The 57428-nt window shown below is 67.8% G+C and carries 45 protein-coding genes, 2 tRNA genes and 2 pseudogenes (1 of these 49 running past the window's edge); 26 read left to right on the forward strand and 23 right to left on the reverse strand.

Annotated elements, in window-relative coordinates; genetic code table 11:
• Positions 1–439 precede the first annotated feature (439 nt).
• Entirely contained in the window at positions 440–1903 is a 1464-nt protein-coding gene (gene obgE / locus WA640_RS23445; protein WP_106366345.1) for a GTPase ObgE, read from the reverse strand.
• A gap of 114 nt (positions 1904–2017) precedes the next feature.
• On the opposite strand from obgE, the gene WA640_RS23450 reads away from it, so the two are divergent.
• A tRNA-Lys gene (locus WA640_RS23450) sits at positions 2018–2093 on the forward strand.
• Positions 2094–2185: 92 nt separating this feature from the next.
• Here WA640_RS23450 and WA640_RS23455 read toward each other — a convergent pair.
• Positions 2186–2905, reverse strand: a complete 720-nt coding sequence (locus WA640_RS23455; protein ID WP_335990970.1) for a hypothetical protein — start codon at positions 2903–2905, stop codon at positions 2186–2188.
• Positions 2906–3086: 181 nt separating this feature from the next.
• Here WA640_RS23455 and phoU point away from each other — a divergent pair, with 181 nt between their 5' ends.
• From phoU to pstA, 4 genes are all read left to right on the forward strand, one after another.
• Complete coding sequence (gene phoU, locus WA640_RS23460) at positions 3087–3734, forward strand: phosphate signaling complex protein PhoU (protein ID WP_106366347.1); 648 nt, start codon at positions 3087–3089, stop codon at positions 3732–3734.
• Positions 3735–3951: 217 nt separating this feature from the next.
• Complete coding sequence (gene pstS / locus WA640_RS23465; protein WP_335991188.1) at positions 3952–5004, forward strand: phosphate ABC transporter substrate-binding protein PstS; 1053 nt, start codon at positions 3952–3954, stop codon at positions 5002–5004.
• Positions 5005–5086: 82 nt separating this feature from the next.
• Entirely contained in the window at positions 5087–6070 is a 984-nt protein-coding gene (pstC, locus tag WA640_RS23470) for a phosphate ABC transporter permease subunit PstC (RefSeq protein WP_335990971.1), read from the forward strand.
• A complete protein-coding gene (pstA, locus tag WA640_RS23475) occupies positions 6067–6963 on the forward strand; it encodes a phosphate ABC transporter permease PstA (RefSeq protein ID WP_106366349.1) in 897 nt (298 codons plus the stop codon). The genes pstC and pstA overlap by 4 nt, the downstream gene beginning before the upstream one ends.
• Before the next feature lie 87 nt (positions 6964–7050).
• On the opposite strand, the gene pstB is transcribed toward pstA, so the two are convergent.
• Positions 7051–7938 carry a phosphate ABC transporter ATP-binding protein PstB gene (gene pstB / locus WA640_RS23480; RefSeq protein WP_106366350.1) on the reverse strand — a complete coding sequence of 296 codons (888 nt, stop codon included), beginning with the start codon at positions 7936–7938 and terminating at the stop codon, positions 7051–7053.
• A 196-nt stretch (positions 7939–8134) separates the two neighbouring features.
• Between pstB and WA640_RS23485 the strand changes: the two genes are divergently transcribed.
• Positions 8135–8521, forward strand: coding sequence for a phage holin family protein (locus tag WA640_RS23485; RefSeq protein WP_335990972.1), 387 nt, complete (start codon positions 8135–8137; stop codon positions 8519–8521).
• A 57-nt stretch (positions 8522–8578) separates the two neighbouring features.
• On the opposite strand, the gene WA640_RS23490 is transcribed toward WA640_RS23485, so the two are convergent.
• Positions 8579–9046, reverse strand: a complete 468-nt coding sequence (locus WA640_RS23490; RefSeq protein ID WP_106366351.1) for a hypothetical protein — start codon at positions 9044–9046, stop codon at positions 8579–8581.
• A 437-nt stretch (positions 9047–9483) separates the two neighbouring features.
• Between WA640_RS23490 and WA640_RS23495 the strand changes: the two genes are divergently transcribed.
• Positions 9484–9657 (forward strand): DUF397 domain-containing protein, encoded by a 174-nt coding sequence (locus tag WA640_RS23495; RefSeq protein ID WP_091054398.1) that lies wholly within the window; start codon positions 9484–9486, stop codon positions 9655–9657.
• A 54-nt stretch (positions 9658–9711) separates the two neighbouring features.
• On the opposite strand, the gene WA640_RS23500 is transcribed toward WA640_RS23495, so the two are convergent.
• Entirely contained in the window at positions 9712–10650 is a 939-nt protein-coding gene (locus WA640_RS23500) for a helix-turn-helix domain-containing protein (RefSeq protein ID WP_106366352.1), read from the reverse strand.
• Between the two features lie 296 nt (positions 10651–10946).
• Here WA640_RS23500 and WA640_RS23505 point away from each other — a divergent pair, with 296 nt between their 5' ends.
• The gene (locus WA640_RS23505; protein ID WP_335990974.1) at positions 10947–11288 is read left to right on the forward strand and encodes a hypothetical protein; all 342 of its coding nucleotides are present in this window, start codon (positions 10947–10949) and stop codon (positions 11286–11288) included.
• A gap of 182 nt (positions 11289–11470) precedes the next feature.
• Positions 11471–13243: a serine/threonine protein kinase gene (locus WA640_RS23510; RefSeq protein ID WP_335990975.1), complete on the forward strand. Its 1773-nt coding sequence runs from the start codon at positions 11471–11473 to the stop codon at positions 13241–13243.
• A gap of 57 nt (positions 13244–13300) precedes the next feature.
• Here WA640_RS23510 and WA640_RS23515 read toward each other — a convergent pair whose 3' ends face one another.
• Both WA640_RS23515 and WA640_RS23520 read right to left on the reverse strand, forming a co-directional pair.
• Entirely contained in the window at positions 13301–16360 is a 3060-nt protein-coding gene (locus WA640_RS23515; RefSeq protein WP_335990977.1) for a UPF0182 family membrane protein, read from the reverse strand.
• Between the two features lie 34 nt (positions 16361–16394).
• A complete protein-coding gene (locus tag WA640_RS23520) occupies positions 16395–17366 on the reverse strand; it encodes a YlbL family protein (RefSeq protein WP_335990978.1) in 972 nt (323 codons plus the stop codon).
• 113 nt (positions 17367–17479) lie between these two features.
• Between WA640_RS23520 and WA640_RS23525 the strand changes: the two genes are divergently transcribed.
• Positions 17480–18748 carry a zinc-dependent metalloprotease gene (locus tag WA640_RS23525; RefSeq protein ID WP_335990979.1) on the forward strand — a complete coding sequence of 423 codons (1269 nt, stop codon included), beginning with the start codon at positions 17480–17482 and terminating at the stop codon, positions 18746–18748.
• 59 nt (positions 18749–18807) lie between these two features.
• Here the strand turns inward: WA640_RS23525 and WA640_RS23530 are convergent, their stop codons facing one another.
• Both WA640_RS23530 and WA640_RS23535 read right to left on the reverse strand, forming a co-directional pair.
• On the reverse strand, positions 18808–19338 hold the full coding sequence (locus WA640_RS23530) for a M48 metallopeptidase family protein (RefSeq protein WP_442904807.1): 531 nt from the start codon (positions 19336–19338) through the stop codon (positions 18808–18810).
• Positions 19339–19480: 142 nt separating this feature from the next.
• Positions 19481–19645 (reverse strand): DUF5679 domain-containing protein, encoded by a 165-nt coding sequence (locus WA640_RS23535; RefSeq protein ID WP_181245930.1) that lies wholly within the window; start codon positions 19643–19645, stop codon positions 19481–19483.
• A gap of 272 nt (positions 19646–19917) precedes the next feature.
• On the opposite strand from WA640_RS23535, the gene WA640_RS23540 reads away from it, so the two are divergent.
• A complete protein-coding gene (locus WA640_RS23540; RefSeq protein ID WP_335990981.1) occupies positions 19918–21219 on the forward strand; it encodes an ABC1 kinase family protein in 1302 nt (433 codons plus the stop codon).
• Positions 21220–21284: 65 nt separating this feature from the next.
• On the opposite strand, the gene WA640_RS23545 is transcribed toward WA640_RS23540, so the two are convergent.
• The 4 genes from WA640_RS23545 to WA640_RS23560 all read right to left on the reverse strand — a co-directional run bounded on the left by WA640_RS23545 (position 21285) and on the right by WA640_RS23560 (position 24675).
• Positions 21285–21494: a hypothetical protein gene (locus tag WA640_RS23545; RefSeq protein ID WP_335990982.1), complete on the reverse strand. Its 210-nt coding sequence runs from the start codon at positions 21492–21494 to the stop codon at positions 21285–21287.
• On the reverse strand, positions 21491–21850 hold the full coding sequence (locus tag WA640_RS23550; protein ID WP_106366464.1) for a WhiB family transcriptional regulator: 360 nt from the start codon (positions 21848–21850) through the stop codon (positions 21491–21493). The genes WA640_RS23545 and WA640_RS23550 overlap by 4 nt, the downstream gene beginning before the upstream one ends.
• Positions 21851–21939: 89 nt before the next feature.
• Entirely contained in the window at positions 21940–22356 is a 417-nt protein-coding gene (locus WA640_RS23555; RefSeq protein ID WP_335990983.1) for a hypothetical protein, read from the reverse strand.
• Positions 22357–22533: 177 nt separating this feature from the next.
• Positions 22534–24675 carry an ATP-dependent DNA helicase UvrD2 gene (locus WA640_RS23560; RefSeq protein WP_335990985.1) on the reverse strand — a complete coding sequence of 714 codons (2142 nt, stop codon included), beginning with the start codon at positions 24673–24675 and terminating at the stop codon, positions 22534–22536.
• Between the two features lie 135 nt (positions 24676–24810).
• Here WA640_RS23560 and WA640_RS23565 point away from each other — a divergent pair, with 135 nt between their 5' ends.
• Both WA640_RS23565 and WA640_RS23570 read left to right on the forward strand, forming a co-directional pair.
• A complete protein-coding gene (locus WA640_RS23565) occupies positions 24811–25044 on the forward strand; it encodes a mycoredoxin (protein WP_106366363.1) in 234 nt (77 codons plus the stop codon).
• A 181-nt stretch (positions 25045–25225) separates the two neighbouring features.
• A complete protein-coding gene (locus WA640_RS23570) occupies positions 25226–26185 on the forward strand; it encodes an EamA family transporter (protein ID WP_335990988.1) in 960 nt (319 codons plus the stop codon).
• Here the strand turns inward: WA640_RS23570 and nudC are convergent.
• Genes nudC through WA640_RS23585 form a run of 3 tightly spaced genes read right to left on the reverse strand, consistent with a single transcriptional unit; the run spans position 26182 to position 29707 of the window.
• Positions 26182–27099 carry an NAD(+) diphosphatase gene (gene nudC / locus WA640_RS23575; RefSeq protein WP_335990989.1) on the reverse strand — a complete coding sequence of 306 codons (918 nt, stop codon included), beginning with the start codon at positions 27097–27099 and terminating at the stop codon, positions 26182–26184. The genes WA640_RS23570 and nudC overlap by 4 nt on opposite strands.
• Positions 27096–28409, reverse strand: a complete 1314-nt coding sequence (locus WA640_RS23580; RefSeq protein ID WP_335990991.1) for a M16 family metallopeptidase — start codon at positions 28407–28409, stop codon at positions 27096–27098. Before WA640_RS23580 ends, nudC begins: the two co-directional genes overlap by 4 nt.
• A complete protein-coding gene (locus WA640_RS23585) occupies positions 28406–29707 on the reverse strand; it encodes a M16 family metallopeptidase (RefSeq protein WP_335990993.1) in 1302 nt (433 codons plus the stop codon). Before WA640_RS23585 ends, WA640_RS23580 begins: the two co-directional genes overlap by 4 nt.
• A gap of 238 nt (positions 29708–29945) precedes the next feature.
• On the opposite strand from WA640_RS23585, the pseudogene WA640_RS23590 reads away from it, so the two are divergent.
• The 5 genes and pseudogenes from WA640_RS23590 to WA640_RS23610 all read left to right on the forward strand — a co-directional run.
• Positions 29946–30665 (forward strand): annotated as a pseudogene (locus WA640_RS23590) (methionine ABC transporter ATP-binding protein); the annotation flags it as partial.
• Between the two features lie 44 nt (positions 30666–30709).
• On the forward strand, positions 30710–31369 hold the full coding sequence (locus tag WA640_RS23595; protein WP_335990994.1) for a methionine ABC transporter permease: 660 nt from the start codon (positions 30710–30712) through the stop codon (positions 31367–31369).
• 36 nt (positions 31370–31405) lie between these two features.
• Positions 31406–32242: a MetQ/NlpA family ABC transporter substrate-binding protein gene (locus WA640_RS23600; RefSeq protein ID WP_335990996.1), complete on the forward strand. Its 837-nt coding sequence runs from the start codon at positions 31406–31408 to the stop codon at positions 32240–32242.
• Positions 32243–32333: 91 nt separating this feature from the next.
• Positions 32334–32406: transfer RNA gene (locus WA640_RS23605), tRNA-Trp, on the forward strand.
• Positions 32407–32473: 67 nt separating this feature from the next.
• Positions 32474–32869 (forward strand): hypothetical protein, encoded by a 396-nt coding sequence (locus WA640_RS23610; protein WP_335990997.1) that lies wholly within the window; start codon positions 32474–32476, stop codon positions 32867–32869.
• A 102-nt stretch (positions 32870–32971) separates the two neighbouring features.
• Here WA640_RS23610 and WA640_RS28925 read toward each other — a convergent pair.
• Positions 32972–34024: pseudogene (locus WA640_RS28925) on the reverse strand (recombinase family protein); the annotation flags it as partial.
• A gap of 1784 nt (positions 34025–35808) precedes the next feature.
• Here WA640_RS28925 and WA640_RS23620 point away from each other — a divergent pair.
• From WA640_RS23620 to WA640_RS23630, 3 genes are all read left to right on the forward strand, one after another.
• Positions 35809–38034 (forward strand): McrB family protein, encoded by a 2226-nt coding sequence (locus WA640_RS23620; protein WP_335991001.1) that lies wholly within the window; start codon positions 35809–35811, stop codon positions 38032–38034.
• Positions 38031–39203, forward strand: a complete 1173-nt coding sequence (locus WA640_RS23625) for an McrC family protein (protein ID WP_335991003.1) — start codon at positions 38031–38033, stop codon at positions 39201–39203. The genes WA640_RS23620 and WA640_RS23625 overlap by 4 nt, the downstream gene beginning before the upstream one ends.
• 133 nt (positions 39204–39336) lie before the next feature.
• On the forward strand, positions 39337–41418 hold the full coding sequence (locus tag WA640_RS23630; RefSeq protein WP_335991004.1) for an AIPR family protein: 2082 nt from the start codon (positions 39337–39339) through the stop codon (positions 41416–41418).
• Positions 41419–41427: 9 nt separating this feature from the next.
• Here WA640_RS23630 and WA640_RS23635 read toward each other — a convergent pair whose 3' ends face one another.
• Genes WA640_RS23635 through WA640_RS23645 form a run of 3 tightly spaced genes read right to left on the reverse strand, consistent with a single transcriptional unit; the run spans position 41428 to position 48085 of the window.
• Complete coding sequence (locus WA640_RS23635) at positions 41428–42978, reverse strand: class I SAM-dependent DNA methyltransferase (protein ID WP_335991005.1); 1551 nt, start codon at positions 42976–42978, stop codon at positions 41428–41430.
• On the reverse strand, positions 42975–44510 hold the full coding sequence (locus WA640_RS23640) for a restriction endonuclease subunit S (protein WP_335991006.1): 1536 nt from the start codon (positions 44508–44510) through the stop codon (positions 42975–42977). Before WA640_RS23640 ends, WA640_RS23635 begins: the two co-directional genes overlap by 4 nt.
• The gene (locus WA640_RS23645) at positions 44507–48085 is read right to left on the reverse strand and encodes a type I restriction endonuclease subunit R (protein WP_335991007.1); all 3579 of its coding nucleotides are present in this window, start codon (positions 48083–48085) and stop codon (positions 44507–44509) included. The genes WA640_RS23640 and WA640_RS23645 overlap by 4 nt, the downstream gene beginning before the upstream one ends.
• 245 nt (positions 48086–48330) lie before the next feature.
• Between WA640_RS23645 and WA640_RS23650 the strand changes: the two genes are divergently transcribed.
• The 5 genes from WA640_RS23650 to WA640_RS23670 all read left to right on the forward strand — a co-directional run bounded on the left by WA640_RS23650 (position 48331) and on the right by WA640_RS23670 (position 51140).
• Positions 48331–49179: a Scr1 family TA system antitoxin-like transcriptional regulator gene (locus WA640_RS23650; protein ID WP_335991010.1), complete on the forward strand. Its 849-nt coding sequence runs from the start codon at positions 48331–48333 to the stop codon at positions 49177–49179.
• Positions 49176–49373, forward strand: a complete 198-nt coding sequence (locus WA640_RS23655; RefSeq protein ID WP_335991012.1) for a DUF397 domain-containing protein — start codon at positions 49176–49178, stop codon at positions 49371–49373. Before WA640_RS23650 ends, WA640_RS23655 begins: the two co-directional genes overlap by 4 nt.
• Before the next feature lie 131 nt (positions 49374–49504).
• The gene (locus tag WA640_RS23660; RefSeq protein WP_335991013.1) at positions 49505–49786 is read left to right on the forward strand and encodes a DUF397 domain-containing protein; all 282 of its coding nucleotides are present in this window, start codon (positions 49505–49507) and stop codon (positions 49784–49786) included.
• A gap of 228 nt (positions 49787–50014) precedes the next feature.
• Positions 50015–50344 carry a hypothetical protein gene (locus WA640_RS23665; RefSeq protein ID WP_335991015.1) on the forward strand — a complete coding sequence of 110 codons (330 nt, stop codon included), beginning with the start codon at positions 50015–50017 and terminating at the stop codon, positions 50342–50344.
• Positions 50345–50927: 583 nt separating this feature from the next.
• Positions 50928–51140, forward strand: coding sequence for a hypothetical protein (locus WA640_RS23670; RefSeq protein WP_335991017.1), 213 nt, complete (start codon positions 50928–50930; stop codon positions 51138–51140).
• A 6-nt stretch (positions 51141–51146) separates the two neighbouring features.
• Here the strand turns inward: WA640_RS23670 and WA640_RS23675 are convergent, their stop codons facing one another.
• The 3 genes from WA640_RS23675 to WA640_RS23685 all read right to left on the reverse strand — a co-directional run.
• Positions 51147–53240, reverse strand: coding sequence for an AIPR family protein (locus WA640_RS23675; protein WP_335991018.1), 2094 nt, complete (start codon positions 53238–53240; stop codon positions 51147–51149).
• Positions 53241–53326: 86 nt separating this feature from the next.
• A complete protein-coding gene (locus tag WA640_RS23680) occupies positions 53327–54517 on the reverse strand; it encodes a TIGR02679 family protein (protein WP_335991020.1) in 1191 nt (396 codons plus the stop codon).
• On the reverse strand, positions 54510–57428 hold the 3' portion of the coding sequence (locus tag WA640_RS23685; RefSeq protein WP_335991022.1) for a TIGR02680 family protein. It continues 1107 nt past the right edge of the window; the window shows 2919 of its 4026 coding nt (coding positions 1108–4026); the start codon falls outside the window, past its right edge — the gene reads right to left on this strand; the stop codon is at positions 54510–54512. Before WA640_RS23685 ends, WA640_RS23680 begins: the two co-directional genes overlap by 8 nt.

Below are 57428 nucleotides of genomic sequence, written 5' to 3' on the forward strand. Positions count from 1 at the left end.
AGTCCTGACCGATTTTCACGAGACACCCATAACCGAGCGTCCCAAGGAAAAGACAGTCAAAAACAGTACCAACCAAGCACACCCCGGAACCTAGTCCGAAGCGACTCAGCCAGCCCACACGCTGACCATCCAAACACCCTGTTGAGTTCTCAAACAACACGCACTAATCAGATCTGAAACTTCTTGGAAGTTCCTCTCCGACCGGAGCGGCTCCAGTAACTTATCAGACCGGTTTTCGGGCCGTTTTGGCCCCCCGATCGATTCATTCGGAGATTTGCCCTTTAGGTCTTCGTCCAGGTCCTTTCGGTTTTCCTGTCCGTTTCCCCCGCGGGCAAAGACAAATTTACGCGACGGATAACCGGGGTTCGCAAGGGGGGTGCGTGCTCGGCGCCACACTCTTGCGAACCCCGCGTTTCCGCTGGTCAGTCCGCGAATGGGGTTAGCCGCGGCGGCTCTTGCCCCTGGCTTCCTTCTCTTTGGCGACCCGTTCGAGCGTCTCGGCGCGGCGCTCCTTGCGCTCGGCGAGGCGTTCGTCGGCGCCCTTGCGGTCGCTGATCTCGAAGCGGGCGTCGGTGCCGCGGGGGCCGACGGTCGCGACGATGTTGGGGTCGGTCGGCTGCCACTCGAATTCGTGGTCGGCGATCCGGACGATCGAGCCGGGGACGGCCCCCTGCTTCACGAGTCCGTCTTCCACGCCGAGGTTGGCGAGGCGGTCCGCGAGGTAGCCGACCGCTTCTTCGTTCTCGAAGTTGGTCTGGCCGATCCAGCGCTCGGGCTTGGCGCCAGAGACGACGAACTCGACGTCGCCTTCGTAGGCCGGCACGACCTTCTTGATGGAGAAGCCGGAGTCGTCGACGGCCGCCGGGCGGATGACGGTGCGGGTGGCCTCGACCGGGGGCTGCGCGGCGCGGTACTCCTGGACGAGCTTCGCGAAGGCGAAGTTCAACTCCTTCAGGCCCTCGCGGCTGACGGCGCTGACGAGGTAGACCGGCCACCCGTACTTCTCAAGGTCGCCGCGGACGTACTCGGCGAGCTCGCGGCCGTCGGGGATGTCGGTCTTGTTGAGGACGATGATGCGCGGCCGGTCGGCGAGGCCGCCGTATTCGGCGAGCTCGTGCTCCAGGGCGTCGATGTCGGAGACCGGGTCGCGGTCGCTTTCGAGACTGGCGGTGTCGACCACGTGGGCGAGGACCGCGCAGCGCTCGATGTGCCGCAGGAACTGGAGGCCGAGGCCCTTGCCGGCGGCGGCGCCCGGGATGAGGCCCGGGACGTCGGCAATCGTGTAGGTCGTCTCCCCCGCGGACACGACGCCGAGGTTCGGGGCGAGCGTGGTGAAGGGGTAGTCGGCGATCTTGGGCCGGGCGGCCGACATCGCGGCGATGAGGGAGGACTTCCCCGCGGAGGGGAAGCCGACGAGGCCGACGTCGGCGACGCTCTTGAGTTCGAGCACCACGTCGAGCTCGTCGCCGGGCTCGCCGAGTTCGGCGAAGCCGGGGACCTTCCGCTTGGAGCTGACGAGAGCGCGGTTGCCGCGGCCGCCGCGGCCGCCCTGGGCCACGGTGATCTCGGTGCCGTCGCCGGTCAGGTCGGCGAGGACCTCGCCATTGGAGTAGATGACGGTGCCGTTGGGGACGGCCACCCGGATGGACTCGCCCGTGGCGCCGTCGCGGTTGGACCCCTGGCCGTGCTTGCCGTTGCCGCCCTGGAGGCGGGTCTGGAAGTGGAAGTCGAGCAGCGTGTGCACGTTCGGGTCGACGACGAAGACCACATCACCCCCGTGCCCGCCGTTGCCGCCGTCGGGGCCGCCGAGCGGCTTGAACTTCTCACGGTGGACCGACACGCAGCCGTTGCCACCTTTACCGGCAATGACCTGGAGATTCACGCGGTCTACGAAACTTGTCACCGCTCAAGGGTAGCCACCCCGGGGACCCCTGGAGACGGAGGCCGAAGCACATGCTAAAGTTTCTCCTCGTGCGAGGGACACCGGCGGAAAGCGCCGCGTCCACTCAATCACCAAGCGCCGCTAGCTCAACTGGCAGAGCAGCTGACTCTTAATCAGCGGGTTCGGGGTTCGAGTCCCTGGCGGCGCACCACACAAGAGGTCCTGGTCACAGGGCCTCTTTTGGTTTGTGCGGAACGAAGTGTGCGAGGGCCCGGCCGCTGGTGCGGCCGGGCCCTCGTGCGTCTAGGTGTAGTCCGCGAACAGCGAGTCGGACTGCTGGACGAAGTCGGCCCAGGTCTCCTCGGCGGATTCGGCGCTCACGTTCTCGTCGTCGTACAGGGTGGAGGAGATCGTGACGTCGAGGCTGCCGAGTGCGACGTGCAGCGTGTACGAGGTGCTGTCGCCGTAGTCGTAGCTGTAGAGGCTGCCGGCGTCGCCGTAGCCGTCCCAGTCGGCGTAGGTGTAGCCGCTGGCCTCGTTGTAGTACTCCGAGTCGGACGCGACGCTGTCGGTGACCTCGCTCGCGGACTCCCTGTCGCTGAGGTAGATGGACACCGAGGTGAAGTCCTCGTTGTAGAACGTGCACGTCAGCGATGGCAGACCGCCGGTCGTGGACGCGGAGCTGTAGGTGGAGTCCGGGTCCAGGGCGCCGTAGTTCGACTCGAACGAGTCGAGGCCGAACGCGGAGCAGGCCTCCTCGTTCATCTCGACGGCCGCCTGGTCGCCGCCGTTGTCGCCGCCGTCGTCCCCTCCATTGTCGCCGCCGTTGTTGCCGCCGCCGTCGTCGCCCCCGTTGGTCGTCGAGTTGTCCTGGGCGCCTTGGACCACGATGAGGATCACCGTGAAGATGATCGCGAGCACGAGCACGACCGTGCCGCCGATGAGCCACAGCGTGTTCTGCTGGCGCCCGGGGGGCTGCTGGCCGTAGGGGCTCGGGTAGCCCGGCTGCGAGGGGTAGGTCATCTGGTCCACTCCCTGGGGGATCGTTCGTGCTTCGCACTCACTGTATCGCCGGGCGTCCAAGGAGGTTCGCCCGGCGCGTGCCGGGGACGCGCTCGGTGCGCGAGCCGGGGCGGGCCTCTAGACTCGGAGGCGACCGCGACGCGGCTCGCGTCAGCCCGTTCCGAACCGCGATTGGCCGATCATGCAGAACCCGTTCCACCAGCACCTGGACGAGCTCAACGAACTCCTCGTCGACATGGCCCGCCGCGTGGCCGACGCCATCGAGCGGGCCAGCGCGGCCCTCCTGGAGGGCGACACCGCGGCCGCCGAGGCGGTGGTCGCGGAGGACCAGCACGTCAACGCGCTCCAGTTCCGCGTGGACGACCGGATCATCGAGCTCATGACGCAGTACGACGCGGTGGCGTCGGACCTGCGGTTCGTGCTGGGCGCGGTGCGGATCTCGGTGGACCTGGAGCGGATGGGCGACCTGGCGAAGCACGTGGCGAAGTCGGTGCTGCTGCGCGCGCCCGCGGCGGTGATCCCGGATTCGCTGCGGCCGGACTTCGCGGCGATGGGGGCCGCGGCGGGGCGGGTCGCGGAGAAGCTGGTGGTGGTGCTGGAGGACCAGGACCAGCTGCTGGCGACGCAGATGGGTCTGGACGACGACGAGCTGGACGCGATCCAGGAGCGGATCCACGCGCAGCTCCCGGGTCTGGGGTACGGGCCGCAGACGGCGGGGGACGTGGCGCTGCTGGCGCGGTTCTTCGAGCGGTTCGGGGACCACGCGGTGCGCATCTCGCACCAGGTGGTCTATGCCGTCACAGGGGACGTGCACCTCGACCGTTCATAACGGTCTGGTCACGGGCGGGCCGAGGCCGGGTTAAAGTGCCAGGTCAGAGGCTCGCGTATTTGGTCTCTCCGTCGCCGTTGCGAATCGCGCTCAGTCGTTCACCTTGAGTTCAGCTTCACGTCAGCGGGTGAACACCGGCTCTGGGTTTGATGGCTGCGGACAGTGAAGAAGCGACCCGGGCCCCTTCCGGGAGACGGAGTAGAGACCAGCTGTGAACATGAAACTGAACCGCCGGACCATTTTCGGCACCATCACCGCGGGTGCGCTCGCCATGAGCATGGCGGCCTGCGGCGGCGGCAGCGACGACGAGGCCGGCGACGGCGACCTGGCTTCCGGCGAGATCACCGGTTCGGGCGCCTCCTTCCCGGACGCGTTCTACGCCGCGGCGATCGAGGCGTACGCCGAGGTCAACCCCGAGCTTGTCGTCACCTACAACGCCGTCGGCTCCGGCACGGGCAAGTCCGAGTTCGGCGAGGGCCTGAACGACTTCGCGGGCTCCGACTCCCTGGTTAAGGACGGCGACGGACCCGCGGAGGGCTCGTTCCAGTACATCCCGACCGTGGCGGCCCCGATCACGGTGTCGTACAACCTGCCGGGCGTGGACGGCCTCCAGCTCGACCAGGAGACGCTGGCCAACATCTTCCAGGGCGCGATCACCACTTGGAACGACCCGGCGATCGCCGCCACCAACGAGGGCGTCGAGCTCCCGGACACCGCGATCACGATCGCGCACCGCTCGGACGGCTCGGGCACCACCTCGAACTTCACCAAGTTCCTCGACGAGGCCACCGACGCGTGGACGCTCGGCGCGGGTGACGAGATCACCTGGCCCGAGGGCTCCATCGGCGGCGAGAAGAACACCGGCGTCGCGACCGTGATCACCCAGACCGAGGGTGCGATCGGCTACGTCGACCTCGCCGACGCGTCCGAGACCGGCCTGGTCACCGCGTCGATCGAGAACGCCGACGGCGCGTTCATCCAGCCGACGCTGGACGCCACCACCGCGGCCCTTGAGGGCGCGGAGGTCGCCGAGGACCTGTCGTACAACCCGCTGAACGCGGCCGGCGCCGAGACCTACCCGATCGTCGCGCCGACGTACATCCTGCTCCACACCGAGTACGAGGACGAGAACGTCGCCGCCGGCGTCAAGGAGTTCGTGAACTACCTGCTCACCGACGGCCAGGACATCGCCGCGGACAACAACTTCGCTCCGCTGCCCGACGCGCTGCGCCAGCAGGCCGTCGACGCCCTGAACGAGACGATTGCCTAGGACCACGGAAACCGACGACCCCAACGGCCGCAGCGCCGCTGGGGTTTTCGGCCGCTCCGCTCACGAAAACGGAGAGACTCTCTTGACCACTACGGCATCCCCCGAATCGCCCCCGCAGGTGGACCTCGGCGGGGAGGCTCGCTCCCGCCGGACCGACAAGGGCTTCACCGGGCTGGTGACCCTCGCCGGCCTGACCGTGCTCATCGTGCTGGGCCTGATCCTGGTGACCACGTCGGTGCAGGCGTGGCCCGCGATCGCGCACGACCCGGTCGAGTTCCTCACCGGGACCGACTGGGTTCCCGGCGACGAGATCTTCGGGACCCTCCCGTTCCTGTACGGCACCCTGGTGACCTCGGTGATCGCGATGGTCGTCGCGGTGCCGGTGTCGATCGGGATCGCGCTGTTCATCACGGAGGTCGCGCACCGGCGCTCCCGCAAGTACATCGTCACGATCGTCGACCTGCTCGCCACCGTCCCGTCGGTGGTGTTCGGCCTGGTCGGCAGCATCGTCCTGATCCCGTGGGTCACTCCGATCTACCAGTGGTGGGCGGGGGTCGTGGCCCCGGTCCCGGGCCTGAACGCGATCTTCGACGAGACGAACACCGGCCGCAACTACTTCACGGCCGGGCTGATCCTCGCGGTCATGTGCATCCCGATCATCACGTCGATCTCGCGGGAGGTCTTCGCGACCGTGCCCGAGATCGACAAGCAGGGCGCTTATGCGCTCGGCGCGACCCGCTGGGAGATGATCAAGGGCGCGATCCTCCCCCACTCGTTCGGCGGCCTGGTCGGCGCCTCGATGCTCGGCCTGGGCCGGGCGATGGGCGAGACGATCGCGGTGGCCCTGGTCATCGGCGGTTCGCTCACCGTCGGCACGAACCTGTTCGAGCCCGGCAACACGATGGCCGCGGTCATCGCCCAGCAGTGGGGCGAGTCGAGCGGCATGCACACCGAGGCCCTGATCGGGATCGGCGTCGTGCTGTTCGCGATCACGGTCCTGATCAACTTCCTCGCCCGCACCGTGGTCAGGCGCGCGGAGATCAAGATGAAGGGTGCCCACTCATGACGGCGCTGCAAGGACAGACCCCGCCCGACCTGTCGGGCCGCAACCTGTCGTTCCGGCGGGCCTTCGCGAACCGGGCCGCCACCTCGCTCATCGCGCTGTGCGTGCTCGTCGCGGCGCTGCCGCTGGCGCTCGTGGCGTGGGAGGTCGTGTCGAAGGGCGCGTCGGCGTGGAGCCTGGCGTGGTTCATCGACGAGATCCCGCGGAACTACCGCACCGAGGGCCCGGGCATGGGCCCGGCGATCCTGGGCACGCTCACGATCACCGGCATGGCCGCGCTGATGTCGATCCCGATCGGCGTGCTGGGCGCGGTGTACCTGAACGAGTACGGCAAGAACAAGCCGCTGGCGCGGTTCATCCGCACCATGGCCGACGTCATGACCGGCGTCCCGTCGATCATGATGGGCCTGTTCATCTACGTCGGCTACGTGATCGTCATCGGCGACAAGACCGGCTTCGGCGGGGCGCTGGCCCTGGCGTGCCTGATGCTGCCGATCGTGATCCGCTCGACCGAGGAGATGCTGCGGCTGGTCCCCGACGAGCTGCGGCAGGCCTCGTCGGGCCTGGGCGCGCGCAAGTGGCGCACGGTGCTCGGCGTGGTGCTCCCGGCGGCGTCGTCGGGCATCACCTCGGGTTCGCTGCTGGCCGTGGCCCGCGCCGCGGGCGAGACCGCGCCGATCATCGTCACGGTGGGCCTGACCTACATCTACAAGCCGGACCTGTTCGACGGCCAGAACACGACGCTCGCGGCGCAGATCTTCCGCAACGCGAGCCAGCCGTTCGCCGCCTCGCAGGAGCGCGCGTGGGGCGCGGCCCTGACCCTGATCGCCATCGTCTTCGTGTTCACCATCCTGTCCCGGATCATCGCGGCGCGCTTCGCCATCGACAAGCGCTAGCGCACCGCGAACCTGGTCTCGCGAACGAGGAAGGGCCCCGCCTCCCGGCGGGGCCCTTCGTCGTCTGTACTCGTCGTCGTACCGGGTCTAGCCGAAGCGGCCGGTGACGTAGTTCTCGGTGCGCTCGTCGGAGGGGGTGGTGAAGATCCGCTGCGTGTCGTCGAACTCGACGAGGACGCCGGTGCGGGTGTCGCTGAGCTCGTTGACCTCGGTCGAGAAGAACGCGGTCTTGTCGGAGACGCGGGCGGCCTGCTGCATGTTGTGCGTGACGATGACGATCGTGAACTGCTTGGCCAGGTCGACCATGAGCTCCTCGATGCGGGCCGTCGCGATCGGGTCGAGCGCCGAGCAGGGCTCGTCCATGAGGACGACCTCGGGCGCGAGCGCGATCGTGCGGGCGATGCACAGGCGCTGCTGCTGGCCGCCGGAGAGGGCCAGCGCGGACTGCTTGAGCTTGTCCTTGACCTCGTCCCAGAGGGCGGCCTTCTTGAGGGAGTCCTCGACGATCCCGGCGAGCTCGGAGCGCTTGACGCCGTGGATGCGGGGGCCGTACGCGACGTTGTCGAAGATGGACTTCGGGAACGGGTTGGCCTTCTGGAAGACCATGCCGATGCGGCGGCGGACCTCGACGGGGTCGACGCCCTGGTCGTAGATGTTCTTGCCGCGGTAGGCGACCGTGCCGGCGACGCGGGCGCCGGGCACGAGGTCGTTCATCCGGTTGAGGGAGCGCAGCAGGGTGGACTTGCCGCAGCCGGACGGGCCGATGAGCGCGGTGATCTCGTTCTTGGCGACGGTGAAGTTGACGTTCTTGACGGCGTGGAAGGAGCCGTAGAAGACGTCGACGTCCTTGATGTCGAAGACGGTGGCGGTGTCGGCGCCGCCGCCGGGGGCCCGCTGGTGCGCCGGCTGGGGGGCCGCCGTGAGGCGCCGCGGGTCGACGGTGGGGCGGGCCGCGGGCAGTGCCGGGTCGCTCATGATCGCTCCTTCTGCATGGGACGCAGGTCGGGATGTCAAGCAGGGTTGGGCCGAGGATAGGCCGGGCGAGTAGCGGCGGATTCACTCTCGGGTGAACCGGGGGTGAACGCGAGGGCCCGGCTCGGTCTCGCGCCGGGTCCCGTTGGAATCGGCGGAAACTGGACGGCGGACAGTGGCGGCGGCGATACTTGGCGCCATGTTCAGATTCTTGATACGGCTGGTGCTGACGGCGCTGGCCCTGTGGCTCGCGACGGCGATCGTCGGCGGTATCACCCTGTACGGGGACTCCACGGGCGCGAAGTTCGTGTCGCTGTTGTTGGTGGCGTTGATCTTCACGCTGGTGAACACCTTGGTGAAGCCGATCGTGATGATGGTCGGCTGCGCGCTGTACGTGCTGACGCTGGGCCTGTTCGGCCTGGTGGTCAACGCGCTCATGTTCTGGCTCACCGGATGGGTGTCGGAGCAGCTGTCGCTCGGGTTCGCGGTGGACGGGTTCTGGCCGGCGTTCTGGGGCGCGATCATCGTGTGGATCGCGATGTGGGTCATGGACCTGCTGTCGCCGCGGCGCCAGGAAGTGAACTAAAAGGAGTACGCGGAAGGGGGCGGCCGACCGGCCGCCCCCTTCCGCGTTGCTGGGTCCCTAGAAGGGCAGTCCGGTGGACGGCCCGGTCGCGACGTCGCGGATGTTGTCGTCGCGCTTCTTCGTGCCGGCGCCCGAGTTGAACGGGATCGGTCCCTGGGGTCCGGGTGCCTTGCCGAGTCGGCGCCGCATGATGTTCAGGTTGTGCAGTCCGGCGAGCGCGTAGGTCCTGATGCGCTCGAACTGCTTGGTCTTCTTGGCGGTCTTGAGCTTCTGCACGGCGCCGTAGTGGAGCTTGCGGGCGCGGTCCAGGGCCGCCGCGGCCTCGGTGTCGCCGACGGAGGCCGGGGCGATCTGGAGCTGCTTCCCGAGGAGCTCGGTCCACGCTTCGGCGTCGGTCTTGGCCCGGGCTTTTCGGCGGCGCCGTCCCTCGATGAAGGACCGCAGTCCGAGGACCGCTGCGAAGATGAGGACGATCGCGACGATTGCGGCGAACGCGGTGGTAGAGGTTTCAATGGCGTCTTTCATCGTCACCCCCCGTGACCAGTGCTGTTGATGTCGGTCTGAATATTATTCCATTCGAGCCCTGCAATTGTGAAAGTCCCCCTGGTTCGGCGATTCCGTGAATTCTCGGGAAAATGCCGCGGAACCGTGGTGTCCTGGAGGGCTTCCCAGGAGGCGGCCCGGCCAACCCGCGGGCCAGCGCCGAGGGCCGGGGGCGCGCGGGCGCGGGCGGCGGTGGCGCGCCGAAGGCGCGACCCGATGGAGTGAATGTCGCTCGCGGATTCCGCGAGTGTGATTCGTGAAGAATCCGAGGCCGCATGCGCCGCAGCGTTTTAGGGAACTGGGACACGGCTCTGTCCAAAACCTGATAGTGACGGATAGTCGACGTTTCGCTTGCCATGCGGCGGCTATGGTAAGAGCCGTCCTGGGGACTCGAAAGGCTCCTTGGAAGGAGGAGATCCATGTTGACCCACACATGGAGGAAGAGCAGCAGGTCGGGCCCGAACGGCGCCTGCGTTGAGGCCAGGCTCGCCGATGAGGGCGTGGAGATCAGGGACACCAAGCTGACGGTGAGCCCGATCCTTCGCGCCGGTCGGGCCGACTGGGCCTCGCTGCTGCGGACATCCGGCAGGTAGGGACGGAGCGAGGGGGCGACCGCCTACCGCGGTGGCCGCCCCCTCGCATCGGCGCTAGAGCGACTTCAGGTGGTGGGCCTGTCGCTCGATGAATTCGAGGCTGCGCCCCGGGTCGAGCGCGGCCGACCGGAGGAACCCGAAGATCTCGTGGAACGGCTCCACGTCCTCGCCCTCCTCGTAGACGTCGCCGTTGTGGCCCTCGATGTAGACCACGTCGGGGTGGCGGTAGCCCGGGTCGACCTCCCCGTCGAGCTCCCCGAAGCCGAGGATCGTGAACGAGGACAGCATCCCCGGGTAGGCCCCTCCTTCGAACGGCAGCACCTGGAGGTGCACGTTCGGCAGCGAGCCGAGTTCGAGGAGGTTCTGGAGCTGGTCGATCATGACCTTCGGCCCGCCCAGGACGCGGCGGATCGCCGCCTCGTCGATGACGTTCCAGATCTTCAGGTCCCCGCGCAGCCGCTGCTGGCGCTCCATGCGCAGGTCGATCCGCTGGTCCATGTACCGCAGAGAGCGTTCAGGGACCATGCTGAACGTGTGCCGGGCGTACTCGCGGGTCTGGAGGAGGCCGTTGATGATGAGGCCGTCGTAGACGTTCAGGCTGGAGGCGTCCTGCTCCAGGCCCACATAGGTCGCGTACGGCGGGGAGATGGTGTCCGAGTAGCGGGCCCACCAGCCGCGCTTGCGGCCGTCGCGGGCCAGGCGCACCAGCTCGTCGACGAGCTCGGCGTCCTCGACGCCGTAGACCTCGACGAGGGCCTGCACGTCGCGGGGCTTGATGCCGACGCGCCCGAGCTCCATCCGGTAGATGGTGGAGCTGGTGACCTCCAGCGCGGCCGCGGCGTCGTCGGCGCCCTTGCCGGACTTCTCGCGCAGGTCCCGCAGGATCTTCCCGGCGCGGCGGCGACGGACGGTGGGGCTGCCGCTCGAAGGCATCGCCTTGCCTCCCAACTTCTTCGGCAGATCGCTGTCAGCGTTGTCGTTCGATGTTCCCATTTGACACCCTGATCTCTCCGGATTCGGTGAGTGACGCACCGGTTGGGGAGGACTTCTGGCCGCTCGTCCGGTCGCGCCTGTCGGGAGGAGGAATCGCCACCCGATCCGGTTATACCTCTTGCATCCAAAATCTGCATGTGCAATTCTACTGTACGGAGGGGCTACCCGCCTCCCCCGACTGTACCGATTCGACACCGCACCTCGGCGACGACCAGGGCACACTGCGGTTCCTCGGCCCGATCACGCAGGGCCACAAGGGATCCAGTCCGTTACGAAGACCTGAAAGGCAGCCTGCGTTGCGCAGTCCGTACACACTCGACAATCCGCCGCCGGACGAGCCGCCCAGCGAAGTGCTGGTGCCGAGCCTCTGGCGCGTCCAGGCGCGCTGGTGGAAGCGCCACACCCCCGCACTCGACCAGCAGGGCGCGAAGCACCCCGTGTGCGGGCACTGCGGCCAGTCCTGGCCCTGCCACTCGTGGGCGTGCTGGGACGGCCAGCTCGGCCAGGCCGTGCACCAGTCCGACGCCCCGGCCACTGGCAAAGGTGCAGCCCAGGTCGAAGCTCCGGCCGCCGACGACGGGGCCGGCGTGAGCGCCCCGTCCCGGTCCCTGGCGCTCACCGGAACCCCCGAGCACTGACCCGCGGCGCCGCACCGACGGCGGCGCCGCGACGGCCTCCCCCCCGAAACGCGACGGATCCGAAGATCGCCCGATCCAGCGCGTAGCCTCAGCGGCCCCCGGTCGTTAGACCCGGGAGAGATATCCGACTCAAGGTGAAGCGGCAATTGGCAGGGCTTCGCCGAGAAGGGGAAAGCCGCCCGATGCTGAGCACGCGCAACCTCAAGGCCGGCGATGTCCTGGACGGGCGCTACCGGCTCGAACGCCGCGTCGGCGGCGGCGGCATGGGCGACGTCTGGGAAGGCACCGACACGATCCTGTGGCGCACCGTCGCGGTGAAGGTGCTCCTCGCCGACCTCGTCGACGACCGCGGCTTCCGCGAGCGGTTCCGCCGCGAGGCCCGCGCCATCGCCGTCATGCAGGGCCCCGGCGTCGTCGAGGTCTACGACTACGGCGAGATCGAGGACGAGGACGCCCAGCTCGCGTACCTCATCATGGAGTTCGTCGACGGCAAGCCGCTCTCGCGGCTCCTCGGCCTCTGGGGCAAGCTCGGCACCGCCGAGACCCTCCAGGTCGTCGGCGGCGTCGCCGAGGCGCTCCAGGTCGCGCACGCCGCCGGGATCGTCCACCGCGACATCAAGCCCGGCAACATCCTCGTCCGCGGCGACGGCTCGGTCGTCCTGGTGGACTTCGGGATCGCCCGCGCCAACCACAACCTGACGCTCACCACCACCGGGGTGGTGCTCGGCACCGTCACGTACATGTCCCCCGAGCAGGCCGCAGGCGAGAACCTCACCCCTGCTTCGGACCTGTACTCGCTGGGCGTCGTCGCCCACCAGTGCCTCGCCGGGGCGCCGCCGTTCCGCGCCGACACCCCGCTCGGGGTGCTCTCGGCGCACCTGCGCAACGCCCCGCCGCCGCTGCCCGCGGAGATCCCGTACGAGGTCGCCGAGATCGTGCGCCGCTCGCTCCAGAAGGACCCGTCCTCGCGCTGGCCCGACGCGGCCTCGCTCGCCGGGGCCTGCCGGGAGGTGCGCACCGCGCTCCTGACGCGACCGCGGAACGCGCCCGCCCGGACCCGGATGATGGACCGGCGGGACGTGAACGAGCCGTCCGCCGCGCACCCGGTCGCACCGCCGCCCGCGCCTGCGCCGCAGCACGCTCCGGTCTCGCAGCCGCCGCAGACCGGTCGGCAGCCGGGGCCGCAGACCGGCGCGCACCGGCGTCCCGCGGGCGCCGGGCCGACCCCCTCGGGGCAGCATCCCGTGTACCGCACCGACGGCCACTCGCTGCCGCCGGTCACCGGCGCGCACCGCGTCCCCACGCCGCCCACCGGCATCGTGCCGCCGCCGCAGGAGGCGCCCCGGGAGCGGCCGCGGCGCCGCGGCCTGTGGATCACGCTCGCCGCGACCCTCGCGGGGATCGCCGCGGTCAGCGCCATCGCCACCACCCTCCCGTGGGGCGACGGCGACGGGGGCGACGGCCCGCTGGCGAACCGGTCCGGGACCGCCGACACCGACGTGCAGGGCCAGAACGGCGACGACGGCCACTGGGTCGACGACGAGGGCGACGAGGAGGGCGCGACCACGCCCGACCCGAGCGACTCCGCTTCCGCCACAGGCGAGACCGACCCGTCCGCGCCCCCCACCTCCGGGCCCTCGCTCAACCCGACCGGGTCGGCGAGCGCCACCGAGAGCAGCTCCCCCACGCCGCCCGCGAAGGCGAGCGTCCCCGGCGTGGTCGGCCAGACCGAGGCCGACGCGCGCTCGCGGATCGAGGAGGCGGGCCTGACCCCGGCGGTCGAGTACGAGGGCGAGGGCGACGCGAAGTGCAGCGTCGTGCGCCAGTCCCCCAGCGGCGGCGCCGAGGCCGACCAGGGGTCGACGGTGCAGATCACGGTCCGCCGGGCGGCCGACGCCGAGGCGTGCAAGCCCGAGTCGGAGGAGACCCCCGGCCCCGGGGGCGACGAGCAGTAGACGGAGCACGAGGAAGCGCCCGGGGCCGATGGCCCCGGGCGCTTCCCGTTGTGCTGCTTACTGTCCCGCCGCCGCGCGGGCCGCTTCGAGCTGGTCGAGCGCGGCGAGGAGGTCGTCGAGCGCGCGGCCCTGCTCCTCGTTCGTGCCCGAGGCCTGGGCCTCCTCGTACGCCGCCTGCGCGGCGAGGACGTTGTCGATCGCGGCCTCGACTTCAGGCGGCTCGGCGGTGTCGGGCGCCTCCGTCGTCGGGGCCTCGGTGGTCGGCGTCTCCGAAGGCGTCTCGGACGGGGACTCCCCGCCGTCCTCGCCCTCGGTCTGCTCGGCCTCGCTCGGCGCACCCGAGACGTACTTCATCACCACCATGTTCAGCGCCTCCTCGAACGTCGGCGCGAAGCCCACGTAGCCGCCGTAGCTGATGGCGACGTTCGTGAGCACCGGCAGGTCCTCGCCCTGCCCGCCCGCCTGTCTGCGCAGGTACATCGGTTCGAGGTAGAGGATGCCGTCGCCGATCGGCAGTGTCAGGAGGTTGCCCCACTCGACTGTGGTGCCCGTCTGCTGGGCGTCGCGCAGCGTCGTCACCACCTCCGATGTGGACGTGATGATCTGGTGGATCTGCCGCACGGACTGGTCGTCGCCGCCCGCCACGTCGTACACCGTCAGCTGCGGATCGCCGTTCTCGTCGTAGTAGCCCGACATGAGCGACGCCAGCGCGTTCGGCCGGTTTCTCGGCGTGAAGCTGCTGGTGAGCTGGAAGAACGCCTCGCCTTCCTGGTCGGGGTACGTCGCGTACACGTAGTAGGCGGGCTGGGTCACCTCCTGCGCCTGCGACGGGTCCGAGGGCGTCGCCCACGCCTCGCCGCCCTCGATGAAGGTGCGGGACTCGTCCACGTGGTAGCGCTGGAGCAGGCTCCGCTGGACCTTGAAGAGGTCCTGCGGGTAGCGGAAGTGGTCCTGGAGCGCCTGCGGGGTCTCGTCCTTGGGGATGATGAGGTCGCCGCCGTAGATCGCGTTCCACGCCTTGAGGATCGGGTCCTCCTCGTCGAACTCGTACAGCTTCACCGAGCCGTCGTAGGCGTTGACGACCGCCTTGACCGACGAGCGGATGTAGTTGACCTCCTCGGACGCCTGGTTGGCGACGCCCTGGCCGGAGTACGTGTCGTTCGTCGCGTCGGCCAGGTTGACCCGGTCGGAGTACGGGAACTCGTTCGTCGTGGTGTAGCCGTCGACGATCCAGACGACCTCGCCGTCGACGACCGCCGGGTACGGGTCGGACTCCACGGTCAGGAACGGGGCGACCATCTGCACGCGCTCGCGGATGTTCCGGTTATAGAGCAGCTGCGACTCTTCGTTGATCTGGTCGGACAGCAGGAACCGCGGCTCCTGGAACTCCCACGCGTAGAGCAGGCGCCGGGTGATCGAGCCGATCTCGACGCCGCCGTCGCCCTCGTAGGTGGTGTAGCGGTCGTCGCCGATCTCCTCGGCGTCCTCCTCGGGGGCGTCCTCGTCGACCACGGTGACGTCGGTCGGGCGGTCGTACTCGCGGGGCGTCTCGCCTTCGGGGACGCCGACGATCGCGTACTCGTTGTTCAAGAGCCCGTAGTAGATCTGGGGCTGCTCGACGTCGATGATGTCGTTGCCGATCTGGCAGTTCCCGGCGTCGTCCGAGAGCACGCCGGAGGTGAAGCACGGCGCGCCGCCGTCGCTCTCGGTCGTGGACGCGGACACGAAGCCCCAGCCGTGCGTGTACACGGTGTGGGCGACGGTCCAGTCCTGCTGCTCGTCGGTGAGCTGGTCGGGGTTGAGCTCGCGCAGGCCCACCACGAAGTCCTCGGTGACCTCGTTGCCGTTCTCGTCGGTGTAGGTGTACCGGTCGATGTCGAGCTTCTCGTTGAAGTCGTAGAAGCTGCGCGGCTGCTGCGCCTGGGTGAAGGCGTCGGAGACGACGAACGGGTCGATGAGGCGCACGTTGGAGATCGTCGGGTTCGACGTGTCGGGCAGGGCCGGGTCCTCGACGGTGGGGTTCGCCGGGCTGTCGGCGGAGGCCAGCTGGGTCGCGTCGGGCCGGGACTCGACCTCGTAGGAGACGGTCTCCAGGTTCTCCATGCCGTACGCGTACCTGGTGCCGTCGATGGTGTGCTGGGCGTACTCGCCTTCGCGCTGGGGGCGGTTGGGCTCGACCTGGAAGTTGCGGACCACGGCCGGGTAGATGCCGCCCGCGGCGATCGCGGTGACCACGACGAGGCCGAGGGCCGCGGCGGGCAGCGCGAGCGAGCGGGTGAAGCCCCACGAGAAGACGAGGATGACGACCGCGGCGATGACGGAGACCCAGATGAGCGCGTTCTTGGCGTTCATGAGGGCGGTCATCTCGGTGTACCCGCCGCCGACGATGTCGGTGACCGGGTTCTCCTGGGTGGTGAAGTCGAAGCGGTCGAAGTAGTACGCGACGGCCTTGAGCCCCAGGAAGAGCGCGACGAGGACCGACAGGTGGATGCGCGCGACGTTCGTCATGCGGTCGCCCTGGCCGGAGAAGCGCAGCGCGCCGTAGAGGTAGTAGGCGCTCAGGGAGGCGAGGATGCCGACGACGACCGCGGCGAAGCCGAAGCCGATGAGGAACTGCCAGAACGGGAGCCGGAAGACGTAGAACCCGGCGTTCATGTTCAGGACCGGGTCGGTCCAGTCGAACTGGCCGCCTTCGCGGAACAGCAGCCAGGTCTCCCAGCGGCTCTGCGCGGACATGCCCGCGAAGACGCCGACGACGGCGGCGACGCCGCCGATCCACCAGCCGGCCTTCGGGGAGATGAGCTCGCGGTACCGCTCCAGGCCCTCCTGCTCGCTCGTCGCGGGCCACGTGTCGGGCCGGAAGCGGTAGGCGAGGTAGAGGTTGAGGCCGCACCAGGCGGCCATCGCGAGGGTGAAGACGCCGAACATCGCCAGGCGCGTCCACATCATCGTCGAGAACACCGAGGTGTACCCGACGGAGTCGTACCAGAGGTAGTCGGTGCGCAGGCTGACGAGCCAGCCGAGCACCGAGAGCAGGACAATCGCGCCCACGAGGAGTATCAGGACGTAGCGTCCTCGTCGGCTCATCCGTGGTGGGGCGGGCGTCCGGTTCGCCACTGAAGCAACTCCTTAGGGTCTGGCGGCGCGGGGGTCAGCAGGTCGTGACTTCCCCGCCGGCCGCTAGGGTCTCAAGCGCCGAGACCGCGTCTTCGAGCGTCTCGACTCTGACAATAGTCATATCGGCGGGCGCGCCGGTGACGGCGTCCGAACAGTTCGAAGCCGGGGCGAGGAAGACCTCGGCGTTCGCGTCCGCGGCGCCGGCGATCTTCTGCTGGATCCCGCCGATGCCGCCGACGTTCCCTTCTGGATCGATCTCGCCGGTCCCGGCGACGACCGTCCCGTCGGTGAGGTCGCCCTCGGTGACCCGGTCGACGATGCCGAGCGCGAACATCAGGCCCGCGGAGGGGCCGCCGATGTCGAGGGCGTCGGTGTCGATCTCGATGTTGTAGGGGTCGTCGTGGACGGACTGGAGGTCGGCGTCGCCGAGGACCACGCCGGGCACCTCGACGGCGGCGCCGTCGCGCGTCACCGTCACCGTGGTTTCGCTGTCGGCGTAATCGGCCAGGGCCGTGAGGGAGGTGACGGCGGTCCCGTCGACCGCGGTGACGACGTCCCCTTCGAGGAGCCCCGCGGAGTCGGCGACGACGGAGATGACGGCGGGCTCGCCGAGGTACGCGAGGGCGGCCTGCTCGGCGTTCGACTGGGACTCGACCCAGTCGGCCTGCTGCTCCTCGGCGATCTCCTCCTCGGACTCGCCGGGCGGGTAGATGAGGTCGCGCGGGATGATCGCGTACTCATTGGACACCCAGTAGCGCAGGGCCTGGGCGAGGGTCACGGACTGCTTGACGCGCACCGTGGTCAGGCGCAGCTGTCCCTCGGAGGGGAACTCGGTGTCGGCGGTGATGATGGGGTGCTCGACGCCGTCGATCTCCTCGGAGCCGAGCACGTCCTCGGTGGGGCCGGGGCTGAACACCACGTAGGCGACGTCCATCGAGAGCGCCTGCCATGTCAGCAGCGCCACGAGCACGGCGCCCAACAGGACGGTGATTCCACGCCTTCGCATGCCGGGAAGCCTACATGCGCAAGCGCACGGGCGCTTTCGGCCCGCAGCGAACGCGGGGCCCCCGGATCGGCCAGCCGTGGCCCGGCCCCCCTCCTCTGACGTACGGTTGGCGCATGGGCTCCGATATTCCGTTCGGCTTCGGGAACTTGGGCGGCGACCTGCCCGACCCGAACGATCCGCGCGTGCAGCAGATGATGCAGCAGCTCCAGCAGATGATGGCGCAGTCGCTGACGTCAGGTCCGGTCAACTGGCAGCTCGCGCGCCAGCTCGCCGAGTCCGAGCTGGAGGCCGAGAACACCGTCGGCCCCGCCGACCAGGCGCACGTCGCGGAGGCCGTGCGCCTCGCCGACCTGTGGCTCGACTCGGTCGTCAACTGGCCCTCGGGGGTCACGGCCACCGACGCGTGGACCCGAAAGCAGTGGATCGCGCGCACCGAGGACTCCTGGAAGCAGCTCGCCGAGCCCCTCGCGGCCCAGATGGGCGAGGCGATGCAGACCCTCGTCCCCGAGGAGATGGCCGGGATGCTCGGCCCGATGGCCGACCTCATGAAGGGGGTCGGCTCGGCGCTGTTCGGCGCGCAGATGGGCCAGGCCCTCGCGAAGCTCGCCGGGGAGGTGCTGTCCTCCACGGAGGTCGGCCTGCCCCTGGGGAAGACCGGTGTCGCGGCGCTCCTGCCCGGCAACATCGCCGCCTACGCCGAGGGCCTGGAGCTCCCGGTCGAGGAGGTGCGCCTGTTCGTGGCGCTGCGCGAGGCGGCCGCCCACCGCCTGTTCACGCACGCGTCGTGGCTGCGCGCCCACCTGCTCGGCGCTTTGGAGGCGTACGCGCGGGAGATCCGCATCGACGAGGCCGCCATCGAGGAGGCCATGTCGGAGATGGACCTCACCGACCAGGAGGCGGCGGCGACGCTCGACCTCAGCGAGGTGTTCAAGCCCGAGGACACCGAGCAGCAGAAGGCCGCGCTGGCGCGGCTGGCGACGACCCTGGCGCTCATCGCCGGGTGGATCAACACGGTCGTGGCCGAGGCGGTCGGCGAGCGGCTGCCGACCATGGACCGGCTCATGGAGTCGACGCGGCGGCGCCGCGCCTCCGGCGGGCCGGTCGAGCAGACGTTCGAGGCGCTCGTCGGGCTCCAGCTCGACCAGGCGAAGGTGCGGGCGGCGGAGCGGCTGTGGCAGTCGCTGGCCGAGGCCCGCGGGACCGAGGGGCGCGAGGCGGTGTGGGCGCACCCGGACCTGATGCCGAGCGCCGCCGACCTGGAGCGGCCCGAGTCGTTCGCGGCGGTGTCCGAGGCCCTGGAGGACCTGGACCTGTCGATGTTCGACCAGCTCGCGGTGAACGACCCGAAGGACGACGACGGGGACGAGCCCGAGGAGAAGTAGGCGTCGGGCAGCGCCCTGCGGCCGGCCGCCTCGGCGGTCGGCGCGGTGCGCTCCGGTGCTTAGCGGGGGTCGCTGGCCTCGGCGTCGGCGATGCCTTCGAGGTAGCCGCGGGCCCGCTCGGCCTTGGTGTAGCGGCCGACCATGTCCCAGAACGGGCGCGAGTGGTCGTGGTGGACCAGGTGCGCCAGCTCGTGGAGCAGGACGTAGTCGATGACCCACGACGGCATCATGGTGAGCCGGCGCGAGAGCCGGATCGAGCCGTCGGAGGGGGTGCACGAGCCCCAGCGGCGGTGCTGGTTGTCGACCCAGCGGACGCTCTCGGGGCGGGCGCATTCGGGGTGGTCGGGGTAGTAGCGCCGGGCGAGCCTGACGGCCCGGTCCCGCAGGGCGTCGTCGGACGCGCGGCCGTCGCGGGCCTCGCGCTTCTGGAGCCTCGCGAGCATGTGGTCGATCCATTCGCGCTCCTCTTTCTCAGAGAAGGCGTCCGGGATCATGACGACCACGCGGCCTCGTTCTTCGTAGGCCGCTACGGTGGCACGGCGCCGGGGAGAGCGCCGCACTTCGACGGGGGGATGCACTTTGCGCGCCATGAACGCACACTAATCCGCGGGGGTGACAATCGCCTAACGCAGATGTCTCGATTGCGGCTTGCATGGTGCTATGCAATGAAAATCCCCTCGCCAGACTCCCGCATGGTGGGATCGGACGAGGGGTGGACCTTCCGGTCAGCGATCACGAGGCCTTGCCGAGGATCCGGTTCATCTTGGTGCCGCACACCGGGCACGTCCCCTTGGCCATCCGGCGGCCCGAGTCCGAGACGACGACGGTGCCCTCGAAGTCGCGCTTCTCGCGACACTTGACGCAGTACCCGTTGTAAGTCTCCGTAGCAGTAGCCACTGGTACCCCCCATGTAGCGACGGTCACGCTGTGCGACCGTTCAGCCTCAGAATGCCACAGATTTCACGCCTGTAAGTCCCGCCGCGCCGCTTCACCCGTGCGGGTGACACGCGCGGGACGCCCGCGGCCGGGCGTGATACGGCGAACGCGGTTCCGCTCCTCGCTCGACCTCCGCGACCGGGCCCGTCCGTGAGAGCATTGGGAACGTGAGCGACAGGCATGGACCCGCCCATTCGGGTGATGACCTCCCGCGCCGGGCGATCGTGCGGGGCATGAAACTCGCCTCGCTCCCCCTGGGGCTGGCGGGCCGGGCGACGGTGGGCCTCGGCAAGCGCGTGACCGGACTGGCAGACGAGATCCTCAGCGAGCAGGCGCAGCGGCGCACCGCCGAACACGTCTTCAGCGTGCTCGGGCAGCTCAAGGGGGGTGCGATGAAGCTCGGGCAGGCGCTGTCGATCTTCGAGGCGGCCCTCCCCGAGCACCTCGCCGCGCCCTACCGGCAGGCGCTGACGAAGCTCCAGAACGCGGCGCCGCCGCTCCCGGTGGCGAGCGTCCACGGGGTCCTGGAGCGCCAGATGGGCGCCGACTGGCGCGACCGGTTCGCCGAGTTCGACGACGCGCCCGCCGCGGCGGCGAGCATCGGCCAGGTGCACCGGGCGGTGTGGAAGGACGGGCGGCCCGTCGCCGTCAAGATCCAGTACCCCGGCGCGGGCGACGCCCTGCGCTCGGACCTGCGGCACCTCTCGCGCATCGCCCCGATGTTCAAAGTGCTGCAACCGAACTTCGACGTCAAGAAGATCACCGTGGAGCTGCGCGAGCGGCTCCTCGAAGAGCTCGACTACGAGCTGGAGGCGTCCACGCAGCAGCAGTTCGCCGATGCGTTCAGGGACGACCCGCTCATCGCGGTCCCCGAGGTCGTCCACGCCAGCCCCGAGGTGCTCGTCACCGAGTGGCTCCCGGGGCGCCCGCTCGCGGAGGTCATCCGGGAGGGCACGCAGGAGGAGCGGGACGCGGCCGGGCTGCGCCTGTGCACCCTGCACTTCTCGGCGCCGAAGCGCGCCGGGCTCCTGCACGCCGACCCGCACCCGGGGAACTTCGCGATCGGCGAGGACGGGCGGCTCGTGGTCTACGACTTCGGCGCCGCCGCGCGGCTCCCCGGCGGGATGCCCGTGCAGGTGGGCCGCCTGACGCGGCTGACGCTCGACGGCCGGGCCGACGACGTCGTCGCGGGCCTGCGCGGCGAGGGCTTCGTGCCGCCGTCGCTCGACATCGACGCGAAGGCGATGCTCGACCTGCTCGTGCCGATGCTGGAGCCGATCGCGGGCGACGAGTTCCGGTTCTCGCGCGAATGGCTCCGCAAGGAGAGCGCCCGCCTCACCGGCCAGGGCTCGGAGGCCGCGAAGCTGAACAAGCAGCTGAGCTTCCCGCCCGCGTACCTGCTCATCCACCGCGTGACGATGGGCTCGATCGGGGTGCTGTGCCAGCTCGGCGCCGCCGCGAACTGGCGCGAGATCCTCGTGGAATGGCTCCCGGGCTTCGCTGACCCCGAGGCGACCGACCCGAACCGCCGCTAGGACAACGGAAAGGGCCCGCCCCCTCCCGGGGGCGGGCCCTTTCAGCCAACGCGGTTATCGCGCGGTCAATGCCTGCGGCGGCGGTGCTTTCCGCCGCGGAGGACGACCCGCTTGTAACCGGCTTCGGTCCAGAGGCTCCTCATGCGGAGGCGTCCGAACATCTCGGTGGTCGGCGCCAGCGGCCGGACCGCCTCGACCTCCTCCGCGAGGGAGGGTCCGAGGTCTTGCACGCCGACGTCACGCTTCAGGTGGCGGCTCAGGTAGTCGACGGTCATGACACCGCCACCCCCGCGAGCGCGAGTTCCCGGGTGCGCGCGGCGAGCTCCGCCTGCGCGGCCTGCTCGACGAGCGCGGCGTCCTTGCGGGGCCGGCCGCGGGGCCGCTTGCGGGCCACGACGTTGCCCTTCTCGAAGATCTCGCCGCCCCACACGCCCCAGGGCTCGTGGCGCTCCAGGGCGCCGGTCAGGCACTCCAGGCGCACCGGGCAGTCGGCGCACAGGGACTTGGCGAACTCCAGCTCGGTGGGCTGCTCCGAGAACCACAGGTCGGCGTCGTACTCGCGGCAGGGGAGGTCGCTGCCGGTCTGGCAGGCCTGCTCTCGCAGCTCAGGCCCGATGAGGGTGTCGGTCATGGGCTCGGTCTCCTCTCTCGTGTCGATGGTCGGTCGCATCAGTGCTGTCTGAGGACTCAATTGCTTCGCAATCTGTCTCGTCTGTTCTTCTACTGACGGGCCGCGACCTGGCGTTTCACGCCAAACAAAAAGGCCGCGATCCCGGTTGCGGGATTCGCGGCCTCGAGAGTTCCGAGCTGGGCTTTCTCCTGTAAGCCCAACCGGTGGTGTTCTCGAGGCGGTCTCCCGCGGGTGACGCCGTGACGCTTCTCGGAGCCGGTGAGAACCGGCTGCCAACCGAGCCCGGCGACTGCCGTGCTGCGTCCACGAAGGGTCTCGGCGCCCATATCGGTGGTGTCGACATTGCCGACGGTGCTCGGAGCCGTGATGTTCAGGACGGCAGCGGGCAGAGTGGTGCCACGGACCTGGGCGAAGACGGGCGCGATGTTCCGATACACGGCAATGGCCGACTCATGCGCGGACGCGCCGAAGGTCGTCGTCTGCTTGGGTTCGCTGAGCAGCAACATCGTCTACCCCTCCTTTCCGGGTTCCGTGGTCGTCATTGGTCTTCATCTCCTACATGCCGGGTCCTGAGGCGCACACCTCTCCCCGGCTTGAGCAACGCTACGCCCGTCATGTTCGGGAGCGCAACGTATTTTTCCGGGGTTTCGAAAGAAAGTTTTTGCGGTCGCCCGGAGAAGTCGTCAGGCCGCTTCGCACATCGCCACCGCGTCCTCCACGGCACCGCCGTTGACCAGGGAGAGGACGGCCGGACCGTACTTGTCGAGCTTGGACTTGCCGATGCCGTGGAGCGCCGCCAGTTCCCTGTCGGATCCCGGACAGCGCTCCGCGATAGCGATCAGCGTCACATCAGTGAAGACGGTGAAGGCCGGCTTGCCGTCGCGCTTGGCGACGGTGACCCGCCAGTCGCGGAGGCGCTCGAACAGCTCCTCGTCCATCGTGGCCGGGCAGTCGGCGCAGTGGCCGAGCTTGCGGTCGCGGGCGTCGGTGAGCGGCTTGCCGCAGCCGGAGCAGTCGAGGACCTTCGCGGTCTTCTTGGTGGAGCGGGGCTTTCCGGGCGCGGGCTCGGGCGTCTTCGGGAAGCCGCCGAGGCCGAGCGGGGCGAGGAACCGGGTGAGGCGCCGCTCGCGCCCGCCGGAGGTGCGGGCGAGGCCGTAGGAGAGCTGGAGGCGCTCCCGGGCGCGCGTGATGCCGACGTACAGCAGGCGCCGCTCCTCTTCGAGCGCGGTCTCGGTGCGCGCGAACGTGGTCGGGAGGGTCCCGTCGGCGAGGCCGACGAGGAACACCGCGTCCCATTCGAGGCCCTTGGCGGCGTGGAGGCTCGCGAGGGTGACCCCTTCGACGGCGGGCGCGTGCTGCTCCGAGGCGCGGCGGCCGAGTTCCGCGCAGAACGCGTCGAGGTCCGGGTCAGGGCCGTCCTGGTCGGGGTCGGCCCGGTGGTGGTCGAGGAACTGCTCGGCGAGCGTGGCGAGCGCGGCGACGGCCTCCCACGCTTCGCGCTGGGCCCCACCGGAAGGGGCGGCGTCGGCGCGCCAGCCGACGGCGTCGAGCGCGGCCGCGACGGCTTCGGTCAGCGGCATCTGCCCGATGTCGGTCTTGGCGGCCGAGCGCATCGCCACGACGGCCTGGCGGACCTCGGGCCGGTCGAAGAAGCGGGCCGCGCCGGTGACGACGGTCGGCACGCCGTAGGAGGCGAGCGCCTCCTCATAGGCCTGGGACTGGGCGTTGGTGCGGTAGAGGACCGCGATCTCGGAGGGGCTGGTGCCGTCGGCGATGAGCTGGCGGCAGCGGCGCGCGATCATGTCGGCCTCTTCGGCCTCGTCGGCGAAGACCTCGGCGGCGACGGCGGGCCCGTCGGGCCGCTGGCCGATGAGTTCGAGGCGCATCTTCGCTTCGCGCCCTTTGGACTCGCCGATGATCTGGTTGGCGAGGCCCACGACCTGCGGCGTGGACCGGTAGTCGCGCACGAGGCGCACCAGCTGGGCGTTCGGGTGCTTGCGGGTGAAGCCGAGGAGGTGCTCCGAAGTGGCGCCGGTGAAGGAGTAGATGGTCTGGCTGGCGTCGCCGACGACGGTGATGTCGTCGCGGTCGCCGAGCCACGCGTCGAGCAGGCGCTGCTGGAGCGGGGTGACGTCCTGGTACTCGTCGACGACGAAGAACCGGTACTGGCTTCGGATGCGGTCGGCGGCCGACTCGTCCTCCGCGATCATGTCGGCGGTGTGGGCGAGCACGTCGGCGAAGTCCATGACCCCGGCGCGGCGCTTCGCCTCGATGTAGGCGGCGTAGACCTTCGCGACGTCCTCGGGGGCCGCGGGCGCGTCGCGCCCGAGCGCGGCGATGGCGGTCACGTAGTCGTCGGGGCCGATGAGGGACGATGCGGCCCATTCGATCTCGGTGGTGAGGTCGAAGTTCTTGGCGCGGGAGGTCTGGAGCCCGGCGCGGGCGGCGGCGATCGCGGTGAACTTGAGGGTGGAGTCGACGAGCTCGGGCAGGCCGCCGCCGAAGCGGCGGGTGCCGAAGTAGCGGAGCTGTCTCAGGGCCGCGGAGTGGAAGGTGCGGGCGTTGACGCCCGAGACGCCGAGGCCGCGGAGGCGGTCGCGCATCTCCCCCGCGGCGCGCGCGGTGAACGTGACGGCCGTGACGTGCTGGCCGCGCATGTCGCCGCGCAGCACCCGCCAGGCGATCCGGTGCGTGACGGCGCGGGTCTTGCCGGTGCCGGCGCCCGCGAGGACGCAGACCGGTCCGGGTTCGGCGGTCACCGCCTCGCGCTGCTCAGGGTCGAGTCCGGAGAGGAGCAGGTGGATGGCCTCGTCGCGCGCGCTCATCCCGACAGTGTTCCAGAGGGCTCCGACGGAAACTCGGGGACCGCTCACCAGTATGGGGCTCAACGTGAGGAGTGACACGATCGGAGGAATGCCCCGGGGCGGTATCGCGTTATCGTCGATGGAGAAGGAGGATCGATGATCACCATGTACAGCACCACCTGGTGCGGTTACTGCCGGCGGCTGAAGTCCGCGCTCGACCGGGAGGGCCTGGCCTACGAAGAGGTCAACATCGAGGAGGACCCGGCGGCAGCCGAGTTCGTCATGGGGGTCAACGGCGGCAACGCCACGGTCCCGACCGTCCGGTTCCCGGACGGCTCCGCGCTCACCAATCCCTCTCTGGCGCAGGTGAAAGAGAAGATCGCAGCTTGACCTGTGCCACATACCGAGACTATGGTCACGTTTAGGACACAAAGCCGGTACGATGCCCTATAGTTGACTCGTCAAGCTTGCTTAGCGACTTCGAGGGGTGGTCGCTAAGCATTCAGGCCCGGGATGGATCCGTCCCGGGCCTTTTCTCTGCCCCCAGCCCTCCCCGACCAGCGGAGCCCCCATGACCTCACCCCGCGCCGCCCTCGGCGTCACCCTCGTCCTCCTCGCCTCGCTGTTCTTCGGGGTCTGCGGCCCCTTCGGCAAGGTCGTGATCCAGGCGGGGCTCACCCCGATCCAAGTGACCTGGCTGCGCATCTGCGGGGTCGGTCTCCTCGCGCTCGCCGTCGCGGCCGTGCCGCTGGTGCGGACCCTCCGGGGCGGGACGCGGCTGCCGTGGGGCGCGCTGGCGCTGTTCGGGCTCACCGCCATCGCGGCGGTGCAGGCGTTCTACTTCATCGCGGTCGAGCGGCTGCCGGTCGGCATCGCGCTCCTGCTGGAGTTCATGGGGCCCATCGTGGTCGTCGCATGGGTGCGGTTCGTGCGGCGCACGATCCTGCCGCGCTCGGCCGTCATCGGCGTGCTCCTGAGCCTCGTCGGCCTGTGCATCGTCGTGGAGGTCTGGTCGGGCCTGCGCCTCGACGCGGTCGGCCTCATCGCGGGCTCCGCGGCCGCGGCGTGCCAGGCGACCTATTTCCTCTCCGGCGAGAAGCTCACGGCCCGAGTCGATGTGCGCGTGCTCCTCGCGGTCGGCTTCGCCGTCGGCGCGGTCGCCCTCGCCCCGCTCGCGGCCCCGTGGGCGCTCGACTGGGCGGTCCTGTCCTCGCAGGTGACGCTCGGCGGCGTCGACACCACGGGCCTGGTGAGCATCGTCGCACTCGTGGTGTGCACCGCCGTCGCGTACGGCCTGGGCCTGAGCGGCCTGCGGTTCGTCTCCGCGCCGGTCGCCGGGGCGATCGGCTACGCCGAGGTCGTGGTGGCCTCCCTTGCGGCCTGGGCGCTCCTCGGCGAGGCCCTGACGGTCCCGCAGGTCGTCGGCGGCCTCGTCGTCATCGCCGGCGTCTTCACCGCGCAGCGCGCGGTCGCCGCCAAGCGCACCGGAGTGGAAGAGGAAGCCGAAGAGGCCGCTGTGACGAAGGTCTAGCGGCCGCCCTCTTCTTCGAGCCAGTTCTCGATCAGGAAGCGCGCCACGGAGATCCGGACCGCGCTCGGGGTGCCGTCGGCGGTGTCGACCCACATTCGGCGGACCTCGTCGGCGGTGAACCAGCGGGCGTCGGCGATCTCCTCGGCTTGCAGCGCAAGGGTCTGGGAGGGATCGGCGGTGGCCCGGTACGCGAGCATGAGCGAGCGCGGGTAGGGCCACGGCTGGCTGGAGACGTAGTCGAGGCGGTCGAGGCGGATGCCGACCTCCTCGGCGACCTCGCGGTGGACGGCGGCCTCGGCGGACTCGCCCGGCTCGACGAACCCGGCGATGCACGCGTACCTGCCGCTGCGCGTGGACTGCGCGGACGCGCCGATCGTGTTCTGTGCCACCGCGGGTTTCGGCTGGCCGCCGTACCGCTGGTGCTGCGCGAGGAGCACCCGGTCGGCACCGTCGTCGATGAGGACGATCACGGCCGGGTCGGTGCGCGGGAACACGGGGCGCCCGTTGGTCCCCGACAGCTCCCACCCGGCCATGCGGGCGCGGAGCGGCTCGCCGGTGGTCGGGTGGAACCGGTAGGTCGCGTGCCAGTGGCCGATCCCGATGGCCTCCACGGCGACCGCGAGGTCGCGGGGCGCCCAGGTCGGCTTGATCCAGCGGCCCGGGAGCCCCTCGGGGAGGTCCGCGAAGACCGCGAACACCGGCGGGTCCTCGCCGCCGAGGTAGACGCGCGGGCCGTCGGGGGCGGTGCCCGCGTCGTAGTAGCGCAGGCCGTCCTCGTCGGCGTCGATGCGCTCCCGCTCGGGGTCGCAGACGACGATCTGCGCCTTCTCCCAGGCGTCGCCGAGCCAGGCGTCGTCGCCGCGGTGGGCGGCGAACCGGTCGACCTCGTCGACCGCGAGCGGCGGGTGCATCATGGCGCGGCGATCTCCCCCAGCTCGGCGAGGGACTCGCGGATCTCGGCGCCGTCGCCGAGGACGACGGTGACCGCGCGGTCGGGGTCGAGGCGCTCGGCCGCGACCCGCTGCACGTCCTCGGGCGTGACGGCCCGCAGCCGCTCGGAGTGCTCGGCGAGCCACGACAGCGGCAGCCCCGCGGCGGCGAGCACGGAGATGTAGTTCGCGACGCCCGCCTGCGTGGCGGTGGCGAGCTTGATCGACCCGAGCGCGTACCGGCGCGCGAGGTCGAGTTCCTCTGCGGCGGGCGGGTTCTCGGCCATGCCGCGCAGTTCGGCGCGGACCTCGGCGAGCGCGGGCGCGGTCACCTCGGTGGCGACGTCCACGGCGGCGAGCTGGATCGACCCGGCCGGAGCGTGGTCGACGCGCGAGCGCGGCGAGTACCCGTAGCCCTTCGTCTCGCGCAGGTTCATGACCAAGCGCGAGGTGAAGTAGCCGCCGAAGACGAGGTTGGCGAGGTGCTGGGCAGCGTTGTCCGGGTGGGTGCGCTCGACCGCCGGGTAGGCGACGCGGATCGCGGACTGGACGGAGCCGGGCCGGTCGACCAGGACGAGCGGACCGGGCTCGATGCCCGGGAGCGGCTCCATGGTGCGGGGCTCGCCCGCGCCGTTCCAGTCGCCGAGGGCCTTCTCCACGGCGGCGAACGCGCTGTCGGGGTCGATGTCGCCGACGATGACGAGGCGGGCGCCGGCGGGGTGGACGCGCGAGGCGTGCAGTGCGAGCACGGCCTCGCGCTCGACGGCGGCGACCTCGGCGGCCGTGGGCTGCTGGTGGCCGTACGGGTGGCCCTCCCACAGGCGCGCGTCGAGGACGCGGTTGACCTGGAAGTCGGGCTGCTGCTCGGCGACCGAGAGGCTGTCGATGATGCGGGACCGCTCGACTTCGAAGGGCGACTCGGGGTACTCGGCGGCCTTGAGGACGTCGCCGAGGGTCTCCAGGAGTTCGGGGAGCCCGGTGGCGAGGCTGTTGCCGGACACGGCGATCCGGTCCGGGTCGGCCCCGGCGCCGAGGGCGCCGCCGACGCTCTGGAGGCGGCGGGCGATGTCGGTCAGCGACGCGGTCTCGGTGCCCGCGAACAGGGTCGAGGCGAGGAGGTCGGCGGCGGCCAGGTCGGTGTGCGCGGCCGGGATCGACAGGCGCACCTCGGCGAGCGGGACGCCGGGGCGGCGCGTGAGCAGCACCCGGAGGCCGTTCGGGAGGGTCCGTTCGATCGGGACCGGCAGGGACAGCGGGACTTCCGGCGCGAGACCGGGGACGGGAATGCTGCTCACTGGGCTCCTCCGGGAACGACTTCGAGGACGGCGCGGCGGTTCGGCGTCAGCGCGGCGGCGGCCTGCGCGACGGATTCCGCGGTGACCTCGCCGAGCAGGGCCGCGAAGCGGGTCGACATGGCGGCGTCGCCGTGGAAGATCTCGGCGGTCGCGAACCGGCGCGAGCGGCCCATGACCGAGTCGTCGCCGCGCAGCAGCTGGGCGGCGACGCGGGCCTTGACGCGGTCGAGCTCGGCCTCGTCGACGCCGTCGGCGACGCGCGCGAGCTCCTCGTCGACGGTCCCGAGGACGGTGTCGACGGCGGTGCCCGGCGGCAGGAACGCCTGCACGAGCATCACCGTCGGCCCGCGGGACGCGAACGGCTCGGCCATGAACGTGCAGTGCGCGGCCACGGCGGTCGCGGCGCGGTCGGTGTGGACGAGCCGCTCGACCAGGCGCGACGCGTCGCCGTCGGTGAGCAGCTCGCCGAGGACCACGTACGGGAGGAACGCGTCGAGCTCGGCGACCGGGTCGGGCACGCGCCAGGCCGCGGCGACGGCCGGGAGGGTCGCGCGCTCGTCGGTGTAGGAGAGGCGGCGCTCGGCTGTCAGGTCGGGCTCGTCGAACGACGGGTGGACGGGCGCGGGGCGCGCCTCGACGTTCCCGAAGTGGCGTTCGACCAGGTCGCGTGCGGTTTCGAGGTCGAAGTCCCCGGCGACGGACAGGACCGCGTTCGAGGCCGGGTAGTAGGCGTCGAAGAACGAGCGCGCGTCGTCGACGGTGGCCGCGTCGAGGTCGACGAAGGAGCCGTAGCCGTCGTGGGAGTTCGCGAACGTGTCGAACATGACCGGCGGGAGCTTGATCCACGGGAAGCCGCCGTAGGGGCGGTTGAGGACGTTGACCCGGATCTCCTCTTTGACGACGCTCACCTGGTTGGCGAGGTTCTCCTCGGTGATCGCGGGACCCCGCATGCGGTCGGCCTCCAGGAACAGCGCCAGTTCGAGGCCGTTCGCGGGGAGGAGGTTGAAGTAGTCGGTGTAGTCGATGTGGGTCGAGCCGTTGAAGGTGCCGCCCGCGGACTGGACATGGCGCATGTGCTCGGCCTTGCCGACGTTGTGCGAGCCCTGGAACATCATGTGCTCGAACAGGTGGGCGAAGCCGGTGCGCCCTTCGGGCTCGGACCGCATCCCCACGTCGTAGACCACGGCGACGCCGACGACCGGCGCCCCCGGGTCGGGCGCGAGGACCACGCGCAGTCCGTTCGCAAGTCGGAACCGCTCGATCGCGAACGCCGGAGCCGGAATCGTCGCAACAGTCATGGTCGGAACCCTATCTCAGCTCGGTGTCGTTCCGATGACGCGGCGTTCGTCACAGCCCCTTGGATTCGGCACGAATTCCTGCTTGACTTCTAGGCTATGAACTCGCAGCACATCGAACGCATCAGCGACGCCGACCGCGCCGCCGCGTCGTGCTGCCGAATGTGCGCCAGCTGAGGGCTCCCGCACCGCCGCGCCCCGAAGCGGCGATCACCCACAGCGAAAGCGACCTCCTCTTCCCATGGACTCCAGTCCCAGCATCCGCCTGTCCGGCGTCACGAAGCGCTTCGGCGACCTCGTCGCGCTCGACGACGTGTCCCTTGACGTCGCGCCCGGCGAGATCTTCGGCATCCTCGGCCGCTCCGGCGCCGGCAAGTCGACCCTGCTGCGCACCGCGAACCTCCTCACCCGCCCCGACGCGGGCACCGTCGAGGTCGCGGGCCGCGACCTGACGGCTCTGCGCGGCCGCGAGCTGCGCGAGGCCCGGTCCCAGACCGCGATGATCTTCCAGCACTTCAACCTCCTGTCGAACCGCAACGCGGCGTCGAACGTGGCGCTCCCGCTGCGATTCCGGGGCGTGAAGCGCGCCGCGCGGCGCGAGCGCGCCCTGGAGCTGCTCGACCTGGTCGGCCTGTCCGACAAGGCGAAGGCGTACCCGGGGCAGCTCTCGGGCGGCCAGCGCCAGCGCCTGGCGATCGCGCGGGCGCTCGCGTCCGGTCCCGACGTGCTCCTGTCCGACGAGGCCACGAGCGCGCTCGACACCGACACGACGGACGAGATCCTCGACCTGCTCGCGCGGCTCAACCGCGACCTGGGGCTGACGGTCCTGCTCATCACGCACGAGCTGGAGGTCATCACCCGGATCTGCCACCGCGCGGCGGTGATGGAGTCCGGGCGGTTCGTGGAGATCGGGAACGTCCCCGAGCTCCTGGCCGATGCCGACTCGCGCCTGGGCGGCCAGGCGCGGCGCCTCGCGGCCCGCCTGCTCGGCGAGGAGGTGGCGCTGTGAACTCCAGCGACCGGCTCGTCGAGCTGCTCACCGAGGCGTTCTGGGAGACGCTCCACATCGTTTCGGTTGCGGGCCTTTGGACTCTGGTGGGCGGGCTGCTGCTCGGCACCGTCCTCTACATCACGTCGAAGACCGGCCCGAAGCCGATCGCGGCGGTGAACGCGCCGCTCGGCCTGATCGTGAACATCGGGCGCAGCGCGCCGTTCGTGCTGCTCATGGTCGCCGTGGTCCCGCTGACTCGCCTGATCACGGGGACGAGCATCGGCACGGAGGCGGCGATCGTGCCGCTCACGGTGGCGTCGATTCCGTTCTTCGCGAGGCTCGTCGAAGGCGCGCTCCTCGAAGTCCAGCCGGGCCTGATCGAAGCGGCGAGGTCGATGGGCGCGTCCACGCCGGGCCTGGTCTGGCGAGTGGTCCTCCCCGAGGCGACACCCGGCTTGATCCGCGGCTTCACGGTGACGCTCGTCGCGGTCGTCTCGTACTCGGCGATGGCCGGGATCGTGGGCGGCGGGGGCCTGGGCGACCTCGCGTACCGCTACGGCTACCAGCGCTTCGAGACCGAGTACATGATCTGGCCGCTCGTGATCCTCGTCGTGCTCGTGCAGCTCTTCCAGATCCTCGGCGACCGGTGCGCCCGCACCCTCGACCGCCGATAAACCACTGATTTCCCTACCTTCCTTTAGGAGAAGACTATGTTCAATCGCCGTGCCCTGATCGGGACTTCGGTCGCCGCAGCCGCCGCTCTGACGCTCGCCGCCTGCGGCAACGACTCCGGTGAGTCCGAAGCCACGGAGACGAACGGCACCGTCGTCGTGGCCGCGACCCCGGTCCCCCACGCGGACATCCTGAACTACATCGCCGAGAACCTGGCCGACGACGCCGGGCTGACGATCGAGGTCGAGGAGTTCACCGACTACGTGCAGCCGAACGTGGCGACCTCGGACGGCTCCGTGGACGCGAACTTCTTCCAGACCGAGCCGTACCTCGACGAGTACAACACCGCCAACGGCACCGACCTGGTGACCGTCGCGGCCGTGCACATCGAGCCGCTTGGCCTGTACTCGTCCTCGGTCGCCTCGGTCGAGGAGATCCCCGACGGCGCCCAGATCGCCATCCCCGGCGACGGCTCCAACGGCGGCCGCGCCCTCGCCCTCCTCGCCGACGCGGGCCTGATCACCCTCGCCGACGGCGTGGACGCGACCCTCGCCACCGAGGACGACATCGCCGAGAACCCGAAGAACCTGGAGTTCGTCCCGCTCGAAGCGGCCCAGCTCGCGCTCTCCCTGGAGGACGTCGACGCCGCCGTCATCAACGGCAACTACGCCCTTGAGGCCGACCTCAGCCCCGCCGAGGACGCCCTCTACTCCGAGTCCCCCGACGGCAACCCGTACGCCAACTACCTGGTGACCACCGCCGCCAACGCCGACAACGAGGACATCCAGAAGCTCGCCGACCTCCTCCAGTCCGACGAAGTGAAGCAGTTCATCCTCGACACCTGGGCCGACGGCTCCGTCGTCCCGGCCTCCTAACCAGCCCAAACACCTGCCCCAACCCGGTTGCACCGGCCTCCGCGCGCCACGTAAGATAGTTGCGGCCAGGCCGGGCAACCGGACGGGCCAAAGGGGTGTGGCGCAATTGGTAGCGCATCGGTCTCCAAAACCGAGGGTTGCAGGTTCGAGTCCTGTCGCCCCTGCAAGACCAGCATTATCCGAAAACCGGGTTGCGATGAGCGGCCCGGTTTTCGGCGTTTCCGGCCTCAAATGATCGCGTCGCTCGGGCAGCAGCGGCGTGAACGGCGGACTGATCTCGTCCGCGCTGACCTTTGGCTCGCCGGTCGCTTCATCGACGTACACAAGCAGTCGCTTGAAGTACGACCGGTGGAAAGGCTTGTGGAAATCCTCAGGCAGCGCCTTCAACAGCCGCCTCGGATCGTCCAGCAAGCCCAGCAGCATCCCGATCGCCTCGCCGGCCCGCTCCACCTTCACGTCCCCGACCTCGTTCAACCGCTCCTCGACCGAGGCCAGCTCATCGCGGAGGCGGCACATCTTGGCCTCCAGCCGATCCTGCGGCCAGGCCGGATTGCCGACGAGATCGAGAAGCTGGTCCTGCTGCTCGACCAGTCGCCGATGCTCGGCCTCCAGCTTCTTCCGGAGTGACGCCGTCAGAAGCCCCTTCTCCCGCAACGCCTTGTCGACGGCCGCCCGCAATTCCGCCGCGAGCGAGGGCGGAACGTTCAAGGTCGCGTAATGGGCGGCAACGGCGGCCTCCATCCTCGCGACCGGCAGCCTCGGAGACTGGCAATGCTTGTTCGCCCTACCGCTGCACAGGAAGTACGAGTACATGAGGCCCCGCCGGTTCTTGACGGTGTCGAGGTAGAACCGCGTCCGGCAGTTCGCGCACCACAGCAGCCCCTTCAGCGGGTGGTCGTAGACCCTTTCGCGAGTCCCCGCGCCGCGCTGGTTCACGAGCACACTCTGGACCCTGTCGAACAGCTCCTGAGTGATCAGCGGTTCATGCCGCCCGTCGTATTCCTTGCCTTTGAACACAACGCGGCCCAGATATCTGCGGTCGCGGAGCAGCCGACCGATGGTCTCGATCGTGACCGGCCGACCGCTGGGCACGTCCTTCCTCGGACGAGTGCGAAGCCCCGCCTCAGTGACCGCCCGCTGGAGGTCTTTGAATCCGTACCGCCCCGTCGCGTAGAGCTCGAACATCATGGCGACGAACGGCGCCCGCTTGGGGTCGACCGCGATGGTCCGCACTTCGCGGCCGTCGACCTTCTCCCCCACATTCAGGTAGCCGAGCGGGGCGAGGCACGGGATACCGCCGCGGGATGCCTTCGCGGCCAGCTTGTAAGCCACGTCCGCCCCGGACGCGCGCGACTGGTACTCGTTCACACCGTCGAGGATCGCGGCCACCAGATCACCGATGTAGCTGTCCTCGGTGTAGTCCATGATCGAGACGAGCTGCACTCCGAGCTTCCGGAGCTCCCGACGCGTGATCGCCGCATCGGTCGTATCGCGGTGCATGCGCGAGCGCGCGTAGACGATGATGGCGTCCACGTCCTTAGAGTTGCGGACCCTCGCCATCATCTCCTGGAACTTCGGCCGCCCATCAACGGTCATCCCCGATTTGCCCGGCTCAAGGTACTCGTCGATGACCTCGAACCCAAGGTCCTCGGCCTTCTGGAGGCACGCCTTGCGCTGCGCCGGAATGGAATTCCCCTCGGGGTCGTAGTCGGTGTCGACTTGGCTCCGGGAGGACACCCGCAGGTACAGCACCGCTCGCTTCTTCTTTGACGTTTCGCTCATGCGCCATCGGCCTTCCGATCGATCTCGTCGGTCTGGCACGCAGGTCTGGCCGTCTCAGGTTCGTCTTCCGCGATCAGGAGGGCCGCGTCGACCAGGATTGCCGCGATCGAGGCAATGTCGATCTCTTCGCGAGGCTCCCCTACGACGCGAACCCTGGGGTCTCCGGTAACCACGGAAGCCACCGCACTTGACCAGGTATTTTACGTGCCACTGCCACCGTATGCCCGGTTCGCACACCTGTCGAGCGACCGGAAAATCGGCGCTTCCGGGCAAGCCGACCGCTCCGGATGGAGGGCGGAGCACAGCCAAGGCAAGGCAGCCTGAGAGAAGGTAGTGAGATGCGGTCATGCAAGAGGCGTGTCTCGTCGACATCGCGATGCAGCCTGGACGACCAACAATCGTATCGTGACGATCACACAGAGTCAAGCATCAGTTCCCTACCAGAAACTCACCACCCACAACTCATCCCCTCGATGCCGGTAAGCGAGGGTTACCGAGGTGGCATCGCCACCTCCAGGAATTCCTGTTCGTGCTCTATACCGAGACATCTGTCGCCCGAGCTCAAGTTCGACTCCGATGTCACCTGCTGGCGACGGCTCCGCCGCTGGCGCGAGGACGGGGGTCCTGGTCGCTGGGTATTGAGATTCCTTCGTCCTTGTTCGCTGTTCTGGGCACCGTTGCGACGGCCCTTGAGGCGAAGCGGGACACTTGGACCATTCTGACTGCAAACTCTCACGCGAGGAGTGTCCCTTGCTCGCCTGAGCTCGCCGAAGCCCGCTGGATCAGTAACCTTGACGAGCTTGAGGAGGCCCCGGTCTCAAGGTGGCTTCGGCTGTCGCTTCGGCGCACAGGCATGGCTTCAGGCCCGATCTGAGGTGCCGCTGGGCAGTTTCCCCTATAGCGTCTTACGGGGATATGTATATATTCGGGGTTTTTACGACTGACTCAAACTGCCGCTCATCCTGCGGAAACGCTGGGTTACTGGGCTTGGCGACGGGGAAGTATCCGTGGAAGGGGGGATCTGGAAGCCCCAGCCTGGAAGCCCCGGTCCGGAAGGGGCGCAGGATCGAGATCGCAGAACGAGTGCGAGGCGGTCAATCGGAGGCACACTGCGGATCTTCGTAGCGGTGTCACGAGTCCTCGCACGCTGAACCACCGCTCGCATGTCGAGATTCGTAGGTGGTCGGTAACCAAGCCAGTAACCTTCGCGAAGAGGCAGATTCCCTACCCTCCTGCTCCACCCCAACAGCGGCAGGTTGAACTCGTCTTCGAGATTCTCGGCGAATGGGAGATCCCATCCGAGAACCGAGTCACGCTCAAAGCCCGCTAAACGTCGGGATGCGCATCCGTCTGGCTGAACTGGCACGGCAAGCCCGTACGAATCGGCTACGCCCTCCACGCCAGCGGAGCCGTGCGTGAAGTCCGGTGGGAAGAGCTCTGGAACGAGCAAACCAACGTCTGGAAGTCCGAACAACAAAGAACACATCGCCCTCCTCGTCGCCGCCTGGCACGCTGGTCAGCCCAAACCCCTCAAAACCGAACTCCCCGGCACCGTCCTCGGCCTCTCCCCGCCGGGCAAGCCGAAGCAGTCCGCCCAGTGAAGGAGGTACACGCCCCAGTGGAGCGACATTCGGGCGATAAGACACTCCCGCTATGTTCGCACTGCACAGCGGATCAGCACGATCGCGAAGCGCTGGTGCCGTGGAGAGCCAGAGGCACCGTGTAAGCCGCCAGTATGCCGACGGACGTACCATGAGCTCAGACTGCTACCGAAAGGCTGGCTTGTGATCGACCCCTCGACAAGCGAAGTCCTCATCCCGGCGCGAGATGACACTACCGTCCGCTTGGTCGGTCGAGCCTATATTGATCTCGGGTTCGGCAACGGAGTGTCACTGTTCGATCCAGGCCGACGGATATGGAACGACAAGACTGTACGAGAGCTCTACTACCACTACAACCTTCAGACCGATGAGGGCAAGGAGAGCTTCCACGAGAAGCTTGAACGCCAGCTCGCCAAGGCCTCAGACGACGCCAAGCTTCTCATGGCGGAACTGATGGCGCTGCAAGCGATGCCGTTGACCAAGAATAGCCTCAAGCCAAGCAGCAAGGCCGACAGAGTCAAGCCGGTGCTCGACTGGATGGACCAAAGTGTCGAGCTTCCCGACCAGATCGTGGCGGCATTCCGAGAAGGAACTTGGAACGGTGGCACCGGAGCGCACACCATGCTCTGGAAGTGGCTGTTCGACGCCGTTGAACTGCTGGGGGCCTGGTTTAATGTCTCGCCGCCAGCCCGGTCTCGCATCATTGCGGATCCTTGGGAATGGCGAGACTGGATCCGCGGCGCCGGAGGTATGCCTTCGCTTACCGAGGCACTGCTCTATCTCGGATTCCCTGGGTACTTCCTCCCGATCATCAACGTCGAACACAAACGCAAAATCCGCGCCGCATTCAGCGATCTGCTCCCAGAGCAGATCGCAGGAGACGATCTCGACCGGGACCTCTTCGAAATCACGTTGCAACTGCAGCGACAGTACAAGGACCGAATCGATTTCTACAAGCCGCCATTCAGGGACGAATGGCAGCCGACCGTACGTCCTCCCGGGGAGCGGCGCGCCTGGTACATCCCTCCGCCGTACAACGATGCTGAAATCGGAGACTGGATCGAGAACGGGGTCATCACGATCTCCGCCGGCCGACTCGGACTCCTCACTTCAGCAACAGACCGGGCGACGATCCGGAGCATGGTCGAAAGCGCCTACGGTCACCTCGACTACGCGGACCGCGCGGAGCTCTCCATGGAGTTCCATTCGTTCTGGTCGTTGATGCAGCAAGACGACCTGGTGGCGACCGTCACGGACGACCACCTCTGGATCGGTGTGCTCAAGCACGGCGCCGCGTACGGGCCGGGGAACGAACTGTCCCGAAACGTCGACTGGTACAGCAAGAGGCCGATCTCTTTGGCCAGGCTATCGGCGTCCCTGAGGCTGGAGCTCCAGCGTTCGGTTTCGGTCGCCGACATCTCAGCCGAGCTCACCGAGCTCTCGCAATTCCTAGGCGTCGAGGCCGACTCGGCCGAGGACGACCAGGAGGAGGCTCGGCCCGAATTCGATCCCCTCGACCCCGCATCGCTGCAAGGACTCTCCGATCGCCTTCACCTGGACAAGGCATGGCTGAGGGAGCTGGTGTCGCTTGTCCGGAGCCGCAAGCAAGTAGTGCTGTACGGACCGCCAGGAACTGGGAAGACCTACCTCGCACAAGAACTGGCCGAGCACCTCACCGATCGCGACGCGGTGACGCTGGTCCAGTTCCACCCCTCCTACTCCTACGAGGACTTCATCGAGGGGTTTCGTCCCGCCCCTGTCGGCGAGGGGTCAGTGGGGTTCGTTCTCACCGCAGGCCCGCTGCGCGATCTCGTCCGCAAAGCTCGCAACGACTCCCGTCCGCACATCCTCATCATCGACGAGATGAACCGTGCGCACCTGGCCAAAGTGTTCGGCGAGCTCTACTTCCTCCTGGAGTACCGGAACCGCTCGGTGCGTCTGCAGTACTCGCCCGAAGAGTCCTTCTCGCTACCGGAGAACGTCTACATCATCGGCACCATGAACACCGCGGACCGGTCGATCGCGCTGTTCGACGCGGCGATCCGACGGAGATTTGCGTTCGAGGAGATGCACCCTGAAGAACTGCCTGTGCGCGATCTACTTGCCAATTGGCTGGGCGAGGAAGCCTCAAGCGACCCCCGCCCCGCGCTGCTGCGAGCTCTGAACGGGGCGATCCCGGAGTCGGACCGCGACTTCAAGATCGGGCCCTCGTATCTCATGCGCGCCGACGCGAGAAGCGGCGATGGAATCGCGAGGATCTGGCGGCACGACCTGCTGCCGCTTCTGGAGGAACACTTCCACGGCAGGATGAGCCGCTCCGACGTCCACGATAGGTTTGGGCTTGAAGCCATCAGACTGGCTGCGGGAGTTCCCCCGCGCATCCAGACCCAGGAACAGACCTCGACGTGATCGAACCCGTCGTGCTCAAGGAGTTCCAGCAGGGCTCCGAGGTGCGCACCATCGACCAGGGCACCGCTGCAGCGCTCGCAAAGACTGAACTCGTCAAGGTCACGCCGCTCGCCGACGGCCGATGGCGGCTCCAGACCGCAGGCAAGGTCGGCTCCGTACGCATCGGCGGCCTGGACGTCCACGTCAAACCCAAAATGGGCATCGCGCGGCTGCTGTTCCTGCTCGGGTACGCCAAGAACCCGAACTTCCTCCCGGAGGACACCCCTGGCACGGTCGAGGATGATCTCTGGCCCGCACTGGCAGAGTCTCTGGTGCGGTACTGCGAGCGAGCACTGGCCCGCGGCCCGATCCGGGGGTACACGCCAGTCGAGGCCACCCTCCCACTGGTCCGAGGCCGCATCCTGGTAGCCGAGCAGATCGCCGCTCGTCCCGGACAGTCATTTCCGCTCGAAGTACGGCACGACGACCACACCACGGATGTCCCTGAGAACCGAGTACTTCGGACCGCGCTGCGGATCATGTCCGGGGTGCCGCGGCTTCCCGACGGGATACCCGGACGTATCGCCCGACTCGATGCACGCCTCAGCGAAGTCCGCTGCCTGACCGGCGCCTCGCCGAACCTGGCATGGTCACCCACGCGCCTCAATGCGCATTACGGCGACGCGCTCCAGATCGCCGAGATCGTACTGCGCCACCAGTCCGCGGAGTCGGGTCCGGGCGGCTTGAAGGTCGCCTCATTCGTCATCCCCGTTCACCGGGTCTTCGAGGACTTCGTGGCCGTGGCGCTTCGGGAGTCATTCGCTCGCTTCAGGGTCCGTGTCGACGACCAGGTGAGCAGCTATCTCGACGATCAACGGACCATCCGGATCAGACCCGACGTAGTCGCCTCGCTCAATGGTGAACCGAACACTATCGTCGATGCCAAGTACAAGTTTCAGGACAATTCAGGAACGAACGGGGACGTCTTCCAGATCGTCTCGTATTGCACGGCACTCGGGGTGACGACCGGTTGCCTCGTGTACGCCCATGGAGCGAAGGAAGCCGCATGGCGGAGTATCCGCAACTCCCCCATCCGAATCCTCCAATACCCGCTCGACCTCACCGCGACGCCCGCATTGCTTCTTCGATCCATCGCAGAACTCGCGGAACGGCTACTCGCTCGAACCTGACCGCGGATCGGGCCATGCCTGGGGGCGTGAGCTTCCGGTACGCCCCAACCCGAAGCCTCGTACCGTTACGCGAGCATCACTCAAGGTATTATTTCGAGCATTCCGCGCCCGACGCCGCCTGGAGGAGCCCCCGTTGGAGAACCGCTTCACCACCAACCTGTCGAACGCCCTCAAGAATGAGTTCCTCGGCAGGATTGATCTGAATGACGTGTCCGATAGCGATCCGGACCAAAGCGAATTCCATACCAGGGCCCTGTCCGCAATGGTGGTCCGCTACCTGATCGACTGCCCGTCCAAGCGCGCCGTCGACTATGTCACCAAGGGCGCCGACGATCACGACATCCACGCGGTCGCCTATGACGAGCGGCAGAACCGGCTCTGGCTCATTCAGACGAGGTGGAACCCCAGCGACGCGGAGACGGGCAGTGAAGAAGACTTCGGGGGCTTCACCACCGGTGTCGTACACATTCTCAAGGCCCGGCACGAGAAGTTCAACAATCGCTACCGTCATCACGAAGTCGCGATCGAGTCGATCATGAACAACGACCCTGAGATCACGTTGGTGATCGCACTCGCAAGCTCGACCTACGGCCACCCCGAGCACTGGCAGGCGCTGGAGGATTGCGCGGACGAGGTCGGCCGCTGGTACACCCACCGCGCGAAGGTCGAGGTCCTGACACTCGACAAGCTCGTCCGCATCGCCCGCGCCGACATGGGCGAGCCTCCGATCGACCTCGACGTGACGTTCGCGGAACTGGGGACAGACACCGAAGACCTCCCGCATCGCATCTACTTCGGGACGGTGTCGGCGACTGAGGTGGCGCGTTGGTACAGCGACCACCAGGAGCGCCTCTTCCGCCGCAATATCCGCGGCGCGCTCGGCCGAACCACGGTCAACCAGTCCATCCGCACCACGCTCATCGAGCGGCCCGAACATTTCTGGAACTTCAACAACGGCATCACGATGATCGCCCGCTCAGGATCGATCGGAATGAACCGAAGCGGCGTCCTCAACGACGTCGCCATCGTCAACGGCGCACAGACAGTCTCCTCGATCGCCGAGACCGTGAAGGAGCACCCCCAGGCCGGCAGGGCCAAGGTGCTCATGAAGGTCTCGATCATCGGCGACAACGACGAGCTCACCCGCGAGATCACCGGCGCCGCGAATACACAGAACCGTGTCGACATCCGCGACCTTGCCTCGCTATACGAGCAGCAGGACGACCTCAAACAGGAGTTCTTCACCGCCCTGGGCAAGGAGTACACCACCCGGCACACCGAGGTCGCACCTGCTGACGACAATGGCTGCACAAGCGAGGAGGCGCTCATCGCCCTCGCCTGCGGGCACGCCGACCACCGCTACGCAGTGCAGGCGAAGACACTGCCGGACGTGTTGTGGGACCGCAACGCCGGAGGCGCGTACCGCAACCTGTTCCGCTCTGGCATCACCGCCGAGGAGATCTGGCGCCATGTCCAGTTGATGCGATCGGTCTTGAGCACGATCAGAACGGCGCGCAAGAAGTACACAGGCAGGGCCGCGCAGATCGTCGACCACGGAGAGCTGCTCACGGTGCATGTGGTTGCCCGGCAGTTCGCGCACCGCATCGACGACGAGGCCTGGGAGGAGACCGTGCTCGACAGGGTGACCTCGGCGGCGGGCGACACACTCAAGCGGATCATCACGCTGTTTCCCAACGGGCACCCGTCCTCGGTCGCCAAGGACGAACAGAAGACCAGGGACCTGGTCGCTAAGGTGCTTGCCGACATCGCGTCGGGGGCCGCGGTCCCCGAGCTCCCCGACGAATTCGTGAAGGGGCGGTCGGGCCGCAAGAGCCGGACGCCGAACCTGGTGCCCCAGATCGTCAGGCACGGAGTGATCAAAGAGGGCACCATGCTCGAGTTTCGGCCTGTCACCAGGGAGCACCGGCAACTGTTCCAGCGGTGGATCACTACGGATCCCCGTCGGTCCCGAGCGACATGGGTGAATGACAGCAAGGCCCAACTCCGCTGGGAGGTTGACGGCAAGGCCTACTCCGCCAGCCGCCTGGCGCTCATCTTGATCAACAGTCTCGGAGACAAGCGCTACAAGGCGATCCGCGGCTCCGAATGCTGGTACGTTACGGGACTCGGCTCGTTGAAGGACATTGGTCTGCGCTTGCACGATGAGGCAGACGGCGCGGGCGATGTCGACGTCGAGGACAGCGGTCTGTTCTGAACATTGTGGTCAGTCTTCGGCCTCTTGAGTTCCCGCCGGCTCCGGAAGCACTTCTGTGTCGAGGGCTTCGGCGATGGCGGCGAACTCGGCGAGGGCGGCTTGGAGGTCCTCGACGATCTCGCGGGCGATCTGGGCTGGGGGCAGAAGGCTGTCGGCGTCTTCGAGCGACGGGTCCTTCATGAAGGTGATGTCGAGGTTGACCTTGTCGCGGGCGATCAGGTCCTCGAAGTCGAAGCACTTGAAGCGTTCGGTCTCGGTGCGTGCCGAGATCGGCTTGCCCGCCCCATAGCACTCGACGAAGTCCTGGAGGTCCGAGCGTCGCAGGGGCCGCTGCTTCTGGGTGAAGTGCTGGCCGGTGCGGAAGTCGTAAATCCAGACTTTGGAGGTGTTCGGCTTGCCGTCGAGCTGGTGCGGGTGCTTCTCGAAGAAGAGCACGTTGGCCTTGACGCCGTTTGCGTAGAAGAGGCCAGTCGGCAGCCGCAGGATGGTGTGGAGGTCGAACTCCTTGAGCAGGCGGTCGCGGATCTTCTCGCCTGCACCGCCTTCGAAGAGGACGTTGTCCGGAAGGACGACGGCGGCGCGGCCGTTCATGTCGAGCGAGGCCATGATGTGCTGCAAGAAGTTGAGCTGCTTGTTGGTGGTGGTGACCCGGAAGTCCTCGCGGTCGTAGCTCATGTCCTGGGCCTCGGTCTTGCCGTCGGTGCCGATGACGGTGATCGAGGACTTCTTGCCGAACGGCGGGTTCGCGAGAATCAGCGAGGCGTACTGCTTCGGCTTTTCAGCCAATGCGTCTTTGACGTCAATGAGACTGGGGCCGTCGGGGTCGCCGATACCGTGCAGAAGCATGTTCATCGCAGCGAGACGGGCGGCGCCGGGGACGAGTTCGGTGCCCCAGATACGGCGTTTGGTGGTGTTGAGTCGCAGGTGGGGTGGCAGGTTCCGGTGGCGCTCGCGGATGTAGGAGCGAGCGGCGATGAGGAATCCGCCGGTCCCACAGGCCGGGTCCATGATGGTGTCCTCGGGGCGGGGCTGCATGACCTCGACCATCGCGTCGATGAGCGGCCGGGGCGTGAAGTACTGGCCCGCACCGGTCTTGGTGTCCTCGGCGCCTTTGGCGAGCAGACCTTCGTAGGCGTCGCCTTTGAGGTCGGTGCCGTGGATGGTCCAGTCCTCTTTGCCAATGAGGTCGACGACGAGCTTCTCGAGGAGCGCTGGCTCGGTGATCTTGTTCTGGGCCTTGGCAAAAATCGTGCCGAGGGTGGTGCCTGACTCTTTGCCGAGTTCGGTGAGCACGGTCCGGTAGTGCTCTTCGAGGGCGGCACCCTTCTTGGTGTAGAGGGAGTTCCAGTTGTATTCGTCCGGGACGACCGGTCGGGACTCCTCTTGTGTCAGGCCGTCTTCGGCCTGCTCATGGACCATCTTGAGGAAGAGGAGGTACGAGAGCTGCTCAACGTAGTCGATGGTGGAGAGGCCGTTGTCGCGCAGGACATCGCGATAGTTGATGAGTTTGCGGACCAGCGTGTCGGTCTGTGCCGCCTCTTGCGGGTGCTCGATGTTCACAGTCCCAACTCCTCTTGAACGAATGTACCGGCAGCCTTCAACGAAACGGAAGGGGCGGATCGGGCGCTGGCCGCCGACGTCTTCTTGGAGACCCGCCCGCGCTTGGGCCTCGGTTGAGCTGCTCGCTCAACCCTATTGCGATCGAGGAGAGCGGCGGCGGGCTCATCAGTTGAGTCATGAGGTACCAAATCACCTGAGAAGGCCGACTTCAGCAGCCCCTGCCGGAGGCGCTCAGACTGCCTCATCGCTTGGTTCGCGGTGCTGATCGCGTGTCCGACGGTGGTCTCCCACTCCTCGACTACACCCAGAATCCGCAGCTGCTCCTCATGAGGAGGTACTGGAATGGGGAAATTCGCGAGCTTCGTACCGTTGACGTTGGCTTGACCGACCTGCTGAGATGCCACTGATCCTATATACCGGCGCCCAGTCGGACTATTGATGAACAGATTCACCCATTCGGGCTCCACGCCAGCGGCGAGCCTGCAGCGGATGAGGTAGGAAGCAAAGGTCATCGGGCCAAGATCGGAATGGTAAACCGCCGATTTTCCAACCAGCTCAGCGCTATTGGTTCTGTTGAACAGGAGGTCTCCCTCTTTAAGAAGTAGCTTCCCCACATCCGGATGATCGCGCGGAAGGTACTTCAACACGGAGCGATCAATTCGGCCACCTTGAATGTTCCCCATACGCAAGACCGGCACACTGTCCGACTCTTCATCGCAAGTCTTCGCTGAGGTACCGTATTCAATGCGAGCGCACAGTGAACCAAGCGGTCTCACTGCCCAATGACTCGGGTAGCTAGGCTCTTCAATCGGAGGTTCGTCCGTATCATACTTTCGGCGCTTGGAGCCCGAGCTCATCAGCACATGGGCGATTTCGTCGAGCAATTCCTGGACTGGTCGGTCTCCGTTGGCAGGTCCGGAGAGCTGGCCCGTGATTCCCTGATGTTCCATGGATCTGCGCAGCTGTGAAGCGCCATGCTTGGCTCGTTGAAGTCCTTCAACAGCCGCATCGAGACGGGAGAGTTGGCCGTCGAGGGCGTCGACTATACGCTCTTGCTCGGCCAACGGGGGAAGCGCAATTGGCGTCTCAAGAAGCGTCTTAGTCGCCACGCTCGCCTGATTTACGTGATTGTTCAGCACCGATCGGAAGTATCCGGCACTCCAGAGATTATGAAGCTGGTATGCCAAATATGAAGGAAGTAGAAATGAGGGCGGGCGCAATCTCGTCATGTGGTTGGAGTACGCGAGTGGCCGAGCAGTGCGAACCAAGGCCGTCTTTCCAACAAGCTCGGGACTGTTCGTATTGTTGAACAAAACATCGCCATCACCGACTCGGCGATCGGAGTTGTCCTGCACATACTTGGAAATTGCGAAGTCAAGCTTTCCACCACGACTGATGTTCATGGGTCGCAGGTGGATCACGCCATCAGCATTCTGATTATGTCGACCACTAGCGAACCCAGGCTGCGCCTCGACACCAATTTCGCCCAGGCTAGCGCGAACCCAACCAGGGGGTAGTTCGGCTTCTGTCACGCTAGCTCCCTGTTCAGCTCGGTTAGTAGGTCGAGGGCTTCGCGGTCGGGGTAGACCTGTGCCATCGCTCGTTTGAAGCCTCGGCCGCCTCCGCGTTCGCGGAAGGGTTCCTCGTTGATGAGTTTGGCCTCAATACCCACGTCGCTTGCCACGACCTCGCAGACTCGTTCCAGCCACCACATTTGGTCCTCGGTGAAGGTCACACCTGCTTGCTTCTGCCTGAGCAGCCAGCCTGCGAAGTGTTCCTGCACGACTTCCTGATACGGCTTCAGCTCGGTGTCGGCACCGAGTTCGTACCTGATCAAGGTGATCAAGTCCGGGATGCCGGCCCCCCTGCCGGGGTGCTCCGCCGCCTTGCCGAGCCGCTCGTAGCAGTCCCAGAGGTAGTCCGGGGTCCAAGCGCGCTGCGGCCGACCGATCATAGCGGCCAGCGCTTCGAGCTCCGCGTACACCTCGGTGGGAGCCATGCGGCCCGGGTGGTTCATAGCGATTTCGATGGCGGTGATCTCGTCACGGTTCTGCTCCAGGAACTCGTGCCAGCTCCCGACGATCTCACGCGAGCGCTCTTCGGCGGTCAGAGTCTCGGTGCCGATGATCCTCACGTCGGTGAGGCTGTCGATCACGTAGTCCTTGTTGCGGCGGATGTCGAGGATCTCGCGGCGGAGTTGCGGATTGGTCGTCAGGGGTTCGATCGCCTTGACGATGAGTTCGCGGGCGGCTCGTTCAGCGGAGCGCTCGTCGCCGCCCTGGTTGATCACCTTCTGTTTCGCCTTCTCCTGGGCATCGGCGTCGACCGCGGCGACGATGCTTCCCGCGATTCGACTGAGGCTCATCCCGCCTGAGGTGTGTTCGAGGATTCGCCGTTCGTCGTCGGTGAGCTGCTGTTCGAGCCGGGCGAGGCGTCCGGCGAGCATTTCCGCCTGGTCGAGGTCGATCGACTTCGTGGCGGTGCGTTCAAGGAGCTTCTTCAGGGAGACCTGCTTGGGCCCGGCCGGGACGAGGGGTTTGGCGTCGTTGAGGGGATGGTCGGTGACGCCGATGGCGTCGATGAGCAGGAACTTGCTCTTGCGGACGTTCTCGTCGGCCCCGGGTGTGACCGCCTGGAGTTCGACCGGGTTGATCGTGCGGGCGCCGCGGCCCTTCATCTGCTCGAACAAAACCGCGCTGGCGGTGTCGCGCATGAAGATCACGCATTCAAGGGCGCGGATGTCGGTGCCGGTGGCGATCATGTCGACGGTGCAGGCGATCCGCAGGGTCGGGGAGGTCCGGAAGTCGCGGATGAGCTGATTCGGGTCGTCGCCGGCCTGGCGGGTCTTGTACGTGATCTTCTTGGCGAAGTCGTCGCCTCGCTCGAATACCTCCTTGACCTGGGCGATGACGGAATCCGCGTGGGGGTCGCTGACAGCGAAGATCAGGGTCTTAGGGAGTTCAGCGCGGCCGGGGAACCATTCGCGCCAGTGGTCGCGGTAGTAGGTGAGCACCTGGCGGATCTCGTCGACGTTCTCGACGCCTCGGCCGACTTCTCTCGTGGTGTAGGTGAGGTCCTGCTCAAGCTGCTCGTAGCGCCGGTGCCGGGTTGCGCGGTCGCGGACTTCGACGGTCTCGCCGGCCTCGATCGTGGCGCTGCCGTCGCGGCGGAGGCTGGTGCGGAGCTTGAGGATGTCGAAGTCGACGTTCACGCCGTCAGCGACCGACTGGGGGTAGGTGTACTCGCTGACCAGGTTCTTGGAGAAGAACCCGAGCGTCTGAAGCGTCGGAGTCGCGGTGAGGCCGACGAGGTGGGCGTCGAAGTATTCGAGCACGCCACGCCACAGCCCATAGATCGAGCGGTGGCACTCGTCGATCATGATCAGGTCGAACGACTCGATCGGCACCGCGGGGTTATACCCGACCTCGACCGGCCTGTCGCGGTCGTAGCCATCCTCGCTCTCGTCGGCGTCGAGGCTGTCCTCCAGATGCTCGCCTCGAAGCAGCGCGTACATGCGCTGGATCGTGCAGATGACCACCGAGGAGGTCTCCTGCAATCCGGCGGGGCCGAGACGGTCGATGCCGTAGAGGTCTTCGAGCCTGCGGCCGTCATCGGGCGCGATGTAGTGGTTGAACTCGAACTCGGCCTGGCGTCCAAGGTTGTTGCGGTCGACGAGGAACAGTACGCGCTTGGCCCGAGCGTGTTTGAGGAGCCGATAGGTCTCTGCGGCGCCCATGTAGGTCTTGCCGGCACCCGTCGCCATCTGGATGAGTGCCCTCGGCTTGTCCGCGGCCAGGGAGCGTTCGAGGCCGTGGATCGCATCGATCTGGGCCGGGCGGAAGCCGCCTTCTTCGAGCTCGGGGAGCGCGCGGAGCGCGGCCCGGAACGTCGGCGTCTCGGGGTGCTCTTCGGCTTCGCGCATCCAGCGTGCGACGGTGTCGGGCTTGTGGAAGGCGAAGACTTCGCGCGAGCGCGGCTCAGGGTCGAGCCGGTTGACGAACCAGGTCTCGGCACCGGTGGTCGCATATCGGAAGGCGAAGGGCTCCTCGCGGTTCCAGGCAGCGAGCTGACGGTCCTTGCGGACGCCCTTGGCGTAGCGGTCGTTCTGCGCCGCAGCGGAAGCGAGCGATTCGCCTTCGCGTTTGGCCTCGATGACGCCAACGATGGAGCCGTTAACGTAGAGCACGTAGTCGGCACGCCCGTTGACGAGCGGGAACTCACGGACCGCGACGCCGATGCCCGCGCCCGGGTTGCAGTCGGCGAAGTCCTGGAGCACCCAGCCGGCCGCTTCCAGGAGCTTGTCGATCTCGCGTCGGGATTCGACCTCGTTGCGCGGGCGCTCGCGGCGCAACCGGTGGACGATGGCGTCGCGGTCGCGCGGGTCGGGTTTGGCGGGGCGCTGCGCAGCGGCGGCGTACACGTGGTCGTGCTGGACGCTGAGTCGCGCGACCTGCTCGCTGAGCGCTTCGAGCCGCTGCCGCATCTCGTCCTGGACCTGGACCGCGGAGGACATGAGTTTCTCCGCCCGCTGCCGCGCGATCCGCTCGGCTTCGAGCCGGTCGGCGGATTCGCCGAGCCGCGTCTCGGCTTCGGCGAGTGTGTCGCGGAAGGCCACGAGCATCTCGGTGACCTGGTCCGACATCTCGGACGGTTCGCGCAGGAACGGGCTGTGCGGTGAGGGCGGGACGAACGCCTCGGCGGTTCGCTTGTTGTTGATCGCGTCGTGGTACCAGAGCCCGAGCTTGTGACACACCTGCACGGCTTGCAGGGCCCGGGCCACCTCGAAGACGTGTTCGTGGGCGACCTCGTTGCGCTCGGTGCGGAGGAAGTGGAAGTCCTTCTCGATCTCGGGAAGGAGCGCCCCGAACTTGGCGAGGGTGCGGATTCGGTCGATCTGGCGGTCACCGGGCACACGCAGGCCGAAGCGCATCACGAGCATCTCGGCGAGGGTCTCGCCGAACTTGCCGGACTGGGTGAGCGACAGGTTGGGATGCTCGTAGACGGTCGCCTCGGCTTGGGCGCCGTAGAGGGCGAGCAGCTCAGAGAGGGGGTAGAGGCGTCCGAAGTTGGTCGATCGGCGAGCGAGTCCGGCGAGCTTCTCGTCCACGTTCGTCCTTTCCGCGATGAGGAGTGCAGCCGACCAGAATATCCGATCCGACGCGGGTCGGGGGTACCAAATACTCGGCGACAACGCCCGTACTCCGTGGCGAGCGTCACCACGAACGTGTGGTTGGATCTTCAACCAGCACAAGGGAACTCGAAACGAGTCGGATATCTGACACATTCCGACACTCGTGCGACGCCTCGGATGATCTTGTAACGACCTACTCACCCTATCTACAATTCCTGCCCATGACGGAAAGCGACGAAGAGATTCCCGGTCCGCCCCCGCTCATGGAACTGGCCCGTCAACTCATCTCCGAGCGGACCCGGCCGAGGGAGTACTACCCTCGCGGCTACGACAAGACCGAGATCCCGCGCGACATCTGCTCGGCGAAGACGCTGGGGCGCTTGGAGTCTGGTCGGTATCGCGGAGTCAAGCTCGGGACGGTGCTCGCGCTGGCGAACTTCTACCGGACCCCGCCCGCTCTCACCGATCACATGGCGAACCTCGTCAAGGCGGCCAGAGCCAACGATTGGTGTCGCGAGTACGCAAGCGCGTTGGACGACAACGGGTGGTTCTACCAGCAGTGCGAGGACAATGCCACTTACCTGGCATTCCATTCGTTCTCCCTGATTCCGTCGCTCATCCAGGGCGCTGCCTACTATCGACTGATCAAAGGAACTACGAAAGTCAATGTCGGAGAGGATCCCGACTGGGATGGACGTCTGGAGTTCCGCATGGAGCGGCGTCAGCGCTGGATCGAATCAGAGCGACCCGCGCTCATCGTCATGGGCGAAGCCGCGCTGACTCTCGACCTCGGCCCGGAGAAGACCGAAATCATCGCGGACCTTCGCAAAACCGCGGCCCTACCCTTCGTTGATGTCCGAGTGATCCCCTTCTCGGCTGGCCTGTATGAGTTGCAGCGGTGGGGGCTCAACCTGATGGAGTATGACGGCGGCGAAGAAGCCGTAATTCACGTTGAGTCGCCACGAGGTTCAGGGTTCGTCTCGGCGCACTCGACGCGAGGTAAGTTCTTCATCGATGCACTCAAGGTGGCGTCAGGCCACTCGATCGCAATGGAGGACTTCCTGAAATGACCGAAATCGGGCCGTGGCGCAAGTCCAGCCGCAGCGGCAACAACCAGGATAATCAGTGCGTCGAGGTTCGCCTCAACGGGGAGACCCCGCAGGTGTCCGACAGCAAGCTGCCCGACCATCGCCCCATCCTCACGATCAGCGCGGGCAGCTACCGCGGCCTGCTGGAGTGGGTGAAGGACGCCTCGGGGCAGTAGTGGCCGTGACGGCCCTGCGTGGAGGCAAGAGGGCCGCCGTTCACCAAGAACCAGCACCATCGAGCGATTCGGCGGCGGGGACCACTGTCCGCCGCCGATCGCATCCCCCGACAGGCAACGGAAGGATCTGCATGAGCGAGCCGATTCGGGAGCACCCCCTCAAGGGGCGGTTCGACCTCGACGCAGCCCGCTGGGTCCGACCCGACGCCGACGACGGCACCCCCGGTGAACTTGAGATCGGCTTCGCCGCAGACGGTCTCGTAGCCATGCGCCGCGCCGACGCGCCTGACGGCACGATCCTGATCTACACCCCCGAGGAGTGGGAAGCGTTCGTCGGCGGTGTCCGAGACGGCGAGCTCGATCTCGGCGTGCTCGTCGAAGATGCCCGGCGCGCCGGGCCCGGCCAGGAGTAACCGCTCCGCTCGACCGATTCCCGAGCGTTCGTCGGGACATTCGCTGCGGACAAAACAGCCGGTCCGTTCTGTCCACTCCTCTTGCGAATCTGACGAGTCCGACGAACTCGCTCGCCAGAATCAATCCTTGTCCGTGCGTTTGCACTGCTCTTAAGCTTGTCGCATTGGAACACCACCGATGGTGTCCATCCATTAGCGACTAATCGTCGGCTTCGAGGAGCGTGCGGGATGACACGAGGCGAGCGGCCACCGCTTGAGCCCGGGCGGGTGTTCGGCGAGATCCTGAACACCGCGGGCACGACCTTCGTCCTCCGCGCCAGCGTCGGAGGCCACCGCGTCGCCGTCCGCCTGCACCACGACGAGGGCCCGGAGATCGCGGTGGTCTGCTGGCCACTGGAACCGTCTCGGCGGCTCATGCGATGGCAGGGGCGCCTCTGGTCGTCGAACCCGGCCGAGTGGAAGCAGGAGATCAAAGGCCTGGTCTTCGCGGCGATCGATGAGCAGTTCGAAGTCGCTCGTGATCGGGACGGGTTCCGCGGCGAAAGGGTCTGGCCGTGAGCGAGTTCGCAGATCTCCTGTCACGCAGCGTTTTCGCACTTCGGCTTCCGCAACTCATGACCTCCGCCGTCGATGGTGGCGATGGCGGATCCGGGGACGACGGCCACGGCGCGCCGTCCGCTCCCCCAGACGCGGCCGCGGCGGCCGAGGTGACGGTTCCTCCCGCCTCCGCGGCCGCGTCGAACCAGCCGAGCGGCGGGTATCGGGCCGTCGTCTTCGAGAAGCCTCACTCCGACACCGTCGACGGCCCGGACTTGGTGGGGTCCCGGCGTCGTGTCGCGGTGTCCTGCTGCCTCTGCTCGAGCGTCGTCCATCTCCTGGCCTCCGGGTATGGGGAGATGGCGCGCCGGGCGGAGGCGGCCGGGTGGCATTACACACCGGGCCGTCACCTCCACGACCGAGCCTGGTGTCCTCGCTGCCGCCCGAACGCCGGAGAGGCCGTCGTTTGAACGCTCGACACGACCGCCTTCCGGCGGGGCCGGCCGCCGCCGCTCGCACTGCTGACCCGCGGCGGCCGGTCCGTTCCTCCTCGGCGACATCATGCATGGTCCCTCTGGGGTGCTTCGAGGTCGACGAGCGGGTGGTGGAACTGGTGTGGTCGGTGCTCTCCGGCACGATGCTGACGAGTTTCCGCGACATCGAGCCGCACCGGATCGGCACCGTCGTCTTCGGCGGGCGTTCCGAACCATCGTTCGTGGCGCAGCCTGGTCATCTGGACTGGCTCGCATACGAAAACCGGGCGGCGCGGATACTCGAAGCGGCGGTGCAGCTGTTCGAGGAGCAGCCGGGGTCGTAGGCCGGTTCAGGAGTCGTCGAGGTCCTTGCGGATCTGGTCGGCGATGTCGACGAGGGAGCCCCGTTCGGCCACGAACCAGTAGAGGGTGCCCTGGACCGCGGACCGCTTCTTGCCGGTCGCCTCGAACCAGATCTTGTCAACTAGGCCCGTCGCGGCGTACAACTGGCCGTCGTACTCCCACCTGAGCGCCTTGGACTTGGCGTGCTCCCAGGTGGCGAAGCGGCGAGTCGGGTCGGCGCTGAGCCAGGGGTTGAGGAGCTTGGCCTCGCGGTCGCTGCGGGCGCGGAAATCGACGCGGGTGCCGGGCTCGATGGCCTCATAGCTGTAGATGGTGCGGACGGCGTTCTCGTTCTTCGCCTTCGTGACGTTGCCGAGGTATTCGTCGGGGAGTTTGGGGGCGGGCGCGTCCGTGGCGAGGTAGGCGGCGGCCGCGCGTGCGAGGTCGCGGCATTTCTCGTAGTGGTTCGCGAGCGAGGCCGGGAAGTAGTTGCCGAAGCGACGGTCGGCCTCGTCGATCAGGAAGTCCAGAGCTCGGTCGGTGATGTCGCGGACGCGCGGCAGCACCTCGCGTTCCCAGGCCTTGTCGGGGTTCTCGATTCGGTCGTCGATGAGGGCCTGTAGTACTGCGTGGATGACGAGGTGGCCGAGGTTGGTCGCGAAGCCCCGCGCCCGCTTCTCGAAGCCCGCTTTCCGCTCTTCGATCCGTCGGCCGGCCAGCCGGTAAAGGCGGACTGTGCGCCAGATGCGGATCTCCTTGATGCGGGAGGGGAAGAGCTGGTTGTAGCGTCCGCCGTCCTCGCGCTGCCAGAGCTTGTTTGGGTCCAGGTGGGCGTCGACGACGACATCAGTGTCACGGGCGGCCGCCGCGAGCGCGATCGTGGCGTCCTCGATCGTGAGTCCCTTTTCGGGGTCGAGGTCACGGTGGTCGCCACGCTTGATGATGTAGTTGAGGTCAAGGGACTTGAAGTCGTCGCGGAGACGGCGCTGGGTCTGGTCCTGGGCGGCGAAGTCGCGGAGGTCGACAGCGTTCTGGGTGTTGTTGGTCTCTGTGACGCGTTCTGCGAAACGGTCGTCTTCGAGCTGGATGGCGCGGATCCAGACCATGGCGGTGCCCGCGCTCTCAGGATTCGATCGGACGGCTTTCCACATGGTCGAGACAGTTTGGGCACCGTTGACGACGGACGCGCCTTCGAGGAGGAGGTCGGCAGGGCCGGAGTTGCGGAGGGCCCCGTGGCCGGAACGTTCGATCTTGGAGCACAGCACGGTGATGCCGTTGTTGAAGTACCAGAAGTTCTCAGGTTCGGCGTCGAGGGTCCGTTGGATGCCGGCGTTGACCGCGCTGCCGGGGAGGGCGTCGCGGAGGTTCTTGTCGAACAGACGGTCACCGTGCTGCTCGTACCAGGTGGCGATCTCGTCGGCGGCCGCGCACCCGTAGTAGGCGAGGTGAGGGTGGTCAACCCGTGCGCTGTTCTCGATGCGGACCTTGAGGTCGACCGGGCGGCTGTGGATGCCGTCGACGACGAGGCGGTGGATGTCTGGCAGGCGGAGGTAGGTGACGCGGGCGCAGTCGTGGACGGCATTGAGGTCGGCGGCGGTGTCGGTGATGGGACGGGCGGCCTTGGAGTCGATGTTCGAGTCGCCCATGAGGACGAACGTGATGGTGACTTTGAAGCGCGGTTCGTTGACCACAGACTCGACGAACTCGCGCAGCTCCTGGTATCGGGCGTTGAAGATTTCGTGGCGGTGCTCGGTGATGAGCCGCAGGCCCTCGTTGATCTTCCCGGCGGCGTCAAGCGTGAGGCTCGCCTTGCCCTGCTCGCTCCATTTGGCCTGGACCAGGTAGAGGTGCGCGGCGTCGATGTCGAATGCGATGGCGTCGATGCCGTTGTCGTCCTGGCCGTCGATGACGCTCATAGCGGCGTCGGTCTCAGAGCACTGGGTGAGGTACTGGACCGCGAGAGCGGCGAGGGAGCGGCTGCGACGGGATTCACTGAGACGCTGGTCGGGGAAGTGCGCGATATCGTCGACGTTTATGTGCGGGCCGAGTTTCGCATCAAGGTACCGGCGGATGTGGTCGACGTGGATCTGGTTGACCGCCATGGGATTCCTCCAGGGGCGAGGAGCACGAGATCTCATATCGTAGCAACGCGGTGACGATACGCAATCCCCCGAATGAGGCGGTCGGGTCACTGCAAAGCTGAGGCGGGATCACCGTTTCGCATGTCGCTCAGCAGGACTGGTAGCAGACTTTCCTCCATGACCGCGGTGCCCCGAATCTCCATGACAGGGCTCAGGCCGGGGTCCCATGGAGATTCGGTGCGGTTGCCGCGCAGGGCGATACCAGGGGCTCCGATGCGGTAATCGGTGGTGGACATGCGCCAGGGTTCGGCGTTCGGGAAGCGTTCCAGGCCACGGCGGACGATGCGCAAGCCGGTCCAGTCGAAATCAGCGCGCCAGCGGATACGGGCGTCTGGTGCGGTTCCGAGAAGGCGGTAGAGCGCCGCGGACGGGACGCCTTCGGAGCACACCAGGGGCGGACAAGCGGCACCGAGTGCGTCGGCGGCGGCTCGGATGATCGAGGGGTTCTCGACGATGTGGATGAGCGGGGCGGTCACAAAAACGGGTTCACGCCGAAGCTGCTGAAGTGTGAGGCGGAACGGGATGCCGCGTGCGGCGCGCATCCACTCGCCAACGGGGCCGCCCTCGACTGGGAGGTTGAGCACCAGGACCTGGCTGGCGATGTCGTCGGAGACGATCCCGGCCCATTCGAGGAGTTCGCGCTCGGACTCGGAGTCGACCGGATTCTCTACGCCACGCCAGGCGGCCAGGGCGCGCAGCAGCATGGTGCGGGAGCGGCCCGAGGCGAGGGCTTTGGTGTCGCTGAGGAGGCGTTCGCTGATGACGGGAAGCGGCTCGTCGGCGGCGGGCAGAGCTTCGAGGACTTCGATGAGCGGGCGGAGGTCGGTGCCGGCGCCCGCGAGTTCGGCGAGGACGCCGTTCGCGCGAAGTGCGGTGAGCCAGTTATGGAACCACTCGTGTTCGGAGAGAGGGGATGCAGAAGCTTCGGCGGTGATCCTGTCGATGACCGCAGCTCGTTCGGTGCGGCGACGGCGGGCCGCTCCGATCTCTATGCCGAGTTCGCCGCGGATCAAGGCGGTGAGGTCCTTCGCGAAGGCGAGCTGGATGTAGGAGTCGAGATCGGCGAGGGGGAGCCTGATCGTCTTGGCCGCTGCTTGGCGGTGCCTACCGGTGATACCGCTGATGAGGTGCCGTTCGGCGGTGTCGGGTTCCGAGAGCGAGAACGTCACGCTCTCGCGTTCCATCGCGGCGGCCGCGGCCTTCAGGATTCGGTGCCACTCGGGGCCGAGTTCACCCATGAGCGGTCACCTGCCGAGTACCGGGCGAGCCGAGTGCTTCGGCAAGGGAGCCGTCGAAGTCGTAGACCTCTGACTGCTCGGCCCCGTTCCACACCATGAGGAGCGAGGAGACGACGGCGGTCGCCTCGTCGTGGCCGAGCGTGTAGTGGGCGGACCCGCGCACGTCGGGGTAGGTCGCCCACAGGTCGTAGCCGGTCATGACCAGGTGCAGGTCGAACTCGGCCGCGAGGCTCATCAGCTCGCCGCAGCCCTTGTCGTCGACGCCGGCGAAGGCTTCGTCGAGGCCGATCAGGCGTGGTGCGTGGGCTGCGGCGGAGCCGAAGACGGCGTTCGCGGCGGCGAACAGCGGCAGGTGCAAGGCGACCGACTGCTCGCCGCCGGAGAGGCCCGAGTGCGCTTTCTTGGTGAGTTCCTGGCGGGCGCCTCCGGCACGCAGGAGCGTGAACTTGAACTTGCGCCATTTGCGGTAGTCCAGGACGTCGGCGAGGAGTTCGCGGTAGGTCGTCTCGGCCTTCGATCGGGCACGTTCCTGCTTGATCTTGTCGGCGAAGTACTTGCGGATCTCCCCCATCTGGGTCGAGAGGCGGGCGGGGGCGCCGTCGAAGAGCGCGTAGAGGGCGCGCTCGGCCTGCGGGAGGTTCTCGTCGAGCCGCCATGAGACCGTCAGACGTAGTCCGGAGGAGGTCTTCCGCGTGCGCATCGCGTCGTCCATCTTCTCGACGAGGTCCTTGGATTCGAGGACACGGTGGTGGATCTGGCCGGTGAGGGACGTGAGGAGCGCGTCCTCGAGGACGTGCTGCTCCCGCTCGGTCAGCAGTTGCGCCTGCTCCAGGTGCTGCTCGTGCAGCCAGGAGGCGTAGCGGCCGATGGGGCGGCGGCCCTCGTCGGTGTCGACTTCGACGGTGATCACGCCGAACGGGGAGTCCCAGCGGACGTGATGGTCGAGCCCGGTCGCCGGGAGCTGCGCCATGATCTCCTGAAGGGCGTTGTTGACGCGCGTGGTGGTCCCCTTGGCGCTGTTCTCGCTGGCCTGGACGGGCTGCACGGCGCGGCGCAGGTCGTCCAGGAGTTCGGCGATGGCGGCAGGCAGCACCGCAGCGCCGGGGTCCTCGTCCGCAGCGGGCCAGCGGTGCCCGGTGCAGCCCAGGATGGCCAGCAGGTCGACCTCGCAGAACGGGCGCAGGGCGAAGCTCGCCGCGCGGGCCTCACCGATCGCAGTACGGCTCTTCTCCGCGGCGCCCTCCGCCTTCTGCTCGGCGCGGCCTTCCGCCTTCACCGCGTCCGCGTGGCGCTTAGCGGTGCTCTTCACCGCGGTTTCGGCGCGCTCGATCTTGAGGCCGGTGTCCTTGATGCGGTCGAAGATGTCTGCGGCTTCCGCGCCGAGACTCTGCTGGATGGATTGCAAGCGCGCGTTCTCGGTCTTCCATTTCTCTTGCGCTTCAGTGGCTTTGGAGGTGACTTCGGTCACCGACTGCAGGATTCTGGACGCTCTGCCGCGCTGGGTGCCGAGTCGGGTTTCGAGACCGGTCCGGGATTTGAGGGCGGCGCTCAGGTTGTTGACCTCGATCTTGAAGTCGGACACCGCGTTGCCCACTCTCTCGATGTCCGAGCGAACGAGCGCGCAGGCTCGCTCGGCCTCCGCCAAGTGCTGGACGGCGGCGAGCTGGGCGGAGACGGCATCGTTGAGCTCGGCCTGGGCACCGTCGAGGTCTCCCCTGCGCTCGGCGACGACCAGTTCTCGGGAGGCGACATCGTTGAAGGCTTTGACCAGGTCCCTCACCGACGGCATCGACCTGAGCGCCCGGTCGAGTGCACTGAGCGCGGTGTCGCAGTCGCCGATCCGGCCTTGAAGCGCATCGGCGTTGCCGTTCAACTCGCCGATCTCGGTGTCGAGTTCGCGGAGCCGCTGCTCCCTGCGCCGCTGCCGGGCCGTCGCACCGATGTACTCGGGAGCGGACTTGCGGGCCCGGCCCTCCAGAGAGCCATGCGCGAACTGTCCGTTCACCCCTACGGCGGAGTAGGCGGCGACATCGGCGGTCGGACGGACGGCAATGGAGTCGAGCACGGGACCGACCGCGGCTTTCGCGGCCTCGTCTTCGCATTCAAGGTAATCGGCGAGGACCGGTGCGGCGGGACGCTGAACTACGGGCAGTGCCCGCACGGCCGAGTCCGAGGCGTCGGCCGCTTCGCCGATCCAGGCGTCCAGGAGGCCCGCGGCCTCAAGTGCGGCCTCGATCGCCGCGGCCTCGGCATCGTCCACGCCCTCTTTGAATCGGACCGCCTGCCACAGCGGCACACCCGCGCGGTCGGGGCGGGAGCCGTCCCTCCATCCGGGCGGTTTCGGGGCGTCGTCGTGCTCGCCTCGGACCGCTTCGGCCTCGGCCTGCTTCTTCCCGACAGCCTGCCGGACTCCGGCGAGTTCGACTGAGGCGTGGTGCTTGCGATCCTCGACGGACTTGCGGTGGCTGCGGGTGCGGTCGATCGCGAGGTCCCGGAGCGTCGGTGCGGTTTCGGCGTCGGCCTCGGCGACCCAGTCGGGGGCTTCGGCTTTCAGGTCGACGCCGAGCGCCTCTGCGGCGGCCCGCGCCCACTCGCGTACGCGACCCTCCAGGGCTTCCCGTTCGGTGTTCACCGCCGTATGGGCGGTTCCGAGCGCCGCGACCGCGGTGTCGAGCGCTTCGGTGGCCCTGCCCGTCTCGGTCTCGGCTCGGCCCCTTCTCGCATCGGCCGCGTCGCTGTTCGCAGCTGCCGTCTCAACTTCCCGGATGTCGGAGCGACGCTGGGCGATGGACGCGCCCGCGCGCTGCCGGAGCCGATCGGGGTCGTGCTCTGGCTCCCAGGGCATCCCGGCCCGTTCGGCGCAGGCGGCCACGGCCGTGTCCTGGCGCGCGACATCTGCGGCCGCGCGCTC

Source organism: Glycomyces sp. MUSA5-2 (assembly GCF_037034145.1).
Taxonomy (GTDB): domain Bacteria; phylum Actinomycetota; class Actinomycetes; order Mycobacteriales; family Micromonosporaceae; genus Glycomyces; species Glycomyces artemisiae.

What these genes read in the sequence shown, in the direction of transcription:
- WA640_RS23530 (WP_442904807.1), bottom strand. Translation starts at nt 19,338, where the DNA reads ATGGCGCGCAAAGTGCATCCCCCCGTCGAAGTGCGGCGCTCTCCCCGG.
- WA640_RS23610 (WP_335990997.1), top strand. Translation starts at nt 32,474, where the DNA reads ATGATCGCGTCGCTCGGGCAGCAGCGGCGTGAACGGCGGACTGATCTC.
- WA640_RS23510 (WP_335990975.1), top strand. Translation starts at nt 11,471, where the DNA reads ATGCTGAGCACGCGCAACCTCAAGGCCGGCGATGTCCTGGACGGGCGC.
- WA640_RS23600 (WP_335990996.1), top strand. Translation starts at nt 31,406, where the DNA reads ATGTTCAATCGCCGTGCCCTGATCGGGACTTCGGTCGCCGCAGCCGCC.
- WA640_RS23455 (WP_335990970.1), bottom strand. Translation starts at nt 2,905, where the DNA reads ATGACCTACCCCTCGCAGCCGGGCTACCCGAGCCCCTACGGCCAGCAG.
- WA640_RS23545 (WP_335990982.1), bottom strand. Translation starts at nt 21,494, where the DNA reads ATGACCGTCGACTACCTGAGCCGCCACCTGAAGCGTGACGTCGGCGTG.
- WA640_RS23650 (WP_335991010.1), top strand. Translation starts at nt 48,331, where the DNA reads ATGACGGAAAGCGACGAAGAGATTCCCGGTCCGCCCCCGCTCATGGAA.
- WA640_RS23555 (WP_335990983.1), bottom strand. Translation starts at nt 22,356, where the DNA reads ATGTTGCTGCTCAGCGAACCCAAGCAGACGACGACCTTCGGCGCGTCC.
- WA640_RS23570 (WP_335990988.1), top strand. Translation starts at nt 25,226, where the DNA reads ATGACCTCACCCCGCGCCGCCCTCGGCGTCACCCTCGTCCTCCTCGCC.
- WA640_RS23490 (WP_106366351.1), bottom strand. Translation starts at nt 9,046, where the DNA reads ATGAAAGACGCCATTGAAACCTCTACCACCGCGTTCGCCGCAATCGTC.
- WA640_RS23485 (WP_335990972.1), top strand. Translation starts at nt 8,135, where the DNA reads ATGTTCAGATTCTTGATACGGCTGGTGCTGACGGCGCTGGCCCTGTGG.
- WA640_RS23655 (WP_335991012.1), top strand. Translation starts at nt 49,176, where the DNA reads ATGACCGAAATCGGGCCGTGGCGCAAGTCCAGCCGCAGCGGCAACAAC.
- WA640_RS23665 (WP_335991015.1), top strand. Translation starts at nt 50,015, where the DNA reads ATGACACGAGGCGAGCGGCCACCGCTTGAGCCCGGGCGGGTGTTCGGC.
- WA640_RS23560 (WP_335990985.1), bottom strand. Translation starts at nt 24,675, where the DNA reads ATGAGCGCGCGCGACGAGGCCATCCACCTGCTCCTCTCCGGACTCGAC.
- WA640_RS23540 (WP_335990981.1), top strand. Translation starts at nt 19,918, where the DNA reads ATGAAACTCGCCTCGCTCCCCCTGGGGCTGGCGGGCCGGGCGACGGTG.
- WA640_RS23565 (WP_106366363.1), top strand. Translation starts at nt 24,811, where the DNA reads ATGATCACCATGTACAGCACCACCTGGTGCGGTTACTGCCGGCGGCTG.
- WA640_RS23525 (WP_335990979.1), top strand. Translation starts at nt 17,480, where the DNA reads ATGGGCTCCGATATTCCGTTCGGCTTCGGGAACTTGGGCGGCGACCTG.
- pstS (WP_335991188.1), top strand. Translation starts at nt 3,952, where the DNA reads ATGAAACTGAACCGCCGGACCATTTTCGGCACCATCACCGCGGGTGCG.
- WA640_RS23500 (WP_106366352.1), bottom strand. Translation starts at nt 10,650, where the DNA reads ATGGGAACATCGAACGACAACGCTGACAGCGATCTGCCGAAGAAGTTG.
- WA640_RS23660 (WP_335991013.1), top strand. Translation starts at nt 49,505, where the DNA reads ATGAGCGAGCCGATTCGGGAGCACCCCCTCAAGGGGCGGTTCGACCTC.
- WA640_RS23520 (WP_335990978.1), bottom strand. Translation starts at nt 17,366, where the DNA reads ATGCGAAGGCGTGGAATCACCGTCCTGTTGGGCGCCGTGCTCGTGGCG.
- WA640_RS23680 (WP_335991020.1), bottom strand. Translation starts at nt 54,517, where the DNA reads ATGGGTGAACTCGGCCCCGAGTGGCACCGAATCCTGAAGGCCGCGGCC.
- phoU (WP_106366347.1), top strand. Translation starts at nt 3,087, where the DNA reads ATGCAGAACCCGTTCCACCAGCACCTGGACGAGCTCAACGAACTCCTC.
- WA640_RS23495 (WP_091054398.1), top strand. Translation starts at nt 9,484, where the DNA reads ATGTTGACCCACACATGGAGGAAGAGCAGCAGGTCGGGCCCGAACGGC.
- WA640_RS23585 (WP_335990993.1), bottom strand. Translation starts at nt 29,707, where the DNA reads ATGACTGTTGCGACGATTCCGGCTCCGGCGTTCGCGATCGAGCGGTTC.
- WA640_RS23550 (WP_106366464.1), bottom strand. Translation starts at nt 21,850, where the DNA reads ATGACCGACACCCTCATCGGGCCTGAGCTGCGAGAGCAGGCCTGCCAG.
- pstA (WP_106366349.1), top strand. Translation starts at nt 6,067, where the DNA reads ATGACGGCGCTGCAAGGACAGACCCCGCCCGACCTGTCGGGCCGCAAC.
- WA640_RS23675 (WP_335991018.1), bottom strand. Translation starts at nt 53,240, where the DNA reads ATGGCGGTCAACCAGATCCACGTCGACCACATCCGCCGGTACCTTGAT.
- nudC (WP_335990989.1), bottom strand. Translation starts at nt 27,099, where the DNA reads ATGATGCACCCGCCGCTCGCGGTCGACGAGGTCGACCGGTTCGCCGCC.
- pstB (WP_106366350.1), bottom strand. Translation starts at nt 7,938, where the DNA reads ATGAGCGACCCGGCACTGCCCGCGGCCCGCCCCACCGTCGACCCGCGG.